The organism is Streptomyces sp. NBC_01320, from assembly GCF_035974375.1.
Classification (GTDB): domain Bacteria; phylum Actinomycetota; class Actinomycetes; order Streptomycetales; family Streptomycetaceae; genus Streptomyces; species Streptomyces yanii.
In genome coordinates this window covers 9,967,221-10,024,701 of the sequence record NZ_CP108390.1, presented here as the reverse complement: position 1 = coordinate 10,024,701, position 57,481 = coordinate 9,967,221, and the positions used below count along the sequence as shown (strand labels likewise).

Here is a 57,481-nt window from a genome sequence, read left to right as displayed (position 1 = left end):
GGAACGGGGATTTCCTGTGCTCGGGGACCATGGCCCGGGAACTGAGGTCACGACAGACGCGGCCGCGCGCGAATCGGCAGCGCGTCTGTACCGTGCGCGCATCCCTGCCCGCGGCGCCGCCCGTGCCGGAGGGCTCTTCGCGGGCCCCTGCTGGACGAGGCCTCCCCCGAGGTCAGTGACTCCGCCGCCCGCCCCGGTAGCGTCTCGGAAGAGCGGCGGGACGGGCACCAGAGCCCGGCCCGCTTTCGAGCGGACGAACAGGTATCAGGAGGCAGGGCACGCACCATCGTTGATGGAGGTGGTGACGAAGTCGTAGCCCATCGCCTGCTTGCGCTTCATGGCGTAGACCTCGAGGCAGAGGGCAGTGTCCGTGCCGTCGGCGGTGACCGTGTAGTCGGCCTGTTCCGCGCCCCCGTTGAGCACGGCGGAATCCGGCGGATCCGAGGCGAGCGTGACAGTCAGCGCGTCCTGGGAACTGTGGCCCTTCTCTGCGATGCGGGCCTGCAGGATGTCCTCGTAGTTGATGGTCCCGGGCCCGAACTGCGCCTCGCTCGACAGCTCGGCGGTCGCCGCTGTCACGGCGGACCGCAGTTCGTCCCCGTCCCAGTTGTTGGAGCCGCTGAGAAGGCCCGGATGATAGAGGAGGTACATCCCGCCGACGGCGAACAGCAGCGAGCCGACGATAAGGGCGCGGCCGACGGGGTTGTGCGGGTTGTAGACGTATCGGTTGGTGCCCCATTTGCTACGGATGAATATGCGGTCGGCGTCATCGCGGCTGTCGGTCATGACGACATTCTCGACGCCGGTCGGCCCTTGTGACCAGCGGTTCGGGGGTCGGCTGAGACCCTCCGTCGGACATGACGGTGCCCCTCCGCGGAACTGCTGGGGCAATGCGTCCACAAGAGAGCGGTTCCGGTCAGTGCTTCGTGAGGCGATTCCGACGGCTGGGTAACCAGACGGCTCAACCGGCATGGCCGGCACCGGAGATGCTCATGGCTATGGTGGTAGGTCGCCGTCGGAGCATCTCGTCTGCTTCCTCCGGAGAAACCTGGCGGAGATCCAGAACCTGCCCAACTCCAGTTGCACGAACCGTGCGACCGTCCCAGCAGCGACGAAGGCTTTGCGATGGACTTGCACTGCGGCGTACTCACCTTGTGTGACGCCCGGAATTGGATCTTCCCTGCCCGTGCGGGGCCGTTTGCGGCTGGTGACGATCCTGCTGGCTTATTCCGTGCCCAGCGGGGCTGACGGCTCGTTGGGCAGAACAGCAGCGGCCGTCTTGGCTTTCCCGGTCGCGGGTGGGGTGTGGAATGTCGATGCAGCCGAGGCCGTGGCCGAAGGTGCCTGAGCTGACCGCGCAGGTGGCGCGGGCGGTGGCGGCACGGGGCCCGTACCCGTTGGCGATGCGGGTCCGTGACGAGCTGGGCGAGTTGTTCGCGGACGCCGAGTTCGCCGAGGCGTTCGAAGCCAGAGGACGGCCAGGCTGGTCACCAGGCCAGCTCGCGCTGGTGACGGTGTTGCAGTTCGCCGAGAACCTCACCGACCGGGCGGCAGTGCATCGGGTGCGGTACGGCATGGACCTGAAATACGCGCTCGGCCTGGAGCTGGATGATCCCGGGTTCGACGCCTCGGTGCTGTCCGAGTTCCGCACGCGGTTGGTCAAGCACGGGATGGAGGAGAAGGTGCTCGACCTGCTGCTGACCGCGCTCAAGGACCGGGGCCTGGTGAAGGCGGGAGGCAGGCAACGCACTGACTCCACCCGCGTGCTGGCGGCAGTACGCGATCTGAACAGGCTGGAGCTGGCCGGGGAGACGCTGCGGGCCGCGCTGGAGGCGCTGGCCTGCGCGGCCCCGGACTGGCTGACCCAGGCGGTGCCCGTTCGGGAATGGGCCGAACGCTACGGCCCGCGGATTCACTCCTGGCATCCGCCGGCTTCCACGAGCAAGCGCGAGGAGATGGCACTGGTCTACGGCCGGGACGGGTTCGCGCTGCTGGAGGCGGTGCACGCCCCTGACGCCCCGGCCTGGCTGCGTGAACTCCCAGCGGTGCAGGTTTTGCGCACGATATGGGTGCAGAACTACCACCGCGCCGTGACCGAGGCCGGGGCGGAGGTGAAGCGGCGCGAGAGCAAAAACCTCCCGCCCGGCAGACTGCGGCTGGCCTCCCCGTACGACACGGACGCACGCTACGGCCTCAAACAGGGCTCCTGGTGGACCGGCTACAAGATCCACATCAGTGAGTCCTGCGACGAAACTGATGACCAGGACGCGCCCACCGGCCAGGCGACGATCCCTGGAGCCGACGGACCGCCGCCACGCTTGATCACCAGCATCGCGACCACCGACGCCACAGTGACCGACGCGGAAATGACTGAACCGGTCCATCACATGCTCGCCGGCCGTGGTCTTCTGCCCGCCGAGCACTTCCTCGATTCCGGTTATGCCTCCGCCGAGTTGATCGTGGGGATGAAGAAGAACTTCGGGGTCACCCTGGTCACCCCGGTCCTGCTGAACAGCTCACCCCAGGCACGTGCCGGCGCCGGGTTCGACCGCACCGCGTTCACTATCGACTGGGAGAAGCGGCAGGCCACCTGCCCACGCGGGGACACCAGCACCTGGTGGAGCCCCGCGACCCAGCGCGGGACCAAGGCCATCGTCATCAAATTCGACAAGGAAACATGTCGCCCCTGCCCGGTGCGAGACCAGTGCACCCGCTCGAAGACCGGCGGCCGGACCCTCTCCCTGCAACCCCGCGAGCTGCAAGAAGTCCTCGACCATGCCCGCCTCCAGCAGTCCGACGAGCAGTGGCGAGCCAAGTACGGAACCCGCGCGGGCGTCGAGGGAACCATCCACCAGGCCGTCGCGGTCACCGGGATGAGACGTGCCCGCTACCTCGGCCTCCAGAAGACCCACCTGGAGCACGTCCTCTCCGCCGTTGCGCTCAACCTCATCCGCCTCGATGCCTGGTGGAACGGCCACCCGCTCGACCGCACCCGCGTCAGCCACCTTGCCCGCCTCGACCTCTCCCTCGCCGCGTGACCGAATAAGCCAGCAGGATCGGTGACACATTTCTGACCGGCGCCCCATCACCTGCCTCCCGGCGGGTGGTCCGTTCTTTGCCCTACCCTTGCACCGGATCAGCGCTTTAGCCCTCCAAGCGGTCGTGTCTCCCCCAGTTGGACAGCCCTCTCCGGCAACCTGTGCGCATGGCCGACACCTTCGAGCACACCCCCCAAATCTGGAACGCCGCACAACTGCGCGACGCCCTCAAAGATCTACCCGACGACGCACCCATCCATATCGGTGTGGCAAGCGACCCCGGCGACTTCGACGGGTACCGCGGCTTCGTCCTCGTGGACGCGCATCAGGTGGAGAACTGGTGGCCGGCCACCGCGACCACTCCAGAACGCACCGAGACGGAGCAGGCGCTGACCCTGTTCGCCGACTGGGAGCCGGACAGGTACGACCTTCTCGACTGAACCGGTCACGCTCAGGTCCACCGGACTGTCAGTTACCGCTGCAGTATTCGCCGGACGCGCCCGCACCGAAGGAGCAGCCCCGTGGACCTGAGCGTGAACCACAGACCATTGCCTACGCGGCCACCGAAGAGATCCGGGCCCTAACGGCCTGATCCACTCTCTATCGTGCACCAGGTCGGGTCGTAAGCGCGCCGCACCCTGGGCGGCGCCGCGTCCCCCACCCCGTCCGACATCTCCGACACCGCGCTCGCGGTGATGGTGTCCCTCGTCACTGCGCTCCCTTATTTCAAAGCCCAACAGGGCATGGCGCCGCCCACGCAGCGATGCGTTGAACAACCGCACGGCCGGGCCGGACAGCTCTACTCCTTCCAGCTTCCTGACCTGCCCGGCAGCCTGCGCCCGGCGCGATCCGGACATCACCGAGTCGGAACGACGCAGAACCGTTCCTGGGCAGTGGGCAGGAGTGAGTCCTGGCTCACTGGCACGCCCCGAACGGTCTTGGGCGCACTGGTCCTCCGCTTTCGCGTCCCGGGCGGCGACGCATATCCCGTATGCGCTCCGTTCCAGGTGGGCGGAATCCCTACGACCTGGCCATATGGGTGTGACCAGAGGCGACGGGGAGGCCCCGAACCATCTCGCTGGTGACACGGGGGCCCCGACTGCTGACACCACACCCGGCGTCCCAGATCGCACCGAGAACGTGACCCACACCCCGCCGGGCATACCCGCAGATCGTCACACTGATCACCCAATCGTGCCCATGTTCGCCAAAACAATGTGTCTGCCCAGCAGTTGTGAACCCCCTCCGGCGCCGCTGCCGCGACGTCGGGCCGGCGATCGCCACCCCGGGCCTGCTGCCCCGCTGGTGGACGCGGGTGGGCGGACCCGCCTCAGTGTGCGAAGAGGGTGCTGGCGAGGACCACGTGGACGGTGGTGCCGCCCAGGATGCTCAGCAGGGCATTGCGTCGCCACAGGTGCAGGCCGATGGTGACGGCCAGGGCCGCTGGCGGGGCGATGGCGCCTACTTCGGTCAGGTGGAGGTCGCGCAGACAGTAGGCGAGCAGGATCACCATGACGCCGGCCGGCATGCGGGTGCTGAGGTACTGGACGGTGCTGCTGGCGCGCAGGGGGGCCAGGACCGCGAAAGGCAGGGCGCGCAAGGCCCACGTGACGGCGGTGGAAATGGCGACCGCGGCGATCAGGTAGGGGGTGTCAGGCATGGCGGGCCCTCGTGCGGACGGTGAGGTGCCGGGTCAGAAGGGCAGCGGTGAACAGGACGAAGGCGGCCAGCATAATTTGGCCAGGGAAGAGAAGGCGGGCGACAAGTGCGCTGAGCAGCGCGAGGACGGGAGTGGGCAGGTCATCGCGCCGGTCCCTGATCGCATCGAGGGCAAGAACGGTGAACAGGGCGGTGAGGGCGAAGTCCAGGCCGGTGACGCTGTCGGGGATGAGCGAGCCGAGCAGTCCGCCGGCGGTGGCGCCGCCGACCCAGTACAGATGCATGTACAGCTGGAGCCACAGGATGCGGCGGCCGGGCCAGGAGCGGGCCTGCTCGCCGGTGGTCAGGGCGTAGGCCTCGTCGGTCAGGGCGAAGGTGCTGTAGGCCTTCGCGAGGCGCCCACTCACGCGGTGCAGGGGGAAGGACAACGTGTAGAAGACGTGCCGGATGTTGACCAGGAAGGCGGTCAGGGCGACCGCCCCCAGCGGCGCGACGGCGGCGACCAGGCCGACGAGCAGGAACTCGAACGATCCGGCGTAGATCAGGGCGGTGAACGCGCTCGCCCACCACCAAGCCAGGCCGGACTGGGTGACGAGTACCCCGAAGGCGAGGCCGAGCGGCACCAGGCCCAGGCCCACAAAGGTGGAGTCCTTGAACGCAGCCACAGCCGCAGGCGTCGGGCGCGGAGCGGGGGCCTGGGACGCGGCGGCGGGCCGAGAGGGATCAACGGCAGCGGACGGAAGTATTCCATGTGGGAACTTTAGGACAAAATCCGCCTTATATGGTTGCTGATAATGGCCCTACGATCCACTTATGAGCAATGAAGTGCATGTTGATCGCATCGACAGTGAAATCTTGTTTCATTTGAGTCAGGACGGGCGGCTGACCAATGTCGAACTGGCCAAACGAGTCGGCCTGACCCCGCCGCCGTGCCTGCGCCGGGTCAAGCGGCTGGAGGAGATCGGTGTCATCACCGGATACCGGGCCGTCATCGACCCCGAAGCCCTCGACCGCGGGCTGGAAGTCCTCATCGACGTCGAGGTCAGTGCCACCGACCGCAAGACCTTTGAGGAGTTCGAGGACACCGTGGCGTCCTACGAGGAGGTCATCGAGTTCCGTCGCATGTTCGGCCGCCCCGACTACTTCATCCGCGTCGCCGTTGCCGACCACGCCGCCTACGAGGCCTTCCTCACCGGCAAGCTCAGCGGCCTGCCCTGCGTCCTCCGCCTCGAATCCCACCTGACCATGAAGAAGATCAAGACCAGCCCCTGACAGCAGCCATCAGCATCAGTCGAGAGGCGCCCCGCTCACCGAGGTGAGCCAGGGCGGAATGGCGGTACCCGTGCAGGTCCCAGCCGGTCCCGGGGCTCTAGTAACGAGGCCGAGCCCAGCACGGTCGGCCCGGCCCGGCCCATGTATGGCAGTTCCTCACACGGCCGGCCACATCCACCACGCCAGAACGCACCAAGACACCCAGGACGGACAAGGCGCTGGCCGTGGGACAGGTAGGCGCAGGTAGCCGCGGGCTCGGAGGACACCAGGCGATCCGCCCGGACGACGGGTCCGACACCAGTGACCAGGTGCCCCCGCCACTGCGTTCCCTTATCTCAACGCCCAACAGGGCATGGCGCCGCCCACCCAGCGATGGGTGGAGCAGGCACACCCCTGCCTGCATGATCAGGTGATCCATGGTCCGGGAAGCGACCGGCTCAGATCTGAGCACACGTACTTCGGGGGCACATAGGCTGTGCCGCTGCTCCTGCCTCGGCGTGACGGGCTGTGGCTACGTGTCCCGGCAGGCCGTGGCTGTGAAGTCCGCTGTGGGGACGGCGGTGGGGGAACCATCGCCGCTGGCCGAGAGATCGTCGTAGTGGACCTCTCCCGGGGTGAGCCGGTCCCGGTCGGTCAGGGTGAAGGAAACGCTTGCCGATGACCAGGAGTTGTCCTTGGTCCAGCCGTAGAGGGCATACGTGGTCCCGGCCGTGAGTGGGGCCAGGGGCTTGGTCACGGTCCAGCCGGCGGCGGGGGTGTCCAGGGGCCAGGTGACGAGCCCGGCTGTGAGCGGACGGTCAGCGGTCCATGAACCCATCGTCGTCTGGCTTTTGACGTCGGTGCTGTCCACGTAGAGCGTCGCACCGTCGATATGGTGCCCGCAGATCATCATGACGCCGACCAGATGGCCGTCGACGGTCACGGAGATCCCGGTGACGGCATCGACGGGAACCGTGCACCCTGAGGTCGCGATCAGGGTCGCACCGACCGCAACAGCGCCGACGAAGCGCTGGGACACCGGCCACGCAAAGGCCCGCCGCATGAGCCCCCTCCCCCTGGGGGTCGCGCCCCCGATGTCCCAGATCGTATGCGGCCCGCTTCGAGAGACAGCGGCGCCGTCGCTCATCCGTTGCTACCTCGTTGCTACCTCGTGGCCGCCTGGTCGTGCCTCCGCCAGCGGTGGTGGAGATGCCAGTGAGCTGCCTGCTCAACTTCCCCGGCGTTGTAGACGGGACGCGGTGAGCCCTTCGTATGGTTGACCCGCCCCGGGGCACCGGGTGTGGCATCAAAATTCTGCCGCTTGTGACTTCGATGGATTGGCCTCTGACGCCCCAGTGACGCTCCGTGGGAGCGGAGCGAAGACGCGGATGGCACTCGAGCACGCCCACGAGCAGCCGAGAACCAGACGGCGTAGCCGTGCCGACCCCAGGTCGATATCCCGCCTCGACCGGTTCCGCAGGAGCCGACAGCAGTAACGGTCGCAGGAATTCCCACTCGGGACCGGGCGACAGGACCCGGGGTCGGTCAGAGCGTACGGGTGAGAAGGTCCAGAAGTGCCGTCCAGTGGCGTTCGGCTGCATCGGGGTTGTAGGCGGCGGTGTCGGCCTGGGTGTAACCGTGGTGCGCGCCTCGGTAGACCTCCCCCTGGTGGCGGACACCAGCTGCCGTGAGTGCCTTCTCGAGACGGTCGATCTGCTCGGGGGGCATTGCGTGGTCCTGATCGGCGTGCCCGAAGTACGCCTCGGCGGTGATGCGGTCGGCGAGTAGGTGCGGGCTGTCGGGGGTGTCGGGGGCCAGTTGCCCGCCGTGGAAGCCGGCGATGGCGGCGACGCGGTCCGGGTAGGTGCCGGCGGTACGCAGGGCCAGGCCTGCACCCATGCAGTAGCCGGTGACGCCGACCGGGCCCTCGGTGGCCTGTGGGCAAGCAGCCAACCAGCGCAGGTAGGCGTCGGCGTCACGCATCGCCAGTTCGGGGGTGAGTGACCGCATGATGGGGACGATGCGCTGGAAGATGTCGGGGCGCTGGACGGGGTCGATGAAGTCGGGAAGCTCCACCACCGGGGCGCGGCCATGACGGTAGAAGACGTTGGGGACCAGCACGGTGTAGCCGGCCCCGGCAAGGCGGTCAGCCATCTTCTTCAGGTGCGGGCGCAGCCCGAAGGCGTCCATGTAGAGCAGGACCGCGGCATGGGGGCTGCCATCGTCGGGATGAGCCAGGTATGCGTCGGCCGAGCCATCCGGGGTGGGAATATTCACCGCTGTTCCGTGCACGGCAGTCATCGGTGCTTCTCTTCTTTCTGTCTTAACCCAGTAGGGGCGCTGCTGCGGTTGACCTGTGCTCATTGTCGGGCATCGCATGAACACGGCAGCCGGTACCCATCAGCCGACGGTCGTCTCCGACGGGGAACTGCGACCGGGTTCTAGGACGGGGCGGAGCCGAGGCCCGGCCTCGCCCGGATCCGGCACGAAGCCGTCGTCGACCCGGGTCTGCAGGGTGAACGACACCGTGCCGTCGTCGCCGGTGAAGTCGGAATACCACCACTCGAAGGCGTTCGGATCGTCGTTGTCGGCGGCGGTGTAGAACCCGTCCTCCCAGACCTCGATCCTGTCGCGCTTCAGGCCGACGCGGGCGTAGTCGGCGTCGGTATGGCCATAGGCTTGGGAGGTGTGGCCTTCGCCCGATGCGGTCGCACTTGGTGTGGCCGGTGCCGCCTGTGTGTTCCGGGGCCCTCCGCAGCCCGACAGCCCCAGGCCAGGCGCGGCGGTGAACATCCCAGCGGCGACTGCTTTGCGCAGAGGTGTGCGGCGGGAGGGTCCGGCACTGTTGTGCGCGATGTCGGAAGGCACACAGCAACGATGAGTCCCGTGATCGAGGGAACCTCCCTGCCGCCCTGTGCAGGGATGACATTCCCTCGGATGGATCAACGCTCCGCCCGTCGGGACGCTCATGATGCCTGTCATGTAGGGGCGATCAGTCGCCGACCGACTGATCGCCCGCGGCACAGAGCGGGAGATCGCCGGGCGTCAGTTCGTCCTGCAGCCGCAACATTCGCACTGCATACCTCCAGTGTCCGGCGTTGTCGGGGCGAACGGGACGCCGAAACTGAAGGCCGGCTCGGCGAAGCATTCGCCGACGCGGTGAGCGAGCCGTGCGGGCTGCCGAGGGGTTCGGCCGAACCTGGACGCGTGGTTCGGACAGGATCGAGACCCGGGGCATCTCTGAGGTGATCGACAGCCACGACCTCCTGGCCGGCATCTTTGACGGAGAGCAGAACCGGCTCGTCGTCCAAGCACTGACCTGACGAACCCTTCGGACGCCTTGCTCAGCGCCGGGTCCAGATGAGGATGGCAGCAAGGTGCAGTGCGGCCTGGTGAACGATGGCGAGCGGGCTCCCGGCATCATGCGACTCCGCCTCCGGCGTTGTCGTCAGTCGACGACGCTCCTTCCCCGAGCTCTCAGCCGCGTTCGAGCAGGGGAGGCCCCATCCGCTTCCTCCTCCGCCTTGGATTCGAAGCCGCATGACGCCGCTCGCTGATCCACTCTCTCCCGTGCACCAGGCCGTTACGGTCGTGAGGGTCCGGCGGCGACCGGCTCCGCTCTTGGTCTGTTCACCCCGGCCCCAGGCCTGATAACGTCCCCATGCACATGACCGACCGAGGAGGTGAGACCCATTAACGCTGTATCAGGCTGGGTGCTCTCCTCCCCCGCGGCTGTGCGGTTCATCTGACATAGGTGGCCCTGGGAGCGCCCGTAGGCATCCCGAAAGGCCACGAACCCATGTACTTCACCTCGGAGACGACCTCGAACGGCGTCTCGGAACGTCCGTTCACCCATGACGGCATCTCAGGTCTGCTCCGGTCACCCATCGGTGCCACCCGCAGGCGCCCCCTGGTGCTGCTGGGCCATGGCGGCGGCCGGCACAAGAGCGCGCAGGGCCTCGTGGCCCGGGCCCGCTGTTACGTGACTCGCTGCAGCTTCGCGGTGGCGGCCATCGACGCGCCCGGACAAGGCGACTGCCAAAGAACCGAGCAGGACGAGCAGTTCGCGGCAGGCATCAAGGAACGAATGTCCGCCGGCGAACTCATCGGCCCGCTCATCGCCCGGCACAACGCCTCGCTGGCGACGTGTGCCGTTTCGGAGTGGCAGTCCACCCTGGACGCCCTTCAAGACCTTGACCACGTCGACGCAAGCGGACCGGTGGGGTTCTGGGGCGTGTCACTGGGCGGCGCGATCGGCGTGCCCTTGGCCGCGGCCGAACCGAGGATCACTGCCGCTGTCTTCGGCTGCGCGGGCCACGAAACCCTGGCCGAGGCGGCGGCACAGGTCACGGTCCCGGTCGCGTTTCTGCTGCAGTGGAACGACGAGTTGGTGCCGCGCGACTCCGGCCTCGCGCTCTTCGACGCCTTTGCTTCCCGTGAGAAGTCGCTGCACGCCAACCCGGGCCGCCACGCGGGCATCCCCGCGTTCGAGCTGGAGAGCTCACAGCGCTTCTTCGCACGTCATCTCGTCCGAGACCTCGACGCCCCGTAGGCACGCCACTGACCTGCGTGGATCAAGCCGACGTACCGCTTCGGCGCTTCTCTCCGAAACACCGCTGAAAGGATCTTTGCCATGCCTGCCTTCTCCGCATATGACGGAACCAAGCTTGCCTACCACGTTTTCGGCGACGGATATCCCGTGGTCTGCCTGCCCGGAGGACCGACGGACTCCGTATACCTGGGAGACCTCGGTGGCCTTTCCACGCACCGGCAACTGATCAGGCTGGATCTCCGGGGAACCGGCCGGTCGGAGATGCCGGAGGATGCCGCCTCCTGCCGCTGCGACCGACTCGTCGACGACCTGGAAGCCCTGCGCGAGCACCTCGGCCTGGACCAGATGGACCTGCTCGCGCATAGCGCCGGCGCGAATCTGGCAGCACTGTACGTGGGCCGCCATCCGGAACGTGTCAGCAAGCTGGCGCTGATCACACCGAGCGTCCGGGCCGTCGACTTCACGATCACAGGCGACCTTCGGCGCGAGACGGCGCAGCTCCGCCGGGACGAGCCGTGGTTCCCGGCGGCGTTCGCGGCCTTGGAGGCGATAGTGGCGGGCAAGGCCACCAGCGACGCCTGGAAGGCCATCGCACCGTTTTCCTATGGCCGTTGGGACGAGGTGGCTCGGGCCCATCAGGCTGCTGGGGATGAGCAGATGAACATGGAGGTCGTGGCTGCCTTCGGTGCCGAGGGCGCTTTCGATCCGGACGCCGCCCGTGCCGCGCTCGCCCGGTTCGCTTCGCCAGTGCTCCTGCTCGCCGGAGAGGTCGATCCGGGTGCCCCTCCTCGCACGATGGCCGAGTTCGCCGGTCTGTTTCCGAACGCCGAGCTCGTCGTTCAGGCCGGAGCCGGGCACTTTCCGTGGCTCGACGACGCCGACCGGTTCGTGGCGACCACCGAGGCGTTCCTGGGATGGGCGACCGCGTCATCGCCATACCTGAGCGGTTCTGGCCGGCTCGGGCGTCGGTGACGGCTCGGCGGATCCTTGGGGAGAGGTACGTCGACTGCTCGGGAGTGAGGCTGCGCCGACCGGCTAGGCACCCCGCCGGAGGCTGGAACCGTCCACGAGGTCGTGCCCACGGTCATCGCCGGCGTCGTGCGAGAGCCGCTGCTGCCAACGGCCCAGCAGCAAGGGGTCGACCACGACGTGGCCGTCATCGCCGATGCCGACGAGGTCCCATAGGTTCAGCCAGGAGGCCGGTCCCACGCGTCCACCCACGTCCGGTGCCCGCGCCTCAGCCTCGGCGTCGGTGTCGGTGTCGGTGTCTGACGGTCCTGCAAGGAGGGCCTCCCGGCCCTGGCATGGCTGGGTCCCCTGTCGAAGCGATGACGATGACGTTGCTCTTGAGACGGAAAGCGGGTTGAGCCGGTGTGCTGATTTCACGCCGCCCGGGGTTGCTGAGGTCCTGCTCACCTGAGCTGGTGGATCGCGTAGCGGGGCGCAGGAAGGAGCGGCGCCGTCTGCCGTCGGTCGGTTCGGAGTGGCGGAATGCTCGACGCACGCCGTGCTGGACGCGGTGCGTTCGGCCGCCGGGCCGGTAATGGGCTGATGCGCAGGGGCAGCCCGCGAGAGGAGGCCGTCACGGGCGAGGGCGAGCCGTCTTTCACCAGTTCGTGAACAGGGCCAAAACCTTGGACCCGTGATCCCCGCCGGCGAAAACGGTCCGCGGGAGCCTCCGCCGGGGCTCCCGCGCGAGTGGAAGCCCGACACGTCCGGCGGAGGGCACTCGACCCGCCGTCCTGCCCGACGCCGCGGAGCGGGCGCGGCACCGCCGCATCGGCTCGCGCGCTGATCAGCGCGATACCGGCAGTCGATCGCCTGTCGGCAACCGCTACGGATGGTCACCGTCGCTGACTCCCTGGATTCCCCGGAGTCCGATTCTCTGCGCCCGGCACGTGCGGCCCTGTTCGACGCGATCTGACGGCAGGACCGAGAGATCCTTGAATCAGCAGTGGACTCGAAGGCGGGATGGACAGCCATGGACACACCGGCGAGCATGCCTCATGACTCCCTCACCTCCGCCTCGGCTCTTGCCATGGCGGCTCCGGATGGGACGCTGACCAGTTGGAGCACCGCTGCGGAACAGTTGCTCGGGTACTCCGCCGGTGAGGCCGTCGGTCGGCAAGCGGCGGCGCTGCTTGCATCGCCCCTCCCCATCGGCGTTCGTGAGCGTTGGGATCGCCAGGAGGGCTGGACCGGGCAGGTGGTACTCCACCACCGGGACGGCAGCGCAGTCGAGTGCCGGTTGCGGGCGCGTCCGCTGCCCACGGGTGATGGGCGAGCCAGTTGGCTGCTGGAGGGCGTCCCGGTGGAGGAGGAGGTGGACCGCGCCACGGACCCTCTGCTCTGCTGGTCGTTCTACCAGTCCCCGTTCGCCCTGGCGATCTACGACACCGAAGGCCGACTCCTGCGGGCCAACAAACCCATGACCAAGCAGCTCGCCGCCTCGGAACAGGATCTTCGCGGGCTCCGGATCACCGAGCACATGCCCGATCCTGGCTTCCGGGCCCCGGAACGGGCCCTTGATCGCGTGTTGCGGACCGGTGAGTCCGAGCACATCGAGAATTACGTCAAGGTGCCGGGAGAGCCCCAAGCTCACCCCTGGATCATCCACTTCACCCCGCTCAAGGACTCACTCGGGCTGGTGCACGGTGTGCAGTTGGCCGCCCTCGACTTCTCCGAGCAGTTCGCGGCCCGCGAACGCCTGGCGCTGCTCGATGACGCCAGCAGGCGTATCGGCAGCAGCCTGGACGTGGCCCGCACCGCCCAGGAACTGGCCGACGTGGCCGTGCCCGCCCTCGCGGACTTCGTCTCGGTCGATCTCCTCGACGCCGTGCTGCACGGCGAGGAGCCTCCGGCGGCCCCCCTCCACGGTCCCTTGCTGCTGCGGCGCGCGGCCGTCCGCCCCGACGTGAAGGCTGTCGTCACGGCCGGCGCGTTGTCCCGCTACCCAGAGTTTTCGCCGGTTGCTCGCTGCCTGACCACCGGTCGCGGCACCGTGCACCAGATCGGCGAGCCCGAGATCACCCGCTGGCTGACCCACGACCCGGACCGAACCGCCTGGGTGAGTCGGCACGGCGCGCACTCGCTGATGGCGGTGCCGCTGCGCGGCCGCGGCACCAACCTCGGCGTTGTGCTCTTCGTCCGTCTGGATCCGTCTGCAGGGCCGTACGGGCAGGACGACCTGCAGATCGCCGAGGAGCTTGTGGCGCGCGCCGCAGTCTGCCTCGACAACGCCCGCCGCTACACGCGCGAACACACCACGACTCTGGCCCTCCAGCACAGCCTCCTGCCACAGGGGATTCCCGAGCAGGCTGCTGTCGACGTGGCCAGCCGCTATTTGCCCGCAGACTCGAAGGTCGGTGTCGGCGGTGACTGGTTCGACGTGATCCCGCTCTCCGGCGCCCGAGTCGCCCTCGTTGTCGGCGATGTGGTCGGTCACGGGATCCACGCCTCCGCCGCCATGGGGCGCCTTCGCACCGCCGTACGCGCCCTCGCCGACGTCGATCTGGCCCCGGACGAGCTGCTTGCGCATCTGGACGACCTCGTCGTCCGGCTCGGATCCGGGCCCGAGTCCGGAGCCGAGGCGCCCTTCGGAGAACTCGGAGCCACCTGCCTGTACGCGGTCTACGACCCCACCTCCCGCAAGTGCTCACTCGCCAGCGCCGGCCACCTCTGGCCCGCTCTCGTGACCCCTGACGGCAAGGTGGAGATCCTCGAACTGCCCACCGGTCCGCCGCTCGGCCTGGGCGGGCTGCCATTCGAATCCGTTGAACGCGAACTGCCCGAAGGCAGCCTCCTGTCCCTCTATACCGACGGCCTTGTCCTGGCGCGCCATCGCGATGTCGACGCCGGCCTGCATGCGCTGCGCACAGCCCTCGCCGACACTGCTCCGTCCTTGGAGGCCACCTGCGACCACGTGCTCGATGCTCTGCTCGCCGAGCGGCCCGCCGATGATGTCGCGCTGCTCATCGCCCGTACCCGTGCCCTGGACAGCGGGCACATCGCCGTCTGGGATCTTCCCGCTGATCCGGCCTTTGTGGCCGAAGCCCGCTCTCGGACGACCGCCCAACTCCATGGCTGGGGGCTGGACGACCTGGCCTACGTCACCGAACTCGTGGTCAGCGAGCTGGTGACCAACGCGATCCGCTACGCTGCCGCGCCCATTCAACTGCGGCTGATCAAGGAAAGGACACTGATCTGCGAGGTCTCCGACGCCAGCAGCACCGCACCGCACCTGCGCCGTGCCCGCATCTTCGACGAGGGCGGACGAGGCCTCATGCTGGTCGCCCAGCTCACCGAGCGCTGGGGAATGCGGCATACCGGCACAGGCAAGACCATCTGGGCCGAGCAACCCCTTCCCGTGTAGGTGCGCGGGATCGATGAGAGGGTGCGCCGTTCGGCCCGGAGACACGGGCCTCGCACAGTGACTGGCCGCTGGGACAACGGTCCGCCCCGCCCGTCGGAGGTCGGTGACAGTTTGCCCGGATATGCTGCGTTTTGTGATCACGTTCCAACGGCTGCGACGCCGGCCTCCTCGCTACCGCGGCCCGTGGGAATCTGCGCTGCTGTCGCCTGTGATCCTGACTGCCTTCATCGCCGGCCTGGCGTTCGCCACACCGAGAGAGGTCGCCTTCAGCCGCCTGCTGCCCGCCGCCCCCGCCCTCGCCGCGTCCATCTGGCCCGTGCTCCCCACTGCCCTGCTGGGAGCGCTCTGCCTAGTGATCATGATCGGTCTCAGCCTCATCTACGCCGACCTGGGGATGGCATACACAGGGGCTGCGATCGTCGCGGTCACCGCGGCGGCCGCATACTCGAGCCACATCAGAATCCAGCGGGAGGAGGCACTCTTCCACATTCGCATCGTCGCCGACACAGCGCAGAAGGTGTTGCTGCGACCCCTGCCACGCAGCATCGGAGGCGTCGACATCGAGTCGCTCTATCTGGCGGCCCAGGCGCAGGCCAGGATCGGCGGCGACTTCTACGAGGCGGCCGACACACGGTACGGGGTCCGGCTGCTCATCGGCGACGTACGCGGCAAGGGCCTGTCCGCGGTAGGGGCAGCCTCAGCGGTGGTCAACAGCTTCAGGGAGGCCGCATACGACGAGCCCGACCTGAGAGGCATCATCCACCGCCTGGAGACCAGCACCGCCCGCCACAGCGCCGCGCATCCCGCCCAGGACCTGCCGGAGCGCTTCGCCACCGCCCTGCTCGCCGAGATCCCGCACGGCGCCGGCCACGTCAGACTCCTCAACTGCGGGCACCCCCCGCCGCTGCTCATGCACCACGGGGAGATCCGCGTCCTGGACCCCTCCGTCCCCTCGCCGCCCCTCAACCTCGCGGCGCTTCTCGGAGACGACTACACCATCGAAACCGTCGCCTTCGCCCCGGGCGACCAACTGCTGCTCTACACCGACGGTGTCACGGAGACCCGGGACCGTACCGGCGAGTTCTTCCCGCTGCCTGACTGGATGCGGCGGCAAAGCCCGGACACGCCCCGCGAGTTGATCGACCGGCTTCACGGGGATCTCCTCCGGTACAGCAACGGAAACCTCAACGACGACATCTCGGCCCTCGCCGTACGCCGCCCGAGAACCCCCGCCACCGAAGACATCGGTCACCCCGCTTAGCGGGCACCTGCCGCAGTGGCGGCCCCTGTGGGCGAGAGCGGCCCCGGGGTCATGGGCGACCTGGGCGCGGGTGGAGCGGACGCGGTGGAGTTCGGCCCACACTCGTGCTGCGGTCCAGTCGGCACACGAAGCCGCCGACAGATATGGGTGATCTTGGTCGAGAACCCGTCCACCAGGAGCTTCGTCATGTTGTGCAGCGATTCCACTCGCCTACGAAAAACCTCGGTCGGAAAAGACTCAGTGATCGAAGTCCGTCCACCCCGGAGATATCTGATCCGGTCGCTGTCTGTCGTCAGGGCGGCGCCTCACGGCCTCGGGCGCGGCCGTCACGTCCAGGCGTTCGATGGCGACCATGGCCGCATCGTCGCTCAGGTGACCGCCTGCATGACGCTGAAGATCGACCTTCAGGTGCGCCAGCAAGGATTCCGGATTCTTGGAGAGGCAGGCGGAGACCGCTTGCGGCAAGGAGTAGAAGACTCCTGAAGGGTCACGGGCTTCGATGACACCATCGGTGTACAGGAGCAGGACGTCACCGACATCGAAGGTGAACGTGTCGGTCGTGGAGGTCCCGGCCAGCAGATTGCCGAGTCCCAGAGGCGGCGAAGGATCTCGTGCCTCCAGCGGATTCACCAGGTCGCCACGCAGCAGAAGAGGCGGCGGATGTCCGCAACTGATCAGGTGGATCTCGCGAGATGCGTCAGGGATTTCGATCACCACTGCGGTGACAAACGTCTCCGACCCGTCAGCAGTCTCTGCTCGCTCCTGGTGTGCGTCAGCCGTATTGGCTGCCACACCCGTGTCCAGAAGAGCCACCAGTTCGGACAACTCGGTGTCCTTGTGGGCCAGTGCACGAAAAGCACCAAGCACATCGGCAGCCTCGCCGATGGCATCGAGGCCCTTGCCTCGCACATCTCCGACGATCATCCGGGTTCCGTCGCCGGCGCGTGCCTGCGCATACAGGTCGCCGCCCAGCTGCGCCTCGTCCTCTGCCGCCAGGTAGACCGTGGCAATGTGCAAGGGACCGCTCCGTACGGGCAGGGGGCGCATCACCACGTGCTGGGTGGCTTCAGCGACCGAGCGCAGCTGATTGAGCCGCTGATCGTTTCGCTCCCTCAGACCGGCGAGGAAGGCGGCGAACGCCGAGATCAGGAAGAGCGCGATGATCTGGTAGGTGTGATTGAGGTCGTTGAAGCTGGTGCGCATGACAGCTACCAGCGCCTGTGCAAGTACGGCAACCGCACCGACGAAAGCAGTCATGCGGAGACCTGCGAACGAGGCCGTCACGGCCGGCGCCGCGACGAGGAACGGACCGAGGTGGACCTCAGGCGGTACCAGGGCGTCGACGACGGTCACCAGGCCAACCAGACCGAACGGCACGGCCAGCAGTGCCTTCGAGTACGGTCCGTGCCGGTGCAGTGCCAAGTGACTGCTCCGGGAATCCACACTTCAGGGATACCGCATCCCTTCGCGGTCCGCCCGTGACAAACGCAGCGCCCACGACGCCCATGTGAAGGACCGCAGATCAGCTTGCCGGACGGAAATGGCTGCGAAGGGTTCGGCCCCACTCCGAAGGCGCGGCACGCTCTTCTGACGCTCTGACTCCCTGCGCCGTCGCGCTCACCCAGGGTGCCACCCAAACTCTGCGCCGCGCGGGAACTCTGCACCGCGCGGGTCGTGCAACCGTCTGCGAAGCGCCACCACGACGGCGGCGCAGGCGGCGCCGATCGCGATACCGCCGCCACAGGCCGGCAGACAGCGCACGGCGGTGCCCGACCAGCTGAAGACCTGGCACCCTCCACGACGACCCCGTCGGTGTTGCCGTATACCCACCCCCGGTGTGCACATGGGGGCGGCTTCCCGTCCCGACCTGCAGTGCCTCCGCCGCTGCGCGGTCGACGTCCGCCGCACCCTCGGCGCAGTCCACCCCGAGAGGAATCCTTGGCCGTTTGCCACTGAAGTTCGGCAACACCCCGGCTACACGTCCGAACTGGCATAGCATCGTCGAGACCTTGATCCCCATGTGCCGGGAGGCACCGTGAGCACGCTCGTCAACCGGCCGAACACCGCCCTGCTCGTCATAGACGTGCAGAACGGCGTCGTGGGCGAGGCGTACGCCCGGGACGGCGTCGTTGCCAACATCGGCACCCTGGTGGACAAAGCGCGCGACGCCGGCATCGACGTTGTCTGGGTGCAGCACAACAGCGACGAGCTGCCCCGGGACAGCGAGAGCTGGCAGTACGTGCCCGAACTCGTGCGGCGCGATTCCGAGCCCCTGGTGCAGAAGGCGTACGCCGACTCCTTCGAAGAGACCGACTTGGAGTCGGTACTCGCCACGCGCGGCATCAGCCGGCTCTTCGTCGCCGGCGCGCAGACCGACGAGTGCATCCGCTCGACGCTCCACGGCGCGATCACCCGCGGCTACGACGCGACACTGGTCGGCGACGCCCACACCACGGAAGACTTGTCGCAGTACGGAGCGCCGACACCCGACAAAGTCATCGCCCACACGAACCTGTACTGGAAATACCACACGGCTCCCGGCCGGACCGCGGGCACGGTCAACACCGCAGACGTCGATTTCGCTGTGAAGTCCAGCGCCTGAGTCGAGGCGTCGGCCTTCACCGTCGCCGGCCTCAAGGCCCGAGTGCCACTGGCGCACGCGGGGCCGAACCCGGCGATCATCGACTTCGTCCGCGGGATCGAACCGCAGCCCCTGGAGCGTCTGGAGAGGTTGTCGGGCCAGGAGCCACAGGGTGGGCGGCGCCGCTGCCGGACCGGCTGAAGATGCCCTGGAAGAAGTGATCGCCGCGCGCACCGCAGCGGCAACCGGCAGGACCGGGTCCCCCGACCGTCGGCCGCGGCCACGTACATGCGTGGCTGCCGGGCCGGTCGCACCGAGTTCGCACGGGAATGGCCAAGACGCCGCCCGACTCGGAATTCCCGTTCCCGCACCGGCGTTCTCGTACGCGTGGGTGATTCACACCTGCCGTGGACGATGGAGGAACCCTGTGCCGCCGATCTCCGAACCGTTGCGGAAGTTGGGGTTCCTGACCATCGGGTTGTTCGACGCCGCTGAGCCCCGTCGCGGCCACGAGTCGACGCTGCAGATCATCGAGCTGGGTGAGCGGCTGGGCTTCGACAGTGCGTGGGTGCGGCACCGGCATCTGCAGTACGGCATCTCCTCCCCCGTCGCCCTGCTGGCAGCGGCCTCCCAGCGCACCAGTCGCATCCAGCTGGGCACCGCGGTCATTCCGCTGGGCTGGGAGAACCCCCTGCGTCTGGCCGAGGATCTGGCGACGGTCGACATCCTGTCCGGGGGCCGCCTCAATCCGGGGGTCAGCGTGGGCCCGCCGATGCACTTCGCCAAGGTGCAGGGGGCGCTCTACCCCGACACCGCCGATGCCGAGGACTTCAGCTACGAGCGGGTCCGGCGGCTGCTGGACTTCGTGCGCGGCGCACCCGCGACCGACTTCAGCGGCGTCGAGGGCTTCGAGGTGTTCTCCGACCGCGTCCAGCCTCAGTCCGCCGGCCTGGGCAGCCGTATGTGGTACGGCGGCGCCAGCCTGCGGTCGGCCGAGTGGGCGGGTGCGCACGGCATGAACTTCCTCACCAGCAGCGTCGTGAAGGCGGAGAAGTCCGAGGACTTCGGCGAGATCCAGCTCTCGCACATCCGGACGTTCCGCGCCCATCACCCCGACGGCGACCGCGCCCGGGTTTCGCAGGGGCTCGTCGTCATTCCGACCGATTCCGCCTCGCCGGAGCAGCGCGCGAAGTACGAGGAGTACGCCCGCACGCGACTGCCGCGTACGGCCCAGCCGCAGGGACCGGCGCGCATGATGTTCGCGCCCGATCTCGTCGGGCCCTCCGCCGAGATCGCCGAAAGGCTCTACGCGGACGCCGCCTTCCGGGAGGTCGACGAGGTCGCGTTCGCTCTGCCGTTCACCTTCGACCACGACGACTACGTCCAGATCCTCACCGACATCTCCACCGTTCTCGGGCCGGCCCTGGGCTGGCGGCCCGGCTCCTGAGGCCCGGTACGCACAGGGCCCTGGCACCGGAGCGAGCGGTGACCGGGCCGGACTCAGGAGGGCGCCGTGGGACCAGTCGGTTTCCTGAAGCTGAGGCCGAGGGGCATCCTCCTCATGGGTCGCCTCGGCGGGTGCCACGGCCAGAGGTCGAAGACCGCCGAATCCCCTGCTGCCCCGGCTCGGCCGTCTGCGGGGGACCTCATCGTGAGGGCGAGACCAGGCCGAACTCGTAGGCGAGAATGACGAGGTGGACGCGGTCGCGTGCATCCAGTTTGGTGAACAGCCGTGCGAGGTGCGACTTGGCGGGCCGTCATCGCCTATGCGCTGATCGCTCCGGTCTGCGCGCTCATCGGGATGACGTTCGGCGCCGTCCTGCGACACGCCACGGCATCGATCGTGGCAGTCGTGGGGCTGCTGTTCATCGTCCCCCTGCTGTTCGGCGGCGACCGCTACAAGCTCCTCAAGGAGATCGGCAACTACCTGCCCCTCCACGCCGCGGGCCGACTGGGTCTCAATCCGAACTCCCACACCGACCTGGGCAAGTATCCAGGAACGATCACCGGCTCGTGGATCGCGCTCGCGGCCTGGGCGCTGGTCTCGGTGATTGTCGCTGTGGTTCTCGTGCGGCGCCGGGACGTGTGAGACCGGCCCTACGCAGGCGGCAGCCGCAACAGGTCGATGGGCGGGCCACCGATGCCGGTGGTCCGTGCGCCGCAGCCCGGGACCGGCGAAGCCCGAGGCGGGCCTCAGCACCCGGCCTACCGGGTGATCGAGCAATTCCGGGCCGACGACCTGCCCGGGAAAGTACCCAGACGCGCCTGGCGGCAACGCTCCGCAGGCGCCGGAGCCAAGGGACTGCGCATGGATGACCGGGCGGTGGCCGACCTCGTCCCCACCGTGCTCGTGCAGCGGCTCGGGGGCATCGTGCAATGGTCCGGCTGGGAGGTCCGGCATTGCCTGGACGCGCCTGCCGCAAACTGGGCTTGTCGGGGCGCGGTCCCGGCGCGGAACGTGTGACCCCGCTGTGCTGAGCAGTGGCGCCACCTCCCTGTAACGGCGCACGCCGCCGTAACGGCGTACGTCCCCGGAGCGAACGCTGCTCCGGGGACGTACGCGCCTGTGGCGTGCCGGCACTCGTCAGTGATCGTGCGGCGCGGGGTAGGCCTTGGGCAGGCGCATGCCGCGCTCGGCCATGATCTCCCGTACGTGGTTGGGGTAGTTGGTGATGATGCCGTCGACGCCCATGTCCATCAGCGCCTCGACCGTGGCCTTGTCGTCACAGGTCCACGGGATGACCTTCAGGCCGCGGGCGTGGGCCTCGGAGATCATCTTCTCGTCGGGGTAGAAGCGGAAGTCCGGGTCCGCGACGGTGCCGTTCTGCGGGAAGCCGTAATTGGGGGAGAGCGCGGTGACACCAGGGACAGCGGAAGCGGCCTTGACGAAGTCGCCGTCGTAGTCGTCGGCGTCGATGCCGCCCAGCCACGGGGAGGCTCCGGGCTTGCCGACCTGAAGGAAGTCGTAGTTGGTCAGCGCCACCAGCGGATAGGACGGCGCGATCTTGTGCATCTCCTTCAGCGCGCCCCAGTCGAAGGACTGGATGGTGACCTGCCGCTCGATCCCCGAGCGGTGGATCTCCTCGTGGACGCGGCGGACGAACAGCTCGCGCGGCGCGGTCTGCTCCGGCGCGCCCGCCTCGACCTTGGTCTCGATGTTGAGCTTGACCTGCTTGGCGTTGTAACTCTTGACGAGGTTGAGGACGTCCTTGAGCTCCACCATCCGGAAGCCCTTGATCTGCTCCTGCTCGGGGAAGCCGGGCAGCTGCTGGTAGCCACAGTCCATGGTCTTGATCTGGGCCAGCGTCAGGTCCTTGATGTACTTCCCGACGTACGGGTACATCGGGTCGCCCGGCGTCACCGGCCCGGTGTCCTTGCACTTCTGGGCGCTGACCTGCCGGTCATGGTTGACGACGACCTTCTGGTCCTTGGTGATCTGGGTGTCCAACTCCAAGGTGGTCACTCCGAGGCGCAGGGCCTTGGCGAAGCCCTCCAGGGACTCCTCGGTGGTCATGCCGATGCCGCCTCGGTGGGCCTGGAGGTCGAAGTGGGTCTGCTGGGGCGGGACGTGGCCGTTGTCAGCCGTGGCCGCGTGGGCCGTCGCGGGTACCACGAGCGCGGGTACGACGGCCAGCGCGGCGACTGCGTGCCGGAGGGACATGTGAACCTCATGTACATCGGACGAACTGGTCCCTGTGACGCTAAGCCGCGGTTCCAGCCCGTACGAAGCCCAGACGTGAGGGCATCGTGAATGCCTGGGAAACTGTTGTTTGTTCACAGGGCGCCGGAGCGAAACGCCCCACGTGATCGTGACTCAGGTGAGGTGGGCCTCGGTGTGCTGGGCCGGCCTCGTCGCGGCGCATTGAGTCAGCGCGGCACCAGGGTGAACAGCGCGACGACGAGCAGGACCAGCAAGGCCCAGCCGAGCACCCCGACTTTCCGGCGCTGCGGGTTGCGCCCCTGGCGCCATGCGTTGACCTCGTGCGGAGCGTCTCCCATGGTCGACCATCCTACGACCTGACGTCCACGGCGGGGTCGGTTCGTGTCCACCGTCCATGGGCGGGGGCCTGTGGACCCTCTGCGGACCAGGAGGTCCTCTCGGCTGTCAAGCCGTGTTCCACTTCTGGGTGGGGTTCCTCATGGGCAGCAACCGGAGCGGCCGAGAGCCGCCGGTGATCTCAGAACCACCACGCCGGTGGCGGGCCGATCCACGAAAGCGGCCCTTCCCGACCAGGGGCGGCAGCGGCTCAACCCGGTGGCAGCCGACGGGGAAGGGGCGCAAAGCACCCCGAGTGCCCCCATACGCGCAGATGGGTGATTTCGACTACCCTCGAAAGGTGTGCAGAAAGCCGCTGAGCACGAAGTCTGGACAGCGAGGTCAGGACATGACCAGGAAGCCGAAGCCATCCCAGCCCTCGGACGACGAGGCGCCGAGCCCGTACAAGGGGGCGGCAGAGCGCGATCTGCACGCCCACGAAGAACGGCACGACGACCTCGATCCGAAGCCGCTGGCCTCGACTGCCCGTCAGCAGTACACGCAGGACCGGAGCAGCGTGCAGGAGCACGCCGTGGACCGTCCGGAAGAGGCGGTCGGTGAGGCGCGCCGGCTGGCGTGTCGACACCTCGATGGTTGAGGAAGCGGCCACCGGCCGCTCGTGAACCACAGGCCCGGCCCGCCCGGGCGCTGCCCGATCCGGCCGTTGGGGACCTGCCCGAAGCCCTGTCCGTCGACTGACCGTCCGGCAGCATCACGGCACACAGAGAAGGTGTTCCACCATGGAGCGAGGAAGCAACCAGGTCAGTCCGCACAAGGACGATGCGAGGAAGCACGAACTGCAGGGCTATCTGAGGTCCGGCCGCTTCACCCATGCCGAGGAGACCTACGATCCCGAGCCGGCGGCCGACGACGACGTGCGCGTGGACGCGGGTGGCCCCGTGCCCCCGCCCGGCGAGGAAAGGGACCGGATACGTGCCGAGAGGGCGGCCGAAGCCCTGAGGTCCGATCTGGCGCGCCACCTGAATCGCACGGCCTTCCCGGGCAATCGTTCGTCACTCGTGCAGACCTTGTCGAAGGAGCATGCTCCGGACACTCTGGTCGATGCGGTGCGTGAACTGCCCGGGGACGAGCGCTACAAAAACGCGGGGCAGATCGTCCGGGCGCTGGGCCATCGGCCCCACGCCTGACTACGCGGAATCATCGCATCGTCGGCCCCGTCCACGCGTGAAGGTGCCTCCGCGGCCGATGCGATCTTCTCGTAGGAGGCGATCCTGCTGGAGCGCCACAGCATGACGCCACACGAAGGGGCGGCGACAGTTCCTGCATCGCGTGCCAGGTCCCGTCACGCAGTGCGTGACCGGCCAGGATCCGCTCCCGGCCCCGGGTGCCCGCGCCTGCAGATCCACCCCGTCGGCCGGGCCACCTCGCGATGGGCCCCAGGCGCAGCCGGCTGCCGTTGTGCACGATGGCCCGCAGCCGGACCACCGGCCGCTGGAGGAGACAACCGCCCGGGGTGCTTCCACGCGCCTTGAGCGGCGCACAACCGGCCTGCCACCCCCGGGCGACGCACACCCGGCGGCCGGGAGCGGCCTCAAGCAGCCAGTCGGGGGGATGCACTGTGGGGGTGCCTGAGGGCAAGAAGATCGCGTGCGGTCATCGTGTCCGCAATCCTCATGTGCGGAGCCGCCTCGGAGCAGCGGTGCCGGCGCTCCAGGACGCGGGCGAGAGCGAGGTGGGCAGAGGCGTGGGCGGGCTCGTCACGCAGGACGTGACGCAGCTCCGCCTCGGCCAGGGAGAGCTGCGCCGTGTAGTAGTACGAACGGGCGAGGAGCATCCGCAGGTCCAGGTCGCGCGGCGCTGCGGCGACCAGGTCCGTGAGAACTCGGGAGGCCGCGCGGTATCGCTGGGATTCGAAGAGGCGGCTCGCATATTGCCGCCGCTCGCCCCAGCTCACTCCCTGTATACCGGCCATCACGTTCTCCGTTCACTGCGCGAGCATTCGTTCAGCGGTTCAGGCAGCTGCCTGAGGTATTCCGAGACGCGGGGAGTCGATGAGCCCGTCGCCCGACCGTTGAAACTTCGTTGAAGCTTGAATCATTCCCGTGCGGGTTCCGCCGTCGAGAAGGAGACGCGGAAGGGGCGTCGTCGAGCGATTCGTCCCTCCGTGGGCCTACGGAGGCTGGTACGGGCGCGGGAACGACGGGCTCGGCGCGGCAAAGGGCTGGATATGCATCCGCTCGCGGGGTGAAACCGTCGGTGCGGCCGCCGCCCTTCGGGACGACCAGGTCCTGCACCCGACGCCCGGCCGTCACGTACCGCCCGGCCCCGCTCCCACCCTCGACGGCCGCTCGGCCGACCGCGTCGAGGCGCCACCCGACGGGGAGCGTCCTTCCATATGGACGCTCTTGCGTCGTCGAGAACCCTGCAGAAAGTCCACGGGCTCTCGTGTTGCTCATCCGGCTTCGGGACGGAGGATGCCGACGTCAGACACGGGTCGTGCGATCTCGGTATCGTCCCCCTGCCGTGGGGCGACCAGCACCGACACCGCTCGACTGCGCGCTCTGCCGTCACCGCCCGGAAAATCTCTCCAGCACGCGGCGCACCTGCTCGTTCATTGCGGCGCTGCCCTGGTGTCCGGCGTCGTCGAAGACCAGCAGTTCCGATCCCGGCCAGGCCCGGGTGAATTCCCAGGCGGTATCAAGCGGACAGCTCAGATCGTGTCGGCCATGCATGATCACGCCGGGGATCCCGGCCAGGCGCCCGGCGCCGCGCAGCAGCGCGCCGTGCTCCAACCAGCCGTCATAGGCGGCGTAATGGGCACATATCCGCGCGAACGCCACCAGCGCGTCCGACGCCCGGTCGCTGTAAGGAGCCGGCTTGCCGTTGGGCTCCAGGGAGAGGACAGCGTCCTCCCAGGCGGCCCAGTCGAGGGCCGCCTGTGCCCGCACACCCGGGTCAGGGTGGTCCAGGAGCTTCCCATAGGCGGAGACCAGGTCATCGCCGCGCTCACCCTCGGGCACGCCGTCCCTGAACCGCTCCCACTGCTCGGGGAAGAGTCGCGCGACCCCGCCGCGGTACAGCCAGTCGACCTCCGACCGGCCCATCGTCCAGAACGCCGGCAGCACCATCTCCGACACTCGTTCCGGATGACGTTCCGCGTAGGCGACCGACAGCGTCGACCCCCACGACCCGCCGAAGACCAACCACCGTTCAACGCCCAGGTACGCGCGCAACTGCTCCATGTCGCGCAGCAGGTGCTCTGTGGTGTTGAGACGCATGTCTGTGGCGGGATCGCTCGCGTGCGGAGTGCTGCGTCCGCAGCCCCGCTGATCGAACAGGATGATCCGGTAGCGCTCCGGATCGAATGCCTTGGGGGTTCCGGACGGACTCCCGCTGCCGGGGCCACCGTGCACGATGAGCGCCGGCTTGCCGTCCGGGTTCCCGCGCTCCTCCCAGTACACAAGGTTGGCGTCGCCCACGTCCAACATTCCGTGGTCACGGGCCGCGGTCGAGGAGAAGGCGGCAGGCATGCAGTGATCTCCTACGACGGCAACATGGTCGGTCTCGACCGTACAGGGTTCCCCGGGGGCTGCCGCGGCAGGTCAGCTGACGGACCGTCGTTCAGCCGGCATTCATATCGTCAGGTCGCGCCCGCCAGGCGGTGACCCTCAAGGAGCGATCCCGTACACGACCTCCGTGTCCGGGCACTGCGCCGCGACGCGGGCGACGGCCGGCGGAAGCTGTCGTCGGAACAGCCGTCGAAGATCTGCTCAGCGGCAGCCCGGAGATCACCGGTGAACCCTCGCTGACGCAACCGTTCGAGGGGCGGACGCGTCCGCCCCTCCTCTTTCGCCGTACCTGACCGAGCGCATCCGGCGCTTCCACGAGCACTCCCCCCTGAACCGACGGGCTACGGCCGGGCTGCCTGACTCCGTCGAGGACGCCGTCGAGCAGGTCGAGTTCGAGCACCGTTGGCTACCCCGGCCGGCGCCGGTCATGCCCGTCGCCGCGCCCGAGACGATCGCCCTGGGACGACCCGTCGAGAGCTGTCCCTGGCCGTGGGCCGTGTGCCGTGGGGCCGACGGCGAACGGCCGGCGGACGGCCGGCGTGGCGTGTCGCTGTTGGGACATGTCGCAGGTGCGACACGTGAGGTCAGTGACACGTCCGGCTTCATCAGCCGATTCTTTCGAACAGGTTGTGACCCCCAGCTGTACGAAAGGTCTTTCGCTGATGAGATGGATCCGCTTGACGGCGGCTGTATCGACAGGATTGATGCTGGTTGCCGGAGGCCTGCCGGCCGCCGCCGCGACGCGGACGGCTGCCACCGGGACCGCCACTCGACCCGCCGCCGTGCCGGGAGCTCGGGCCGCGACCGTACGGCTGGTGACCGGTGACCGGGTGACCGTGACATGGCTGCCCGGCGGACGGCGCACCGCGTCGGTGCAGCCCGGACCCGGGCGCGAGCACATCCCCTTCCGGACGCTGGAGGGGGACGACAAGGCGCTGACCGTGCTGCCGTTCGACGCCGAGGCGTTGGTGTCCGCCGGCACACTGGACCGTCGGCTCTTCAACGTGACGGCCCTGATCGCCGATGGCTACGACGAGGCCCACACCTCCATGCTTCCGGTGATCGTCTCCTCGGAGCCGTCACGGGTCGGGGCCAGGGTCAGCTCGCAGGCGGCGAAGGCCGCCGCGGCCACTGCTGACCGGCTGGTGGCGTTCAAGGCGGCCGCGACGCCCGCCCGTAGGCTGGAGAGCCTCGACGCGCGGTCGCTGCGGGTCGCCGACGACGACCTGGGCCGCTTCTGGAAGACGCTGAACCCCGGCGGAAAGTCGGACGCCGCCCGTGCCGCGGTGGCTCCGCGGGTCTCGCTGGACGGCAAGGTGAAGGCCGTGCTGGACCGCAGTACCGCGCAGATCAACGCGCCCACCGCTTGGAAGGCCGGCTACGAGGGCCAGGGCGTGAAGGTGGCCGTGCTGGACACCGGTGTCGACGCGGGCCACCCCGACCTGGCCGGTCGCATTGCGGAGGCGAAGGACTTCTCCGGCAGCCCGAGCACGGACGATCACTTCGGCCACGGCACGCACGTCGCCTCGATCGTCGGCGGCACGGGCGCCGCGTCGTCGGGCACCCGGCGCGGTGTCGCGCCCCACGCCGACCTGCTGATCGGCAAGGTGCTGGGCGACGACGGCTACGGCTCGGAGTCCTCCGTCATCGATGGCATGGAGTGGGCTGCCGCCGAGCACGCCAAGGTCGTCAACATGAGCCTCGGTTCGGACGCCGATACCGATGGCACCGACCCGATGAGCCAGGCCGTCAACACCTTGACCGCGTCCACCGACACGCTCTTCGTGGTCGCCGCGGGCAACGCGGGCCCGGGCCCCTCCACCGTCGGTTCTCCGGGAGCGGCCGACGCCGCGCTGACCGTCGGGGCCGTCGACCGTGACGACTCCCTCGCCCCCTTCTCCAGCCGCGGCCCGCGGCAGGGGGACAAGGCGGTCAAGCCCGACGTGACCGCACCCGGGGTCGGCATCGTCGCCGCCCGCGCGTCCGGCACCACCATGGGCACCCCGGTCGATGCCAACTACACCTCCGCGTCGGGCACTTCGATGGCGACCCCGCATGTCGCCGGTGCCGCCGCGCTGCTGGCCCAGCAGCACCCCGACTGGGGCGCCCAGCAGCTCAAGGACGCCCTGATCAGCACCTCCCACACGGTGCCCGGCACCAAGGTGACCGAGCAGGGCGGCGGCCGCATAGACCTGGCCACGGCCATGGGCCCTGTCACGGCCACCGGCAGCGTCACCCTCACGCCCCTTGAGGCCGGCGGCGCACGGGGCCAGACGGCCACCGTCCGCTACACCAACATCGGCGACAAGCCGGTGACGCTCTCCCTGGCCGCCACCCTGGCCACCGACACCGGGCGCGCCCTCGCCGACGGCGCGGTCACCCTCGGCTCCCGCACCGTGCAGCTGGCCCCCGGCGCCACGGCCGAAGTACCGCTGCACACCGACGCGGCGAACGCCGTCCGCGGCAACTACTACGGCTACGTCACCGCCGCATCTGCCGACGGCACCGTGCTCGCCCACACCACTGTGGCCCTGAACGTGCACGCCCCGGTGCACAAGCTCACCGTGGTCGCCCGCGACCGCGACGGCAAGGTCATCGCGGGCGCCGCTCCGGTGATCTGGGGCGCCGACGGCTTCGTGAACTACACGAGCATGGAGCCGGCCGTCGCCGAAGTGGAGGAGGGCACCTACCAGCTCAGCTTCGGCACGCTGGACAGGGCGGCCGACGGCCAGGAGCTGCGCGAGGTGGTCAACCCGGAGGTGAAGGTCACCAGGGACATGTCGGTGACGCTCAACGCCGCCGACACCACCCCGGTGCAGATCCGCACGCCCCGTCCTGCCGAGCAGCGCGGTGTGCTCAGCTACCAGACGTACCGGAAGATCGACGGCAACGGCCTGATCCAGGGCGTGATGTTCTTCGACATCGCCAAGCGGATCTACGTCAGCCCCACCGCTGCGGTCACTGACGGCGACTTCGAGTTCTCCTCACGCTGGCAGATGGTGGCCCCGCAGCTGCGGGCAAAAGTCTCCGGTACATCGCTGGGCTTCAGCCCGTATTACGTGAACAACTCCCCGCCCTTCAGCGACAAGGGAGCACGACTGACCGCCGTGGACGCCGGCAAGGGCACGAGCGCCGAGCTTCGCGCCGCACACGTACGCGGCAAGCTGGCCGTCGTCCGCTGGGACTTCTCCGACGACCGGGCGCTCGCGCAGGCCGCGGCGGACGCCGGGGCCAAGGCACTGATGCTGGTCGTGGAGGACGGCTTCTACCCCTGGACGCGATGGAGCCCGACCGGTGACCGGATGGCCCTGCCCACCATGCGTGCCGGCACGGCGGAAGGCACCGCGGTGCTCGAGCGCGCCAAGGAACGGACCACGACGGTGGAGTTCTCCGGCACGGTCCGCAGCCCGTACCTGTACGACGTGATGCAGGTGTCCAAGGGCTCCGTCCCCAAGCGGCTGGTGTACACCGTCTCCGAGCGCGAGAGCGCCGTGGTCCGCAGCACGTACACCCGCACCGGTGCCTCGTCCTGGGCGAGCGAGCAGCGTTTCGGATGGCGGCCGTACCAGGACACCGCGTGGAACCAGTACACGCGCTACGTTCCGGCGGGACAGGAACGCGTCGAGTACGTGACCGGCGGTGACACGCTGTGGAAGCACGTCGTGCACCACAACGTCATCGACGTCCCCGACTTCCCGCTGGCGGCCGGCATGCACGACGACCCGCGCACCTACCGGCCGGGCCAGCGCGCCACGGAGCGGTGGTTCGGAGCGGTGGTCCGCCCGTCGATCCCGCGTGGTGGGCACCTGCCGTCGGTGCGCAACGGCGACACCCTGTCGGTGTACGTGCCGGAGTTCAACGACTCCGGCACCGGCCACTGGTCGTTCGCGGAGGCCGACCCCTTCGGTGGCGGCGTCGGCACCGGCGTCACGGCGGCCGCGATGAGCGACACGGCCACGGCGGCGCTGTACCGGAACGGGAAGCGGATCGCCGAGTCCGACCACGGCGCGTGGGGCAACTTCGAGGTGCCCGCGGGCAACGCCGAATACAGGATGGACCTGACGACCGCCCGTACCTCGGACGACTGGCGCTTCGGCACCGGCACGCGAACGTCGTGGACGTTCCGCTCCGACACCGCAGCCCGCACGGCCCTGCTGCCGATGCTTCAGGTCGACTACACCGTGCCGGTCGACGTCCGGAACGCGGTGGGCCCGCAGCGCAGGCACACTCTCGGCCTGGACGTCCGGATGCAGGACGGCATGGCGGCGCCGCGCGGCGTGACGCTGAAGGTCGAGACGTCCTACGACGACGGGCGCACCTGGGCCACTGCCACCACGGCCCGCAAGGGCAGCGGCTTCACCGCCACCGTGGAGCGGCCGACTCCGGTGCACGGCGACGCGTACGTGACGCTGCGCGTGACCGCGGAGGACGCGGCCGGTAACACCGTCCGGCAGACGGTGGACCGCGCCTACCTGCAGCGCGGCACCGCGTGAGTCGCCGGGAACGCTAGCCCGGATCGATCGGGCTGAACCGCGGCGGTGCCGGGGAGTGTGAACCCTGGCACCCGCCGTGCCCCGTCCCGGCCCACTTACGCCCAACGCCCCGCCCAGGCACCTCACGCCCCGTCGGCCGGCCGTCGGCGCCCGCGCGTCACGCCGACCCCGCGGGCCTCCAGCATCCGATGAACGGACCGACACATCCGATATCTCCGGGCGCGTCCCGCCCCGGGGACACGCGCGGAACCCGCGGGCCGTTAGAGGGAATCCAATCCCCGTTCACCCATGCCGCGTTGAGGCGCTGATGGTACGAGCCAGCATGGGACGGTTCTCCAGACACATTGAGATGTCTCATTCGGGTGAGTCTCCGGAGCCCTCCCGAAGCCGATTTGGAGTGCCCGTTGGGGTGACTGTCGGGCTCTTCCACCTAACTGGAGTACGCATCGGTTCCAGGGCGGCCACTACAAGCGTGACCGGGGCAAGCCAGCAGGTAAGGGCTGTCCCGTGTGCGAGGCGTCCCACGGGAGCGTGAGATTCCCGCAATCACTCGCCAATTCTGCGAGTTCTGCCCGTAATCTGTAGCTTTATGGGGGAACCCGAAACTCGCTCCCGGCCCTCGGGACGTGACGCCGTCGGTCTTGCGGAGGTCTTCCCCCTCCACACCTACCGATCGGGCCGGTCGGCGCAGAGGGATGAGCGGCATGGCTGAGGCAACCGGCAGGGTGGCATTGGTGACAGGGGCCAGCAGTGGAATCGGTGCGGCCACCGCGCGTCTTCTGGCCGCGCGAGGGATGCGCGTGGTGGTCAACTACCTCCGCAGCAGCAAGGCAGCCGAGGCCGTCGTTGCCGACATCGAGGCCGCAGGTGGCCAGGCCATGGCCGTGCAGGCCGACGTGCGCGAGGCAGCGGCGATCGGGAGCATGGTCGAGCAGGTCCAGGCGGCATGGGGCGGCATCGACGTGCTCGTGCACAACGCGCTCATCCCGTATGTGGTCAAGTCGTTTCAGGACATGACGTGGGAGGAACTGGGCGGCAAGCTCGACGCCGAAATGCGCGCGGCGTTCGCGGTCACCAAAGCCGTCCTGCCCGCCATGACCGAACAGGGCTGGGGACGCATCGTCTACCTCGGTACCGGCCTCAGCCGTCGGCCCCGGGAGGGCATGATCGCACTGGGCACGGCCAAGGCCGCACTGGAGCAGTTCGCCCGGTACGTCGCCCAGGAAGTGGGCCCGCGGGGCATCACGGTCAACGTTGTCGCGCCCGGCCCGGTGGAGGACACCCGCATGGCGGATGTGCTCGACGATGCGCACAAGCGGCGGCAGGTGGCCGCTACCCCCCTGGGCCGCCTGGCACACCCTGCCGACGTCGCCCAAGCGGTCGCCTTCTACGCCGGCGAGGACAACGCCTTCATGACAGGCACCACGGCCGCAGTCAACGGCGGGATGTCCATGTACTGACGCCCGCTGTCCTCCGCCCACGGGGCCACACCGTCCCGGTCCAACCGACGGCCGGACCGCATCCGGCACACCGTCACCTCAGCACCACGGGCCGCAGCGCCCGCAGCACGCGCGGGCGCATGGCGGTGACACGATCAGGGAAGAACGTTCATGCACACGATCGATCTCGCCTACGTCGGGCGGGGCCTGCACGAGGAACTGGTCGCCTACATCGCCGACCAGCAGGACTACTACGCCGACGAGGGCGTCCACGTCGCGCTGCGCGACGGCTGCACCTGGGGCGAGGAGCGGCTGCGCCGCGGCGCCACCATCGGGCTCGGCCGGGCACTGCTGTCCCGACTGACCAGTGGCATCCCCTGGGCCGTACTCAATGTCAACACCCACCGCCCGCTGTTCTGGTTCCTCGCCCGCCCCGGCCTGACCTCCCTGGCCGACCTGGCCGGCCGACGGCTGGCGGTGCACGCCCCCCACACCGCGCCCGGGTGCTTTACCCGGATCGTGCTGCGCCAGGCGGGCCTCGACCCGGACCGCGACATCCATACCGTCGTCCGCTCGCCAGGCGACTACGGCATGGACCTGCGCCGGCTGCACGACGGCAGCATCGACGCCGCCCTGGTCGGCAGCACCATGGCACCGGAGGCGATAGCCGCCGAGCACGGCTGGCAGGTGCCGGCCTGGGTCGGCGACCACTTCCAGATCCCCACCGTGGGCGTGGCCGTCGACCCCACCTTCATCCACCCGGACGACCCCGCGGTCCAAGCCGTCGTACGAGCCCACCGGCGCGCCCTGCAGGTGATCCACAACGAACCCGACACCACGGTGCGGCACATCCAGACGTTCCTCGGCCGACACACCGCAGATGAAGCCCGAGCCCACTACGAGACGTTCATCGCCCCGTATTTCACCACCGACGGTCAAGCCGACCTCGCCGTCGGCGCCACCGCAATCATGGCGGTCGCCGCTGAACTCGGCGTCCCCGCCGGCGTCACCGCAGCCGAGTTCTACCGCACCGCAAGCACCACACCCTGAGGGCTGTCCCGTGACCCCTGGCGGAACAGCGCGCGGCGTCAGATGCGGAGCATCGCAAGGCGGAGGAGCGTCCTCATACTGGACGTATTCGGGCGTTCCGAACAACGCAGCGAGGCGCCGTAGCTGTCGTCGTACGCCTGCCAGGGGTTACGGGACAGCTCCGAGAAGCCCGGCGCTACCGAAGCGCACGCAGTACCTCAAGAGGGGGCCGGGGCGGAGGGGTCTCGGTGCGCTGGTGGGCGACGTGTCTTCCTGCGGAGTGAGCGAACCCGACGCCGGGCCCAGGCAAGAATGACGCAGCGGCAGAACTGATACTTCTACTTCGCCTGATGAGTGGTCGAGATCAGTGACCAGTCCGCTTCCGGAACTTGTCGGCTGTCTTGTGGGTGAGCTCCTGTGCCTTCCCGCGCAGCTGCTCGCCCAGACCATGCCTCTGCATGGATTTATCGCCGATTGCCTTGCCAAGGGTCTCCTTCATCTTGCCCTTGACCTGTTTCGCCTTGCCCTTGGTCATCAGAATCCCTGTCCTTCCGGGAGTCGGCAGGGGTGAGGTAAGCGGGGCTGTCCTCCCACCCTGCCTCCGCCACCGAAGTGCTGCAAACCGGCTTGTTCGGGGCGGGCACGCGTCCGGCGCACACGGCCCTCATGAGCCGACCCGATGCTCACCCTGGCCTTTTTCCTGGTCCGTGAAGGCGCCTGCCTCAGCCAGGTCCGTTGAGTGGTTCCCCTCGCTGGGGCGGCTGACGGACCATGTAAGGGGACGGACTCCGATCGGCGGCCGTGCCTCGTGTTTCGTCTGCAGGTGATCGCAATGAAGGGTTCGATCCGGATCGGGAGTGTGCGGGGGCTGGAGCTGCGTGCGCATTGGAGTGTGCCTCTGATCATGCTGCTCTTCGCGTACGGTCTGGGCAGCCGCACGCTGCCTGCGTACGCGCCGGGGCTGGCGCCGGTGGTGTACGCGGTGGCTGGAGTTGTCGGTGCTCTGCTGTTGCTGGTGAGTCTGGTGGCGCATGAGGTGGCGCACGCGCTCACGGCCCGCAGGTCCGCGATCCCCGTGCGGGACATTACGTTGTGGGCGCTGGGCGGAATGACCCGGATGCAGCGGCCTGAGACGCCACGGGCGGCGCTCGCGGTCGCCGTGAGCGGGCCGCTGACCAGCCTGGTGCTCGGTGGGGCCGCGCTGGGGGCCGCGGCCGGGGTGGGGGCAGGGGGCTGGCGGATACCAGCTGTTGTGCTGGCTTGGCTGGGCGGCACGAACCTGCTGCTGGGCGTCTTCAATCTGCTGCCTGCCGCGCCCTTGGACGGGGGCCGAGTCCTGCAGGCCGCGCTGTGGTGGTGTACGGGTGACGAGGACCGGGCCCGCCGGGTGGCCGGGCGCAGCGGACAGGTCATCGGCACGGGCCTCGCCGTGGTCGGATGGCTGGCTTTTGTGCGGGGGGTGCCAGGTGGGTTGTGGCTGATGGTCATCGGCTGGTTCGTGGCGCTCACCGCCGCGGCCGAACGACGGTGGGCCGAGCTCCGCACGGCCCTGCGGGCCATACGCGTGCGGGAGGCGATGACCAGTCCGGCCGCCACCGGTGCGGACTGGCTGACGGTGGACCGCTTCCTGTCCGACGTGGCCCCACAGTCGGGTCATACGGTCCTCCCATTGGTGGACTTCGAAGGCCGTCCCAGCGGCGTCATACGGCTGCGCCGACTCGGTGCTCTGCCCTCCCAGCAGCGGGAGACGCTGCGCATACGGGAAGTGGCGACCCCGCTGTCGCAGTGCACGCTCGCAACACCGGACGAACTCCTCACCGAGGTCCTGGACCGCCTCGGCTCGGGCGGCGGACTGCCCATCCTGGTCACGGACAGCGGCCGACTCGACGGGATCGTCACCGCCCACGACATCCACCGAGTGGCCCAGCGGCACAGAACGGGCCCTGATGGCGCTACTCCGACTCCCGACGACCGACTTCCGGCACGGCCTGCCGTATCCGGACCCGCGAAGAAGCGGGTACGTTCGCGCACTCCATCGGGTTCCAGGGCGACCGGACGGCGCCGACTGCGTCTATGGCGCCGTGCGTTAGACGATCAGGCGCGGCGGGGCGACGGCGGATTCGACAACGGCAACGGTCGAGTCGCGGAGGGCACTCGACGAACACAGCTCGTGACTCCTCCACCCCCCTGAAGGGGGGTGGCTTCTCGCTATGCCGGTTGGGCTTCGCGTCGGACCAGCCCGGCCCGTAGAACGTTGAGTGCTCCGACTGTGTCCGCGTGCGCGGTGTGGCCACAGGCGACGCAGTGGAACTTCTCCTGGGTGGGCCGGTTCTCCTTGGCGGTGTGCCCGCATTCGGGGCATCGCCGGGAGGTGTTGCGGGGGTCCACGGCGATCACTTCCCGCCCGGCGCTCTCAGCCTTTGCGTTCAGGATCGCGAGGAACACCCCCCATCCGGCATCGGCGATCGAGCGGTTCAGTCCGGCCTTGGCCGCGGCCCCGTTGGGCAGGAAGCGGCCCGGCTGGTCGGGGTCGGGCTTGGGGGCGGGGGCCTTGCTCATGTTGCGGATCTTGAGGTCTTCGTGCGCGATGAGGTCGTGTTCGCGTACGAGGCCGAGGGCGGTCTTGTGGGTGTGGTCGAGGCGCTGGCACCGCACCTTGCGGTGCAGACGTGCCACGGCCTCTACCGCCTTGCGGCGGCGCTTGCTTCCGCGCTTGCACCTGCTCAGTGCCTGCTGAGCTGCTTCGAGCTTCGCTGCGGCCTTTCGCCCGTGACGCGGGTTGGGCACGAACTCGCCGTTCGAGTCGGCGAGGAAGTTGGCGATGCCCAGGTCGATGCCGACCACGCTGCCGGTCGCGGGCAGCGGCTCGGGCCGGGGCCGCTCGGCCGTCAGGATCACATACCAGCGCTTGCCCTCACGCTTGACCGAGACCGTCTTGACATGGCCGACCACGGGCCGGTGCCGGTGCACCTTGACGTGCCCGATGCCCTGAAAGCGGACGCGGGTGACCGGGTCATGCGCGGTGGAGTCCCACCGGCAGCCGTCACCGTCCTTGGGGAAGTCCACCGTGTCGAAGCGGCCGATCCCCCTAAAGCGCGGACAGCCCGGCTTGTCCCCGGCCTTGATGCGCCGGAAGAACGCGGCGAACGCCTTGTCCAGCCGGCGCAGGGTGGCCTGCTGCGAGGAGAACGACCAGCGGCCCTGACGCTCCGGGTCGCATGCCCGGATCTCCTTGAGCTGCACGGACTGCTGCCCGTACCGGACCGTCGTCTTCGAGGCGTGCCGGTAGGCGTCGCGGCGTTCCTGCAATGCCCCGTTATAGAGGGAACCGTGATCGCGCAGCATCTCACCGAGCGCTTGTTCCTGCCGGGCGGTGGGCCGCAGGAGGAACTTGTATGCACGGATCATCCAGCCCGCCTCCTCCGCGTCGATTCCATCGACCGCACTAGACTTGGTGCATGTCACCACGCTGGGAACCCAACCCCGATGTGCGGCGCGGCCGTCACGTAGTCTACAACCTTCACGCACACTTGGTGTTCGTCACCAAATATCGGTGCAACGTCTTCAATGACGAGATGCTGACGCGCTGCGAGGAGATCATGCGGAACGTCTGTACCGACTTCGGGACCGACCTGATCGAGTTCAACGGCGAAGAAGGCCACGTGCACCTGCTCGTGCACTACCCCCCGAAAGTCGCCCTCTCCAGCCTGGTCAACAGCCTCAAGGGCGTCAGCTCACGGTACCTGCGCGCCGAGTTCCCCGACCGCGTCAACCGCGCAACCATGCACGGCCGCTTCTGGTCCGGCTCCTACTTCGCCGGATCATGCGGCGGCGCACCACTCCAGGTGGTGAAGGACTACATCGAGAACCAGAAGCGGCCCACCTGACCGTCACAACGGAGATGTAGAGAACTCCGGCGCTCCGCACCTCCGGGCCCAGGATCGGATTCCCTCCCCGACTGAAGTCGGGGATTCCCTCCGAAGAAGAGGGATGGACCCGGTGTTCACGGTGGGAGCGCACGGATTGCTCGTGCCGGCGTTCAACACGTTCGACGCGCGGCCGCATCCGGGGCTGCAGGACGGGGGGGTCGACGCCGCGCCCTGAACGATGGTGGGAACGCGTCCGCTCCGGGGCACCGACGTCCCGGAGCAGACAACAACGCTGATGCGCCTGCGTCAGGCCTTGGCAGCGGGCTCGGCGGTAACGGCGTTCTCCGCCTCACCGTCCTGTGCACCGGCGGAGCGGGCAACGCCCGGGATGGTCGCGGCCACCGCGGCTGCCAGGAGCGCGACGCCGCCGCCGATCAGCAGGCCGGCGCGGAAGCCGTCCTCGGAGGCGAAGGTGAAGCCGCCCATGGTGACCGTCATCTGCGAGAGGACGACACCGATCACCGCGGCGCCGATCGAGGTGCCGAGCGAGCGCATCAGTGTGTTGAAGCCGTTTGCGGCGGCCGTCTCGGACACCGGGACCGCACTCATGATCAGGGCGGGCATCGCGCCGTAGGCGAGACCGACGCCACCGCTGATCACGACGGTGACGATCAGCAGGCCCGAGGTCGAGCCCATCAGCGCCATCGACAGGGCATAGCCGGCCGCGATGACGAGGGAACCCGAGACGAGGGTGAACTTCGGGCCGCGCGCGTTGGTCAGCTTCCCGCCGAACGGCGAGACGACCATCATGACGAGGCCGGCGGGTGCCATCCACAGGCCCATCGCCAGCATCGACTGGCCGAGGCCGTAGCCGGTCGCCTTGGGGAACTGCAGCAGCTGCGGCACGATCAGTATCTGCGCGTACATGCCGACGCCGATCAGGACCGAGGCGGCGTTGGTGAGCAGCACCCGGGGGCGGGCGGTCGTGCGCAGGTCGATCAGCGGGTCACGGGTGCGCAGCTCCCAGAAGCCCCAGACCAGCAGGACCACGACCGCGGCGGCGAAAAGGCCGAGCGTGCTGACCGAACCCCAGCCCCAGTCCGCACCCTTGGAGATCGCGAGCAGCAGACAGACCAGGCCCACGCCGAGGCCGAGCGCGCCGGCCAGGTCGAAGCGCTGCCCCTTCGCCGCGGCCGGTACGTCGGGAATGAAGGACCAGATCATCGCGCCGATCAGCGCGGCGAGGACGGCCGAACCCCAGAACAGTGCCCGCCAGCTCGCGTACTCGGCGACCGCGGCGGCGATCGGAAGGCCGAGGCCGCCGCCGATGCCCATGGAGGCGCTGACCAGAGCGATGGAGGAGCTGAGCTTCTCGGGCGGCAGCAGGTCACGCAGCAGGCTGATGCCGAGCGGCACCACACTCATGCCCATGCCCTGCAGCCCACGCCCGACGATCATCATGCCGACGGACGAGGTCAGGGCGCACACCACCGAGCCCGCGAGCAGCGGCACACAGGAGGCGAGCAGCATCTTGCGCTTACCCAACAGGTCGCCGAGGCGGCCGGCGACCGGGACGCAGACCGCGGCCGACAGCAGCGTGACGGTGATCACCCATGTGGCATTGGAAGACGTGGTGTGCAGGATCTGCGGCAGGTCCGCGATCAGCGGTGTCACCAGGGTCTGCATGACCGCGGCGACGGTACCGGCCAGCGCGAGCGTGGCGACGACGCCGCCCGATCGGGAGGTGGGCTGGGGGCCGTCCATGAAGGACTCCTCTACTTCGACATTCGAGGCCGGGATGGAATATGCGTCATACACATCCAATGTATCGACCACGTTGCATGCATCATGCATGGGGCAGGATCATTGCGATATCGCATGCACCGTCCGGCATGCGCAGGACCGTCGAGGAGATCCGATGAGCAGGGCCACGCGCCAGGTGGAGTACGAGCAGATGCTGCAGAGCCGCTACCTTCACCTGCACAAGTCGAAGGGGCGGCGCCAGGGCAGCACCCTGGAGCGCAGCGCGTACATCCTGCTCAGCCGCATCCGGGTGCAGGGCCCGATGTCCATCGGCCAGCTCGGTGACGCCTTCGGCCTCGACGCGTCCACCCTGAACCGGCAGACCGCGGCCGCCGTGCGCGCCGGGCTCGTCGAGCGCATCCCGGACCCGGACGGCGGCATGGCACGCAAATTCCGTATCACCGCGGAGGGCGAGCGGCGTCTCGACGAGGAGCGCGAGGGCACCATCCACACCCTGGACCAGATCATGGCCGACTGGTCCGACGAGGACATCGCCGCCTTCGCCGGCTACCTCAAGCGCTTCAACACCGACATCGAGCGCTTGGACGGTAGGCCCTGGCCGCGGCCGTGAGACGGCAGCCCAAGTGCCTTCTGGGCGGGCCCGGCGCCGCACTCAGTGCCGCTTGAGCCGTTCCGCCGGCCATTCGCTCCTCCAAGGGCTGTCCCGTGATCCCAGGCGGAACAGCGCGCGGCGTCGGATGCGGTGCATCGCAAGGCGGAGGAGGGTCCTCATACTGCGCGTATTCGGGCTCCGACAACGCAGCGAGGTGCCGTACCTGTCGTCGCGCGCCCGCCGGGGATCACGGGACAGCCCTCAGGCCTGACTCGTCCAGCGCTGCGAAGCCTCCCCGGCGCACGTCTGCGTCACCAGGCCGCTGCTCGTCCCGAGGTCGAGGCCGCCGCCGTAGTCGCTCCGGAGGCTGCCACCTGAACCCGTACGCCACAGTCGGGCGGTGTTCTGGGCACAGTCGCCCACGAAGACAGCCTGGCCGAGCCCGTTGGAGTACAGACACTGGCCGGTCTGCTGGTTGACGAGCTTGAAGCTGCCGTCCGACCTGCTCTGCACGGTCCACCAGACGGTCGAATCCGAGCAGTCCCGGTAGTCCGCGGCGTCGTAGACCTGAGTGATGCACTTGCCGTTGTCGCCGTTGCGGAGTGTGTTCGCGGCCCGATCGGTGGGGATGCTGTCCCGATCCAAAGAGACAACAAGATCCGCAGGGCCAAGGCGCTCGCCGGACAAGCTGCTGACTCCCGGCGCCGGGCTCATGGACCGCTCCCGTGATTTCGGCACCGGCCGCGGCCTACGCAGCCGTGGGCGAGGACGGGCGCCCCGGCTGTGACGTACGTCCTGTCGCCACTCAGGCGGCCGCCCTACGCTTACCTGCCACGCGCGCCCCGGGCGCGCGAGCGCTCGCGACCTGATCACGCACAGGCAACACAACCATGGCGGGCACGTGTGAAGGACGGTTCACCATGCCCAGTGATCTCTCGCCGGTCATAGCTGCCGCCGCTCGCTGGCTGCTGTCGGCATTCCCACCGGCACCTGGCCCGCTGAACGATGCCCTGGCCGAAGCCCAGGCATGGCAGGCGGCCACGATCGCCGCCGCCCTCCGTTACCCCACCGAGCTGGACGCCGAACTGCTGAACTTGCTCGGCCCGGGTGGCTCCGACCGGCTGGACGCTGCCACCGGCACCGATACCCACCCGCTGGATGGCGCCGAATACGCCTGGCGCACCTGGGTGGACGAAACCGTTGTCAGCTGGGCGGCCTGCCTGCTGGCCGACGCCGATCTCGCGACCGTGGCAGCGGCCTGCCTGGCCGCAACCCACCACGGCGCGGGCAGCGTGGGCGATGCGCGTCGGCTGACAATTCCCAGCGCTCGCGATCACCGCGCGGCGCCGCTGTTGCGCCACCCGGACCTTGTCAGCCCGATCGCAGACCTCCACCGCGACACACTGCTTGGCCTCCTCGAGATCGCCCCGGCCAGAAACTCACCCGAGCCAAGGTAACCTCGAAGCCCGCATACCGGTCGTCCACCCCGTGCGCGGCCGCGCGCCCTCCGGCTTCCGCGACGCCGACCCGATGAGCACCGCGAATCGAATGCCGGAAACCCTGGCCCGATTCCGGCGGGCCAGGGTTTCCATTCTGTGCGGGCGTTGCTGTTACCACTTGTCGTTGCGGAAGTCCCTGATCACTCGGAAACTGCCCACGACACCGTTCTTGACCCACACGCCGCCGTGGACGAAGCGCGGCGTGACACCGTTGCTGGTGCTCCAGGGGCCGACCGTGGCAACAGGGGAGCCGTTGTCACAGGTTGCGCCGCGGAAGACCTCAACGGTCCGGCGGCTGTCGTTGCGGACGTTGAGAGTCCTGGAGCCCAGACCGCTCACCACGGTGATGCAGCCGTCGGAGTGGGCGGAGTAGGACCGCTCGTTGAAGAAAATCCTTCCCTTGTCGAAGTCGTTGTCGCGACCGCCGTTACCCTTCTCCCCGCCGCCGTAGCCGCCGCCACCGCCGTAGCCGCCACCACCACCGCCGCCGCCACCGTAGCCGCCACCACCGCCGCCGCCACCGTTGCCGCCGTAGCCGCCACCGTTGCCGTTGCCGCCGTAGCCGCCACCGTTGCCGTTGCCGCCGTAGCCGCCACCACCGCCGCCGCCACCGTTGCCGCCGTAGCCGCCACCGTTGCCGTTGCCGCCGTAGCCGCCACCGTTGCCGTTGCCGTTGCCGCCGAAGCCGCCACCTCCGTTGCTCTTACCCTTCTCCCCGGCGCCGCCGCCGTCCTGCGAAGTCGCGCCGGGAGCGGCGGCCTGTTGCTGGACAACGGGCGCGGCTGCGGGGGTATCCGCGGCCGTGGCGTAGTTGATACCGGTTGCCGCCAGGGCCGCGGCGCCTACAGCGGCAGCGGTCACGACGACAGTACGCGTGGTCATATCACTTCTCCTGTCTCAGAGACATCGGCTGTAGCCGATGCGTGACAAACGTACTTAATGGTGCTTTTATCTGTCATATCGGGCGCATCTAAAGTGTGATACCGACGGCCGATAGGGTGAATTTGCGCCATTTACGCATAGAGCCGCGTCTATTTGAAAAATAGTCACGTCGATCTCTATCTGAATGGCTGTCACTTGCCTTGTGGCTCAGCGCTCTGAGTGCCAGTCAGTGTCCGATCTGCTGCGGCAGAGGGCGAAGGAAGAGGCCAGGGCCGGACCTGCTCAAAGCACGGATCGGGCCTTGTTCCGACGGACAGCCTGCTGGTGGGGCTCGCACTGGTTCCACTCACGGTGGCGCCACGGGCCGTACGCCGCAGATGGTCAGCACCACCGCCCAAGGGCTGTCCCGGCTCCAGGTCAGGAGCATCCGAAATTGGCGCTTCGTTGGTAAGTCCCGCCAACCGCGACGTGGTGTTTGCCCTCCCGGCGTTTTTTGTCGTAGTAGGCCGTGAGGCGAAGGCGGCAAGGCAGAAGGCTCCTTAGAGTTGCTTGCTCCCGCGTCGGGAGGGGTACTCGCCGCGGATGCACGAGCCGGATCTGCGCGTGGCAGGCGCAGGGGCGGCGTAGGCCGCCGGACGTCAGACGGTTGCGAAGGCGGTGCCGTCGCCGACGTCAATGAGGATCCGGGCTGCGGTCCTGACCCCGATGCCGGGTCAGCGCGGCAGCGTCGGCGCCAGGGACGACGACCCTCTGTTCGCCGAGGGCGGCGAGTGTGTCTTCGACGGCACGTCCAGCCATGCGCGGGGCCTCGGGCCACAGCAGGGTGACCAGTCCTCGCCGTCCTGCCTTCCTCACAGGGCCAACCGGGGAGCCGCAGCCTTCGAACAGGGCCGGAACGGCCGGATGGTCAAGACGAGGACCCGGGACCCGGTCCATGGAGGGGTGGATCCGGGTGCGGGGAGCCCGCGCATCCGGTTCTTGATGCGTGTCACCTACCTGACACGTCGTCGCAGCAAGCCTTGCCCTGCCACGCGTCGCGGCCCAACAGGCAGTGGCACCGACAGGTCAGAGGCTCCACCGCGAAGGCTCCCTCGGAAGCCGCTCGAGGAGTGACTCGAGTCCGTCCAGCATCCGCGCGAGCCCGAATTCGAAGAGGGTGCCGAGGTCGAGTTCGAACCCGTCCTGGTCGAAGAGCGTGGACAGGACCGGATACGACTGGGTCGTCTGGATTGCTTCCATCCGTGGCTCATTGGATGTCATCCACTCCTCGGCTGTCATTCCGGTGTCCTGCCGCGCCTGGGATTCCAGCTCAACGGCCATCGCGACGCCTTGGGCGTATCCGAGAAGCGTGAGGTGGACATGGATCATTTGATCCGGGGTAAGGCCGAGCCCGCTCAAGGCGCTCAGGGCCCGCTCGGTGTACTGCATCGCATGGGGCGAAGCCATCGGCCGAGTGAGGGCGGCCATGGCTCTCGCCAGCCAGGGATGTTGCTCGTACTGACCCCACAACCACCGTGCCTCCCGCTCCAGCCGCGGGCGCCAATCCGCCGGTGGTGGGCCGGACGGCCCCCCGCTGAACACCGCTTCCGACATCAGCCGTATGAGCTCTCCCTTGTTCGGGACATGGCGGTAGAGCGCCATGGTGGAGGTACCGAACTCGGTTGCGACTCGCCTCATGGAGAGCGCGGCCAGACCCTCCGCGTCGACGAGCGCGATCGCGGCACGGATGATGCGCTCGCGGGTGAGACGGTGACCGGGGGCCGTGTTGCGCTCTCGCCCTGTCTCCGCAACTACCGTGCCGACACCAGGCACAGGCCGCACCAGTCCCTCCTGGTTCAGCGTGGTGAGCGCCTTGGTCGCGGTCGCCATCGCGACGCCCCATTCCTGCGTGATACGCCGGGTGGAGGGAACTCGGTCGCCAGGGGCCAGCTCGCCCGAGGCGATGCGGCGGCGGAGATCCCCGGCGATGCGGAGGTAGGGCGGTTCGGTGGCCATGCCCTCACCGTACTAGTGCACTGGTTGCCCTCCCTCCCCCTTTTGACAGGGGGTACAGCAGAGTGCACTAGGCATCTGTTTGCGGCGTACGTGATGACCCGATTCCGTACCGCCATGGAGAACACACCCGGCCCCCGCGCGGGCCGCAAGGAATGGGTCGCCCTCGGTGTCCTGACGCTGCCACTGCTCCTCGTCTCGATGGACGTCTCGATCCTGTACTTCGCGATCCCTTACATCAGCCACGACCTGGAGCCCAGCGCCACACAGCAGTTGTGGATTCTCGACATGTACGGCTTCGTACTCGCCGGGCTGCTCATCACGATGGGCGCGCTCGGCGACCGGATCGGGCGGCGCACGCTGGTCCTCACAGGAGCCGCAGTCTTCGGCGCCGCCTCGGTGGCCGCGGCGTACGCGCACTCCGCCGATCTGCTCATCGCCGTGCGCGCGCTGCTCGGACTCGGCGGCGCCGCCCTGATGCCCTCGACCCTTGCCCTGATCCGCAACCTCTTCCGTGACGAGAAGCAGCGCGGGAAGGCGGTGACCATCTGGACGGCCGTCATGACCACCGGCATCTCACTGGGGCCGGTGGTCAGTGGTCTGCTGCTGGAACACTACTGGTGGGGCTCGGTGTTCCTGATCAACCTGCCTGCCATGGTGCTGCTGCTCGCGCTGGTGCCCTTCCTGGTGCCAGAGTCCACACCAGCCGTCCGAGGCCGCCTCGACCCGCTGAGTGCGGCGCTCTCACTCGGCGCTTTGCTCCCGGTCATCTACGGGATCAAGGAGTGGGCCCGGCACGGCTACGAACCGCTGCCCGCTCTCGGCATCACCGTGGGACTCGTGCTCGGCTTCGGATTCGTACGCCGCCAGAGGCACCTCGCTCACCCCATGATCGACCTCGGCCTCCTGGGCCGGCGCGCCTTCGGCGGCCCGGTGCTCGCCAATCTGCTCGCTATGTTCGCCACGGTGGGCATGGCCGTCTTCCTCACTCAGTATCTGCAGTCCGTGCTCGGCCTGAGCCCGTTCACAGCCGCGCTGTGGAGCCTGGTGCCGGCCGCGGGCGTGGCCGTCATGGCCCCGATCGGGGCGGCGCTCGCACAGCGGATCGACCGTGCGTACGTCATGGGCGGCGGCTTCCTCGTCTCCGCCTGCGGTTTCCTCTGGCTGACCCAGGTACGTACTGACTCGGCCCTTTGGTTCACCCTCGTCGGCGCCTCCGTCTACGCCGGCGGGCTGGTCGCCGCCATGACCCTCGCCAACGAACTCGCCCTGGGCGCGGCCCCACCGCAGCGCGCGGGCTCAGCCGCGGCCGTACTCGAGTCGGGTCAGGAACTGGGTGGAGCCTTGGGCATGGCCGTCCTCGGCTCCATCGGAGCCGCGGTCTACAGCCGGGACATGTCGGACGCGCTGCCATCCGACATGCCGCACGCCGAAGCAGTACGCGAAACCCTGGGCGGCGCGACAGCAGCCAATCTCCCGGCCGCCATGGCAGACGCCGTATCGGCGGCTGCACGTGACGCCTTCACCCACGGAATGGGCGTCGCGTCAGTCGGCGCGGCCGTCGTCATGGCCGGAGCGGGTCTCTTCTCGCTCGGCCTCCTGCGAGGCGTAGGCAAGACGAAAGGCTCAACGCAATCGTCCACCGAACCGGGACTCACCACGCTCCTGTAGTGCGGTGACCGGAAGCGATCACCGGGTTGGTGCTGGGGATTCCTGCTTCGGTCGGATGTGACGACACGTTCGGCGGGCGTGGGGAGCCGTGATGGCACATCCTCGAGGCGCCGACCGGCGGGACGGCCTCCCCCACTCCGACGTTGTTCACCAGAGGGTCGATGCCGCCCGGCTCGGTGAGGGGGCTCGCCGAGCCCGGGGAGCATGGCATCCCGCCGCGCAAGTTGGGCAGCCTCGGCAGGCCGACCTGAGAAGTACGCCCTGGTCCGCTTCGCAGCGGCGGATGCAGCCGGCGCTCCGGCCTACGGGCCGCGGTCTGGCGACGAGGCCGTGACCGCGCGAGGCTGGCCCACGGTGGAGTGGCAGAAGAGGGGGACCTTCGAGTGACCAACGATCGTTACCGTTTGATGGCAGATGCTGTCCGGTTACAGTTCCGCTCGCACGGACGTGTCCTGTCCGTCCGCAGAGCCGGCGGTTCCGACCCTGCGCCGGGACAACCCGCAGGGGCGGGCGACCACCTGGAAGAGGGTGAGTCGCTCGATCAGGCAGCACACGTGGAGTCCGGCATCGATGTCGACCCGCATCGTCAGGAATTCTGCGGCCTGGTGCATGACGACCCCCTCCGCGAGGACCGGATCACCCCGGCGTTCGTGGCGCAATCCTGGAGCGGCGAGCCTCACCATGCTGAGCCCGACAGTCACGATGGGCTGTTCCGGGCCGCCGTGGGCAAGCCGTCGCGGGCCTGCCGGCCCTACACCGTGGCGATCTGGCGCTTGCTCGCCGAGGGGCGCACGTACCTGGCCCTGCACCGGCCTGTTCCCACCCGGGGAGGCGCATCGTGAAGCGGTATCTGCGCCGGGTGCGGATGGTTGAGCCGACAGTCTCCGCAGCCGAGCACGAACTGTTCGGCGGGCCCCTGCGCTACGACATGGGCTGGGCCGAACATGAACGTGCGCGGCTCGACTTGAACATGCTCTCGGCCATTCGTGCCATGCCCCGGCTGGTCGGCGGAACCCTGCGCAGGGCCTGGTCCGCCGACCGGCCCGCACTGCTGGCGGTCGGGGTCAGTGAGATCGGCCAGGGCATCGCGGCAGCCGTCAGCCTGCTCGCGGTCAACGCCGTGATGCATGCCCTGCTCGGCAGCGGCACGCCTGTCGACCGCCTGTACGGCGCCCTTCCCGCGTTGATCTCCGCCGCGGTCGTCGCGGTGGTGAACGCCGGCCTCGCCGGCTGGTCCACTTCACGGGCCGGGCGCCTGGAGCCCCTGGTGGAACGGATCGCGACCACCGAGTACCTGGCCGCAGCCACCGCGGTCGAGCTGGAGGCCATCGAGGACCCGGAGTTCCGGCGCCTGATCGATGTCGCGCAATACGGTGCCGCCTCGGCCCGACGCATGATCAGCGCCTGCGTCGCCGCACTGAACGGAACGATCTCTCTGATCGCCACAGCAAGCGTCCTGACCATCCTGCACCCCGCGCTGCTGCCCATGCTGCTGCTGATCGCGGCACCGCGCGGCTGGGGAGCCATGCGGGTGGCGCAGGAGCGCTATGTGTCGGTGATGACCTGGGTCGAGCATGTGCGCGCCAGCCGCCTCATCGGCAACCTCCTCACCGAGCGCAGCGCGGCCCAGGAAGTGCGGATCCACTCGGTCGGCCCGTTCCTGTTGGACAAGTACAAGGGGATGGCCGAGAGCGCCGAGGCCGAGCAGAAGCGGCTCGCCAACGGCAAGGCCCTGACCGAGCTGGTGGCCGCTGCCCTGTCCGGTCTGGCCGTGGCCGGCACGTACGGGGTGATGTTCTGGCTGATCACGGCCGGGCACATGAGCCTTGCCGTGGCCGGCACCGCCGTGATCGCCGTCCGCTCCGGCTCAGCGAGCCTGGGCGCGCTGGTCATGAACGTCAACCAGCTGCACGAGGAGAGTCTTTACGTCCAGGACCACGACAGGTTCCTGGCCGAGGCCGCAGGACGAGCCATCCCCTCGGGCGGGGAACCCGTGCCGCACCAGGTCGAACAGGTCGTCCTCGACAAGGTCACCTACCGCTACCCGGACCGCGACGCTCCGGCACTGGACGGGGTCTCGATCACTCTCCCCATGGGGTCGGTGACCGCAGTGGTGGGCGAAAACGGATCGGGCAAGAGCACCCTGATGAAGGTCCTGGCGGGCCTGCTGCTGCCGCAGAGCGGCACGGTGCGCTGGGGCGAATCCGAACTGACCGGCCTGGACCGCTCCCAGGTGTTCGACCGCGTCGCACTGCTGACGCAGGATTTCCAGCGCTGGCCGGTGACAGCCGCCCTGAACATCCGCATCGGCCGCCCCGACCAGGATGCCGAGCACGAGGAACTGGAGCCCTCTGTCGACTACGCCGGCGCCTCCCCGGTCATCGCGAAACTTCCCCATGGTCTGCGGAGCCTGCTGGCCCGGATGTTCCGCGGCGCCTCGGAGCTCTCCGGAGGCGAGTGGCAGAAAATCGGACTGGCCCGTACACACTGGCGCAGCTCCACGTGCCCCGCGGACAGCGTCCTGATCGTCGACGAACCCACTTCCGCGCTCGACCCCGAAGCAGAGATCGCCGCCTTCAACCGCATCCGCCAACTCGCCGGGCCACACCGGGCCGTGGTCCTGGTCACCCACCGCATGTCCGGTGTCCGCCACGCCGACACCATCTACGTCCTCACCCAGGGACGCCTGAGCGAACACGGCACCCACGATGAACTCATCGCCGCAGACGGACGGTACGCAGCCATGTTCCACACCCAGGCCGCCCAGTACGCACCGGATTCCCGCGCCCAGGTACCGAACCCCAGCACTCCGCCCGTCCCGGACCACTCCTGACCCCGCAGACCGAAAGGACGGTCGTGCCCCGAGCTCCCCCACCCCCGCCACATCCACTCGGGCCGGGGCTCCCGACCTGGTACGGAACCGGCTGACCGACCAGCTCGTCGCCGCCGACCGGATCCGCACCCCGCTGTCGAGACCGCCTTCCGCAGGGTGCCCCGGAGCGCCTTCACCCCCCGAGGCGGCCTCGACGCGCGGGGTACGCCGACTACATCGTCGCCACCCGCCGCAATGGGCGACGGACGGGTGACCAGCTCAGTCTCCGCTCCCTGGCTGCGGGCCGGGATACCGGAAGCCGCGTGTCTCCAGCCCGGCCGGCACGTCCCGCGTTCCCGGGACGCGGGCGATCGCGCCCTCGTTGGTGGCGTCCGGACCCGCTTCGGTGGCCAGTCGGCGGACGTGTTGAGGGGGCCCTCAACCAGAGGCGAGGACCGGGCCGGGCCAGGTCAGGCCAGGAACAGGGGCTCATCGCATGGACGCGGTGGGTGGACGCTCGCGTACCGCGCCGTAGGCGATGAAGTACGCCGGCACTCGCTTGAGCCACCGCGAGGTGGTCAACAGTTCGGCCATCCGCTGTGACCGCTTGGCGTTACCGAAGGGCGGGCGTCCCTCCAGTACGGGTGCGATGACCCGCGCGTGGGCGAATCGCTGCAGCGCCTGCGTCGCGGCTGTGGTCGGCCACCGTCGGCGCTGTACGGCGCGTACGTCCCCCAGGCCGACCGTACCCCTGCGCAGCGGCTCGACGAGATACCGGGCGGTGGCGACGGCGTCTTCGACAGCAAGGTTGATGCCGATACCGAAGACCGGCGACATCGCGTGCGCCGCATCACCGATGCACAGCAGTCCCGGGCGGTGCCAGCGCCGGAGGCGGTCGAGCCGTACATCGAGCATCTTCACCTCGTCCCACGACCGCAGCGCGTGCACCCGGTCCCCGAGCCAGGGGACGGCGGCCGAGAAGTCGGCCATGAACCGCTCAAGACCGGCGGCACGGCGTTCGGCATCGGTCCCCTTGGGGATCAGCGCCGCGCACTGCCAGTAGTCCCCGCGGTCGATCATGGCGGTGAGGAACCGGTCGCCGACGCCTCCCACGAGCCCGTGCGGATCGCCCTCGCGCCGTGGCAGTCGGAACCACCAGGCGTCCATCGGGCAGGTGAATCTCCGCAGCCCCAGTTCGGGCCGAGACCGGGCCAGCGAGCCCCGGCCGTCGCAGGCCACCGTGAGGGTGGCCCGCAGTTCGCCGGTACGGCCGTCGGGTGTGCGGTACCGCACCCCCGTGACCCGTCCGCGCTCCACCAGGAAGGAAGTCGCCTCGGTGCTCATCCGCACGGAGAACGACGGCTCCCCAGCGGCCTCGTCCGCGAGGAGGTCGAGCAGGTCCCACTGCGGCACCATCGCCACGTAGTTGTAGGGGCCCCGCAGCGCGCCGATGTCTCCGACGGTCACCAGCGAACGGTCAGGGCCGAGCGGCAACTGGACCGTCGTCACCCGCCGCTGCGGCAGACGGGCAAACCGCTCCGCCAGGCCGAGGTCGTCCAGCAGCGCCAGGGTGGACGGATGCACCGTGTCGCCGCGGAAGTCGCGCAGGAAGTCACCGTGCTTCTCCAGGACCGTGACCGCCACTCCGGCCCGGGCCAGCAACAGGCCGAGGACCATTCCGGCGGGGCCGCCGCCCACAACACAGCACGTGGTCCGTTCCATCGCAGCCCCTGCCCTCGGTGAAATCCCGGTATCCATCACGCTGGGACATATACCATCAAAACCTGCAAATCTGTCGTGAAGATTCGCGGATCCTTCTGGGAGGCATGATGAGCCAGCAGCCGGTCCTTCTGCCCTACGCCGACCCGGCCTTCGTGGCAGACCCCTACCCGCTCTACCGACAACTGCGCGAGGACGGCCCGGTACGGCGCGCCGTCATCGCCGGCGGCCTGGAAGCCTGGCTGGTCACGCGCTACGAGGACGGCATCGTGGCACTGTCCGACCCCCGGTTGAGCAGCGACGTCCGTGACGCGTCGGACCCACGCCTCCTGCAGCGGCTGCCCGCGACCGAACGCGAGTCCGTACTGCGCAACATGCTTCGCTCCGACCCGCCCGACCACACCCGCCTGCGCCGCCTGGTCTCCAATGCGTTCACAGCGCGCAGGGTGGCCGAGCTGCGGCCTCGTGTCCAGGCCATCACCGACCGACTGCTCGACGCGATCGTGCCGGTCGGCAGCGCCGACCTCGTCGAGGACTTCGCGCTGCCGCTTCCGGTCACGGTGATCAGCGAATTGCTCGGGGTGCCCGTGGCCGACCGGCACGACTTCCAGCGGTGGACCGACGACATGATCCTGCAAGGGGCGGAGCCGCCGGACCCGGCCCGGATGAACGCGGCGTGGCAGCAGATGCACTCGTACCTGACCAGGCTCCTGGAGGCCAAACGAGCCCGGCCCGGGGACGACCTGCTCAGTGCGCTGATCGCCACCCTGGACGAGGAAAACCGGCTGGACGAGGACGAGCTGATCGCCATGGCCTTCCTGCTGCTGGTGGCCGGATACATCACCACGGTCAACCTGATCGGCAGCGGCATCGCCGCGCTGCTCGCCCACCCCGACCAGCTTCAGATGCTGCGGAAAGATCCGGCGCTTCTGCCGGGCGCGATCGAGGAGTTCCTCCGCTACGACGGACCGGTCAGCCCCGGGATCGCCCGGTTCGCGCGCGAGGACGTCTCCATCGCGGGCGTGGCCGTCCCGCGCGGCGCGACCGTGCTGATCGCCTCCGCCATCGCCAACCGCGACCCGGCACGGTTCTCCGAACCCGATCGCCTGGACATCACCCGACAGGACAATGCTCACCTCGCGTTCGGGCACGGCATCCACTACTGCCTGGGGGCGCCGCTGGCCCGGCTCGAGGGCCAGATCGCCATCGGAACCGCCCTGCGCCGCCTTCCCCACCTCACCCTGGCCGTGCCGCCCGGCGAGCTGCGGTGGCGGCCGGGCGGGCTGCGCGGCCCCGAGCGGCTGCCCGTCACCTTCACATCGGGCAACCCGAACTGAGCAAGCGAACGCCGGTCTGGCGCGAGTAACGGGTGGAACGCCGCCGTGCGGCCCCGTCCGGTGGATACTCCGTCGACAATGTCAGCGCAGCCCGACGGCCCGGGGGATTGTCTGGGAGACGCTGTTCTCGGCGCTGCCCGGGCGGTGACCCGGAGCGTGACGAAGTCCGCGGACTTCGGATCGTCTCCGCCGCGGCCGGACTCGGAGCCCTGGCCATGCTCAGAGGCCCGTCTCCCTGCTTCCTGGGCACCCACGTGTCCCTGACGCGGGTCGCGGGTCGCGGCTCCCGAGTCGACCTTGTGAACTCCGGCGCTTCGCGCCCCCGGGGCGGGCGCGCGCCATCAGCGTGTCCGACTTCCAGCCCGCTCACCCGTAACGCAGGCTGGAGCACAGCGACAGCGTCCCCGACAACCTCAACGACCAGATGCGCGAAAGCCGCTCGACGGTGCCCCGCCACCGCCCCAGGCAGATGTGTTCGCCCGTCGCGCGCTCGCCGGCCCCTGCCATCGAGCACCTCGCACCGGCCAACGACGACGGGCTGTGTTCGCACCGACCACGTGTACAGGAGAAACCGTGCTCATCGACCTCACCGGCAAGACCGCACTCGTCACCGGATCCACGCAAGGAATCGGTTTTGCCGTTGCCGCAGGACTGGCCCGTGCCGGCGCCCGCGTAGCGGTCAACGGACGCCGCCGACAATCCGTGGAGGAAGCCATGGAGAAACTGCGGCAGGAGACGGACCGTGACTCCTTCATCGCCGCGCCCGGCGACATCACCACCGACGACGGCGCCCGGCATGTCACCGAGGCAGCCCCGGACGTCGACGTCCTTGTGAACAATCTGGGCATCTTCGGAGCGACCCCTGCCCTGGAGATCAGCGACGAGGCATGGCGCCGGTACTTCGACGTGAATGTCCTGTCCGCCGTCAGGATGATCCGCGCCTACCTCCCCGCCATGAAGGACCGCTCCTGGGGACGGGTCCTGAACATCGCGAGCGACTCGGCCGTGGTCATCCCGGTGGAGATGATCCACTACGGCGTGTCGAAGACTGCTCTGCTCGCTGTCACGCGTGGCTTCGCCAAGGATGCCGCCGGCACCGGGGTCACCGTCAACTCGATCATCGCAGGGCCGACTCACACCGGCGGCATCGAGGATTTCGTGTACGAACTCGTCGACCGCAGCCTTCCCTGGGACGAAGCGCAGCGGGAGTTCATGGTCAAGCACCGGCCGCAGTCACTGCTGCAGAGGCTGATCGAGCCGGAAGAGATTGCAAACATGGCTGCGTATCTCAGCTCGCACCTCGCCTCCGCCACGACCGGCGGGGCCGTGCGCGCGGACGGTGGATACGTCGACTCAATCCTCCCCTGACAGGTCACGGACGCGAGGGGACCCACAGCTGTACAACTCCCTCGGCGTGGTGGTGTGCGTCAACTTGGCCGAGGCGTCGCTGTGCGGGCCGCGGGGAAGAGAGCTGCCCCGCGGCCGAAGGCGTGAGCAATCACTTCTGGCCAAGCGTGATGCGTTCGGTCAGGTCACCGACCTCGCTGCCGAGTTTCTGCACAGGGGCGGCGAGGGAGGCCAGTGCGGACTCGACATCGACTGCTGCGGCCGTGTACTTGTCCATGCTGGCTGCGTGCTCCAGCCGTGCCCACACGGCGGCTTCGGCCACCAGGGCGTCGCGCTGGGGGCTGGCGATCGGGTGCTGGGATGCCTTGGTGAGCAATTCGCGGGCCTGCTGGCCCGGGGCGCTGTCCGTCATGGCCGGAATCCTTCCAGCGGGCGTGCGGCGGAGGGTGGATTTCAGACGGTGGAATGCAGCGAAGAAATACGACCTGCCCGCCTATCTGCTCGCAGAGCTGGTGTACAACGAGGTCGGAGGCGATCCGTCGAGCACGGACGACACCCAAGACCATCCTCACCAACGACCCCAACACCTCGTCGCAGTCCTCCGCATCGACGCTGCAGGCGGCTGACTCGGGGTCCGGTCCGGTCATGGGCCGGGCCGTCCGCGCTGCCGGGGCATGGCCTCGGCCGGCTGCGGTGCGTGCACGTACTCCTGCGTGTGCACCAACTCGGCTGCGGTGACCCGGAAGTGCCAGTTGTCCGTTCCGCGCCGGACGACGGTCAGCCACGATCCTTCGGCGGCACGGTAAACCGCCCGCGCGGGAGTACCCGGTCGGCCCGCGGCCCCGCGCGGGACATGGCTGCGGCCAGCTCCTCGGCCTCGGCCACGGCGTGCTCCCTGCCGCCGTCGACCGGCCGGCCGCTGGTCACCTGCCAACGGGGATGGCGGCGCAGCCGTCGCCCGCCGGCTCGCGCGACTCGACGTTCTCCTCGACCAGGACGTACCAGGAACCTTCGGTTGTCATGGTCTGAACCTATCGCCCCACGATGTCGACACTGCCGCGCCTCTCGAGATCCTCAGCGGCATCTTCCAGGGCCGGGCCGGTACCGCGAACGGCCTGCTTTGCCCCCGATAGTTGACGTCGCGTCGGTGGCAGTTGCGGAGGATCGAGGCGTCCTGTGATGAGACAGGAGGAAGGCGAGGAAAGTTGGGCGCAGTGTTCGAATCGCTCTCCCCCATCTAGCACATCAGCCCCGGCAGGCCACTTCTCTGCGGCCGCCATCCGCCTCGAGAACCATTGCATTCAAGGGCGATCAAGGATCAAGCACCCTCCCAAGTCAACCGAACGATGGACACGACCTCGAACCGGTGCACGGCTTAGTCTCAGCGCTGACCGCCTGAAGTGAACCAGGAGTGAGGCGCGGATGAGGATTGGGCAGCCCAGAGGGGCGGCGTGCGCCATGCCGCCGACGCTGCGGCATGCACTGAACGGCTTGTTCGTTTCCTCGCTCGTCGCTGCCCTCCTGATCGTGATCGGTCCGGGCACGGTTGTGTCGAGCCAGGACACGTCCATCGTGGCCGCCCTGTCCGTGCTCCTCGCCGCCACGTACGCGGTGGGATTCGCCGGCCCTGCCAGGCCTGCCGACTCTCGACGTCGCGAGGAACCCACCGAGTCCGTCGACATAACCGGAGGGAACCCGGGCCGTGTGCTGCGCTGGCTTGGCGCGCTGACCGCGGTATGGACCTGCCTCATGGCGTTCAGTTCGGGGTTCGGCTGGCTGGGGTTCCCGCTGTTCGCACTGTATGTCCTGCACCTGCCGCTGCGGCTGGCGGTCGTGGCCGTCGCTCTGGGGACCGCCATCGTGGTCGCCGCCAAGGGAGCGGAGGCCGGCGCGCTGGGGATCCCCCAGGTGGCCGGACCGCTGCTGGGCGCGCTGGTCTCCACGCTGACGCTGCTCGGGTACCAGTCGCTGTACCGGGAGAGCCAGGCCCGCAAGGCGCTCATCGCTGAGCTGGTCGTCACCCGGGACGCGCTGGCGGAGTCGCAGCGGGAGGCCGGCCGGCTCGCCGAACGCCAGCGGCTGGCACGGGAGATACACGACACGGTCGCGCAGGGCCTCTCGAGCGTGATCATGCTGTTGCGCGCCACCGACGCCGCGCTGCCGCCGGACGCATCCCTGGCGCAGGAGCGGACCGCCGCGGCCACCGAGGTCGCGACGGCGAACCTCGCCGAGTGCCGGCGCTTCCTGTACGAACTGAGCCCGCCGCCCCTGGTCGAGACGCCCCTGCCCGAGGCGTTGCGCCGACTGGTCGACCGGACTGCCGAGGACGGTCTCAGCACCGCTTTCCATCTGCACGGGGAGCCGTACCCGCTGGGAGCCGAGTGCGATGTGGCGCTACTGCGGCTGACCCAGGAGGCGCTGGCCAATGTGCGCGGGCACGCGCACGCCGAGAGGTGCGTGGTGAGCCTGTGCTACCTGGACGACCGGGTGACGCTCGATGTCTTCGACGACGGCAAGGGCTTCGATCCGGAGCTGCCCCCACAGAACTCCCGTGGCGGCTTCGGGCTCTTCGGGATGCGCCAGCGGATAGAGGAGCTGGGCGGCGCGCTCACCGTCGAGTCCGCGATCGGCGAGGGAACGGCGGTCGCCGCCAGTCTGCCAATTCCGAATGGGGTGACATCATGACCGCGCCGCAGACCGCCTCCGTCGCGCAGGTACGCGTGCTGATCGTCGACGACCACCCGGTCGTGCGCCGTGGCCTGCGTGCGCTGCTCGATGACGTGCCCGAGGTCGTGGTGGCCGGTGAGGCGGGGGACGGCGCCGAGGCGCTGCGAATGGTCGCCGGGTCGACGGAGGTCGACGTGGTCCTCATGGACCTGCGTATGGGCGGCGGTGCCGACGAGATGTCAGGCGTCGCCACCGATGCGACCGGCAGCGGGCGAGGCGGCGGCGAGCGCATGGACGGTGTCGAGGCCACCCGCCGGATCAGGGCCCTGCCGGCCCCGCCCCGGGTGCTGGTCCTCACCACCTACAGAACCGACGCCGAGATCCTTGCCGCCGTCGAGGCGGGTGCGACCGGTTACCTACTCAAGGACGCGCCGGTCGAGGAGCTGATCTCCGCAGTGCACGCAGTCGCGGCCGGCGAGACCGTGCTGGCTCCGCCCGTCGCCACTCGGCTGCTCGGCCGCATGCGGGCACCGCAGTCCACACTGACCCCACGCGAGACAGAGATTCTCGTCCTGCTCGCGAAGGGACTGTCGAACCGGCAGGTGTCACGCGCGCTGTTCATCAGCGAGGCAACAGTGAAGACCCATCTGGTCCGTGTCTTCGCCAAGCTCGGGGTGGACAGCCGCACCGGCGCCGTGACGGCGGCACTGGCCCACGGCCTGATCCCCGAACCCCTGCCCGGCCCCACCTAGCCGACCGCACGACCGAATCCTGCAGACCCGCCCACCCCCTCCGGCCGGCCCGAGTTTCCGGACCCCACAGCGCAGCGAGGTTCCCCTGCCACACCACCGAGCTGACACAGCGGCGGCCCATGGCCGACGCCGCAACACGGCACGCGGTCCGCCGTCCTGGTACTGCTGCACTGCTCTCACCTGAAAGTGCAGCACAACCACACACCGCATCCACATGCAGTGATCCGACGCGGCGCCGAAATTCCCGCGACCGCGTGGCTTTCGCGCGCCTTCATTCCCTCTCAGAGAAGGTCATCGCCTCAATGAGACAGTCACGACGGACTGAGTCGACCAGATCCTCAGCCCGCTCAACCACCTCCATAGCCTACCGGCTGACACGCCGTCCAGTGCGTACGGCCCTGGGGGTGCTCACCGCGGCCTGTGTGGCCGGAACGCTTTGCACCCTGCCCGTCGCCGCAGCGACACCGGTCGCGTCGGCCGCTCAGGCTGCCCGGCCGCAGCAGGACGGCCCGGTTGTCGCCACGCACAAGCTCACCCTCGTTACGGGAGAGGTGGTGACGCTGGAGCGTCACGCCAGCGGCTTCCAGGCGGCGACGGTCGCGCCCACACCTGACGGCACCCCAGCGGGCTTCTCCAGCATGAGGGTGGGCGAGGAGGTCTATGTCATCCCGGACAAGGCACAGCCGTACCTTGCCGCGAACGAGCTCGACCGCGAGCTGTTCAACGTCACCAAGCTGGTCGAGTACGGCTACGACGACGCGCACCGCCCCGCCGTGCCGCTGATGGCGACCTTCGCGGGCGCGCCGGGCAAGGCGGGCAAGGCGCTCAAGCAGGCCGCGCCGGCCGGTTCGGTGAAGGCCGACGAGCTGCCCAGCGCCAACGCGGTGGCGCTGCGCGCGAGCAAGAAGAAGGCGGCGACGTTCTGGGAGGCGGTCGACGACGACAGCGCCGCCGCGACGACCGCACCGAAGCTTGCCGGCGGCATCAAGAAGCTCTGGCTCGACAAGCCGGTCAAGGTGACGCTGGACCAGAGTGTGCCGCAGATCGGCGCCCCGGAAGCATGGGCGGCCGGGTACGACGGCACCGGCACCAAGGTGGCCATTCTCGACACCGGTATCGACCCCAATCACCCCGATGTGGCGGGGCAGGTGAAGAAGACGCAGAACTTCACCGACGACCCCGACGCGGTCGACCACCACGGTCACGGCACGCATGTCGCCTCGACCATCGCCGGCTCGGGTGCCGCATCGGGCGGCAAGTACAAGGGTGTGGCGCCGGGCGCCGACCTGTACGTCGGCAAGGTCCTCAACAATGCCGGTGAAGGCCCCCAGTCGGGG

At 68.9% G+C, this 57,481-nt stretch carries 48 protein-coding genes and 3 pseudogenes (1 of these 51 running past the window's edge); 29 read left to right on the top strand and 22 right to left on the bottom strand.

Features of this window, described 5'->3' with window-relative positions; genetic code table 11:
* Nucleotides 1-264: 264 nt before the first annotated feature.
* Nucleotides 265-786 carry a hypothetical protein gene (locus OG395_RS45510; protein ID WP_327248156.1) on the bottom strand — a complete coding sequence of 174 codons (522 nt, stop codon included), beginning with the start codon at nt 784-786 and terminating at the stop codon, nt 265-267.
* Nucleotides 787-1,316: 530 nt separating this feature from the next.
* On the opposite strand from OG395_RS45510, the gene OG395_RS45505 reads away from it, so the two are divergent.
* Together OG395_RS45505 and OG395_RS45500 are read left to right on the top strand one after the other, a co-directional pair.
* Entirely contained in the window at nt 1,317-3,038 is a 1,722-nt protein-coding gene (locus OG395_RS45505; protein WP_327248155.1) for an IS1182 family transposase, read from the top strand.
* Nucleotides 3,039-3,205: 167 nt separating this feature from the next.
* Nucleotides 3,206-3,478, top strand: coding sequence for a DUF6225 family protein (locus OG395_RS45500; protein ID WP_327248154.1), 273 nt, complete (start codon nt 3,206-3,208; stop codon nt 3,476-3,478).
* Nucleotides 3,479-4,368: 890 nt separating this feature from the next.
* Here the strand turns inward: OG395_RS45500 and OG395_RS45495 are convergent.
* Together OG395_RS45495 and OG395_RS45490 are read right to left on the bottom strand one after the other, a co-directional pair.
* A complete protein-coding gene (locus OG395_RS45495) occupies nt 4,369-4,698 on the bottom strand; it encodes a branched-chain amino acid transporter permease (RefSeq protein ID WP_327248153.1) in 330 nt (109 codons plus the stop codon).
* Nucleotides 4,691-5,362, bottom strand: a complete 672-nt coding sequence (locus OG395_RS45490) for an AzlC family ABC transporter permease (protein WP_442818675.1) — start codon at nt 5,360-5,362, stop codon at nt 4,691-4,693. The genes OG395_RS45495 and OG395_RS45490 overlap by 8 nt, the downstream gene beginning before the upstream one ends.
* Before the next feature lie 148 nt (nt 5,363-5,510).
* Between OG395_RS45490 and OG395_RS45485 the strand changes: the two genes are divergently transcribed.
* Nucleotides 5,511-5,969 carry an Lrp/AsnC family transcriptional regulator gene (locus OG395_RS45485; RefSeq protein ID WP_327248152.1) on the top strand — a complete coding sequence of 153 codons (459 nt, stop codon included), beginning with the start codon at nt 5,511-5,513 and terminating at the stop codon, nt 5,967-5,969.
* 511 nt (nt 5,970-6,480) lie between these two features.
* Here OG395_RS45485 and OG395_RS45475 read toward each other — a convergent pair.
* From OG395_RS45475 to OG395_RS45465, 3 genes are all read right to left on the bottom strand, one after another.
* Entirely contained in the window at nt 6,481-7,011 is a 531-nt protein-coding gene (locus OG395_RS45475) for a hypothetical protein (RefSeq protein WP_327248151.1), read from the bottom strand.
* A gap of 482 nt (nt 7,012-7,493) precedes the next feature.
* Nucleotides 7,494-8,249: a dienelactone hydrolase family protein gene (locus OG395_RS45470; protein WP_327248150.1), complete on the bottom strand. Its 756-nt coding sequence runs from the start codon at nt 8,247-8,249 to the stop codon at nt 7,494-7,496.
* Between the two features lie 99 nt (nt 8,250-8,348).
* Nucleotides 8,349-8,816 carry a hypothetical protein gene (locus tag OG395_RS45465; protein ID WP_327248149.1) on the bottom strand — a complete coding sequence of 156 codons (468 nt, stop codon included), beginning with the start codon at nt 8,814-8,816 and terminating at the stop codon, nt 8,349-8,351.
* 302 nt (nt 8,817-9,118) lie between these two features.
* On the opposite strand from OG395_RS45465, the gene OG395_RS45460 reads away from it, so the two are divergent.
* From OG395_RS45460 to OG395_RS45440, 5 genes are all read left to right on the top strand, one after another.
* Nucleotides 9,119-9,271, top strand: a complete 153-nt coding sequence (locus OG395_RS45460) for a hypothetical protein (RefSeq protein ID WP_327248148.1) — start codon at nt 9,119-9,121, stop codon at nt 9,269-9,271.
* A 476-nt stretch (nt 9,272-9,747) separates the two neighbouring features.
* Nucleotides 9,748-10,500 (top strand): alpha/beta hydrolase, encoded by a 753-nt coding sequence (locus OG395_RS45455; RefSeq protein ID WP_327248147.1) that lies wholly within the window; start codon nt 9,748-9,750, stop codon nt 10,498-10,500.
* A gap of 81 nt (nt 10,501-10,581) precedes the next feature.
* A complete protein-coding gene (locus OG395_RS45450; protein ID WP_327248146.1) occupies nt 10,582-11,472 on the top strand; it encodes an alpha/beta fold hydrolase in 891 nt (296 codons plus the stop codon).
* 1,027 nt (nt 11,473-12,499) lie between these two features.
* Complete coding sequence (locus OG395_RS45445) at nt 12,500-14,872, top strand: SpoIIE family protein phosphatase (RefSeq protein WP_327248145.1); 2,373 nt, start codon at nt 12,500-12,502, stop codon at nt 14,870-14,872.
* A gap of 208 nt (nt 14,873-15,080) precedes the next feature.
* Nucleotides 15,081-16,133, top strand: a complete 1,053-nt coding sequence (locus OG395_RS45440; protein WP_327248144.1) for a PP2C family protein-serine/threonine phosphatase — start codon at nt 15,081-15,083, stop codon at nt 16,131-16,133.
* A 237-nt stretch (nt 16,134-16,370) separates the two neighbouring features.
* Here OG395_RS45440 and OG395_RS45435 read toward each other — a convergent pair whose 3' ends face one another.
* Nucleotides 16,371-17,486, bottom strand: coding sequence for a PP2C family protein-serine/threonine phosphatase (locus tag OG395_RS45435; protein WP_327248143.1), 1,116 nt, complete (start codon nt 17,484-17,486; stop codon nt 16,371-16,373).
* 682 nt (nt 17,487-18,168) lie between these two features.
* Between OG395_RS45435 and OG395_RS45430 the strand changes: the two genes are divergently transcribed.
* The 3 genes and pseudogenes from OG395_RS45430 (at nt 18,169) to OG395_RS45420 (ending at nt 20,161) form a co-directional block, all read left to right on the top strand.
* A complete protein-coding gene (locus tag OG395_RS45430; protein WP_327248142.1) occupies nt 18,169-18,735 on the top strand; it encodes an isochorismatase family protein in 567 nt (188 codons plus the stop codon).
* 15 nt (nt 18,736-18,750) lie between these two features.
* Nucleotides 18,751-18,888: pseudogene (locus OG395_RS45425) on the top strand (AraC family transcriptional regulator); the annotation flags it as partial.
* Nucleotides 18,889-19,141: 253 nt separating this feature from the next.
* The gene (locus tag OG395_RS45420; RefSeq protein ID WP_327248141.1) at nt 19,142-20,161 is read left to right on the top strand and encodes an LLM class flavin-dependent oxidoreductase; all 1,020 of its coding nucleotides are present in this window, start codon (nt 19,142-19,144) and stop codon (nt 20,159-20,161) included.
* 199 nt (nt 20,162-20,360) lie between these two features.
* On the opposite strand, the pseudogene OG395_RS45415 reads toward OG395_RS45420, so the two are convergent.
* Nucleotides 20,361-20,465: pseudogene (locus OG395_RS45415) on the bottom strand (DNA-binding response regulator); the annotation flags it as partial.
* Here OG395_RS45415 and OG395_RS45410 point away from each other — a divergent pair.
* Entirely contained in the window at nt 20,447-20,803 is a 357-nt protein-coding gene (locus tag OG395_RS45410; RefSeq protein WP_327248140.1) for a hypothetical protein, read from the top strand. The pseudogene OG395_RS45415 and the gene OG395_RS45410 sit on opposite strands and share 19 nt — an antisense overlap.
* Before the next feature lie 495 nt (nt 20,804-21,298).
* On the opposite strand, the gene OG395_RS45405 is transcribed toward OG395_RS45410, so the two are convergent.
* On the bottom strand, nt 21,299-22,375 hold the full coding sequence (locus OG395_RS45405; RefSeq protein WP_327248139.1) for a glycerophosphodiester phosphodiesterase family protein: 1,077 nt from the start codon (nt 22,373-22,375) through the stop codon (nt 21,299-21,301).
* A gap of 206 nt (nt 22,376-22,581) precedes the next feature.
* Nucleotides 22,582-22,713 carry a hypothetical protein gene (locus OG395_RS45400; RefSeq protein WP_266989336.1) on the bottom strand — a complete coding sequence of 44 codons (132 nt, stop codon included), beginning with the start codon at nt 22,711-22,713 and terminating at the stop codon, nt 22,582-22,584.
* A gap of 386 nt (nt 22,714-23,099) precedes the next feature.
* Here OG395_RS45400 and OG395_RS45395 point away from each other — a divergent pair, with 386 nt between their 5' ends.
* Both OG395_RS45395 and OG395_RS45390 read left to right on the top strand, forming a co-directional pair.
* Entirely contained in the window at nt 23,100-23,348 is a 249-nt protein-coding gene (locus tag OG395_RS45395; RefSeq protein WP_327248138.1) for a hypothetical protein, read from the top strand.
* A gap of 142 nt (nt 23,349-23,490) precedes the next feature.
* Nucleotides 23,491-23,898, top strand: coding sequence for a DUF2795 domain-containing protein (locus OG395_RS45390; protein WP_327248137.1), 408 nt, complete (start codon nt 23,491-23,493; stop codon nt 23,896-23,898).
* 404 nt (nt 23,899-24,302) lie between these two features.
* On the opposite strand, the gene OG395_RS45385 is transcribed toward OG395_RS45390, so the two are convergent.
* Nucleotides 24,303-24,683: a tetratricopeptide repeat protein gene (locus OG395_RS45385; protein WP_327248136.1), complete on the bottom strand. Its 381-nt coding sequence runs from the start codon at nt 24,681-24,683 to the stop codon at nt 24,303-24,305.
* Nucleotides 24,684-25,278: 595 nt separating this feature from the next.
* A complete protein-coding gene (gene pip, locus OG395_RS45380; RefSeq protein WP_327248135.1) occupies nt 25,279-26,241 on the bottom strand; it encodes a prolyl aminopeptidase in 963 nt (320 codons plus the stop codon).
* A 743-nt stretch (nt 26,242-26,984) separates the two neighbouring features.
* Between pip and OG395_RS45375 the strand changes: the two genes are divergently transcribed.
* From OG395_RS45375 to OG395_RS45365, 3 genes are all read left to right on the top strand, one after another.
* A complete protein-coding gene (locus OG395_RS45375; RefSeq protein ID WP_327248134.1) occupies nt 26,985-30,773 on the top strand; it encodes a S8 family peptidase in 3,789 nt (1,262 codons plus the stop codon).
* Nucleotides 30,774-31,477: 704 nt separating this feature from the next.
* Nucleotides 31,478-32,233 carry an SDR family NAD(P)-dependent oxidoreductase gene (locus OG395_RS45370; RefSeq protein ID WP_327248133.1) on the top strand — a complete coding sequence of 252 codons (756 nt, stop codon included), beginning with the start codon at nt 31,478-31,480 and terminating at the stop codon, nt 32,231-32,233.
* A gap of 150 nt (nt 32,234-32,383) precedes the next feature.
* A complete protein-coding gene (locus tag OG395_RS45365) occupies nt 32,384-33,262 on the top strand; it encodes an ABC transporter substrate-binding protein (protein WP_327248132.1) in 879 nt (292 codons plus the stop codon).
* A gap of 343 nt (nt 33,263-33,605) precedes the next feature.
* On the opposite strand, the gene OG395_RS45360 is transcribed toward OG395_RS45365, so the two are convergent.
* Nucleotides 33,606-33,776: a CsbD family protein gene (locus OG395_RS45360; RefSeq protein WP_327248131.1), complete on the bottom strand. Its 171-nt coding sequence runs from the start codon at nt 33,774-33,776 to the stop codon at nt 33,606-33,608.
* 297 nt (nt 33,777-34,073) lie between these two features.
* Here OG395_RS45360 and OG395_RS45355 point away from each other — a divergent pair, with 297 nt between their 5' ends.
* Nucleotides 34,074-35,432 (top strand): site-2 protease family protein, encoded by a 1,359-nt coding sequence (locus OG395_RS45355; protein ID WP_327248130.1) that lies wholly within the window; start codon nt 34,074-34,076, stop codon nt 35,430-35,432.
* A gap of 17 nt (nt 35,433-35,449) precedes the next feature.
* Here the strand turns inward: OG395_RS45355 and OG395_RS45350 are convergent, their stop codons facing one another.
* On the bottom strand, nt 35,450-36,649 hold the full coding sequence (locus tag OG395_RS45350) for an RNA-guided endonuclease InsQ/TnpB family protein (RefSeq protein WP_327248129.1): 1,200 nt from the start codon (nt 36,647-36,649) through the stop codon (nt 35,450-35,452).
* 50 nt (nt 36,650-36,699) lie between these two features.
* Between OG395_RS45350 and tnpA the strand changes: the two genes are divergently transcribed.
* Nucleotides 36,700-37,128 carry an IS200/IS605 family transposase gene (gene tnpA / locus OG395_RS45345; protein WP_327248128.1) on the top strand — a complete coding sequence of 143 codons (429 nt, stop codon included), beginning with the start codon at nt 36,700-36,702 and terminating at the stop codon, nt 37,126-37,128.
* Nucleotides 37,129-37,416: 288 nt separating this feature from the next.
* Here the strand turns inward: tnpA and OG395_RS45340 are convergent, their stop codons facing one another.
* On the bottom strand, nt 37,417-38,874 hold the full coding sequence (locus OG395_RS45340; protein ID WP_327248127.1) for an MFS transporter: 1,458 nt from the start codon (nt 38,872-38,874) through the stop codon (nt 37,417-37,419).
* 154 nt (nt 38,875-39,028) lie between these two features.
* On the opposite strand from OG395_RS45340, the gene OG395_RS45335 reads away from it, so the two are divergent.
* Nucleotides 39,029-39,484 carry a MarR family winged helix-turn-helix transcriptional regulator gene (locus OG395_RS45335; RefSeq protein ID WP_327248126.1) on the top strand — a complete coding sequence of 152 codons (456 nt, stop codon included), beginning with the start codon at nt 39,029-39,031 and terminating at the stop codon, nt 39,482-39,484.
* A gap of 243 nt (nt 39,485-39,727) precedes the next feature.
* Here the strand turns inward: OG395_RS45335 and OG395_RS45330 are convergent, their stop codons facing one another.
* Nucleotides 39,728-40,111, bottom strand: a complete 384-nt coding sequence (locus OG395_RS45330; RefSeq protein ID WP_327248125.1) for a hypothetical protein — start codon at nt 40,109-40,111, stop codon at nt 39,728-39,730.
* A gap of 275 nt (nt 40,112-40,386) precedes the next feature.
* On the opposite strand from OG395_RS45330, the gene OG395_RS45325 reads away from it, so the two are divergent.
* A complete protein-coding gene (locus tag OG395_RS45325; RefSeq protein ID WP_327248124.1) occupies nt 40,387-40,923 on the top strand; it encodes a hypothetical protein in 537 nt (178 codons plus the stop codon).
* 153 nt (nt 40,924-41,076) lie between these two features.
* Here OG395_RS45325 and OG395_RS45320 read toward each other — a convergent pair whose 3' ends face one another.
* The 3 genes and pseudogenes from OG395_RS45320 to OG395_RS45315 all read right to left on the bottom strand — a co-directional run bounded on the left by OG395_RS45320 (nt 41,077) and on the right by OG395_RS45315 (nt 43,842).
* Nucleotides 41,077-41,847 (bottom strand): hypothetical protein, encoded by a 771-nt coding sequence (locus OG395_RS45320; protein WP_327248123.1) that lies wholly within the window; start codon nt 41,845-41,847, stop codon nt 41,077-41,079.
* A 468-nt stretch (nt 41,848-42,315) separates the two neighbouring features.
* Nucleotides 42,316-42,836: pseudogene (locus tag OG395_RS58615) on the bottom strand (transposase); the annotation flags it as partial.
* A 76-nt stretch (nt 42,837-42,912) separates the two neighbouring features.
* A complete protein-coding gene (locus OG395_RS45315) occupies nt 42,913-43,842 on the bottom strand; it encodes a TetR/AcrR family transcriptional regulator C-terminal domain-containing protein (protein ID WP_327248122.1) in 930 nt (309 codons plus the stop codon).
* Nucleotides 43,843-43,956: 114 nt separating this feature from the next.
* Here OG395_RS45315 and OG395_RS45310 point away from each other — a divergent pair, with 114 nt between their 5' ends.
* The 3 genes from OG395_RS45310 (at nt 43,957) to OG395_RS45300 (ending at nt 48,343) form a co-directional block, all read left to right on the top strand.
* A complete protein-coding gene (locus OG395_RS45310) occupies nt 43,957-45,510 on the top strand; it encodes an MFS transporter (RefSeq protein WP_327248121.1) in 1,554 nt (517 codons plus the stop codon).
* Nucleotides 45,511-45,893: 383 nt separating this feature from the next.
* Nucleotides 45,894-46,352, top strand: a complete 459-nt coding sequence (locus tag OG395_RS45305; RefSeq protein ID WP_327248120.1) for an NUDIX domain-containing protein — start codon at nt 45,894-45,896, stop codon at nt 46,350-46,352.
* A gap of 23 nt (nt 46,353-46,375) precedes the next feature.
* On the top strand, nt 46,376-48,343 hold the full coding sequence (locus OG395_RS45300; RefSeq protein WP_327249667.1) for an ABC transporter ATP-binding protein: 1,968 nt from the start codon (nt 46,376-46,378) through the stop codon (nt 48,341-48,343).
* A gap of 468 nt (nt 48,344-48,811) precedes the next feature.
* Here the strand turns inward: OG395_RS45300 and OG395_RS45295 are convergent, their stop codons facing one another.
* A complete protein-coding gene (locus OG395_RS45295) occupies nt 48,812-50,044 on the bottom strand; it encodes an FAD-dependent oxidoreductase (RefSeq protein WP_327248119.1) in 1,233 nt (410 codons plus the stop codon).
* Between the two features lie 107 nt (nt 50,045-50,151).
* Here OG395_RS45295 and OG395_RS45290 point away from each other — a divergent pair, with 107 nt between their 5' ends.
* Entirely contained in the window at nt 50,152-51,378 is a 1,227-nt protein-coding gene (locus OG395_RS45290) for a cytochrome P450 family protein (RefSeq protein WP_327249666.1), read from the top strand.
* Nucleotides 51,379-51,951: 573 nt separating this feature from the next.
* Nucleotides 51,952-52,746 carry an SDR family NAD(P)-dependent oxidoreductase gene (locus OG395_RS45285; protein ID WP_327248118.1) on the top strand — a complete coding sequence of 265 codons (795 nt, stop codon included), beginning with the start codon at nt 51,952-51,954 and terminating at the stop codon, nt 52,744-52,746.
* Between the two features lie 130 nt (nt 52,747-52,876).
* On the opposite strand, the gene OG395_RS45280 is transcribed toward OG395_RS45285, so the two are convergent.
* A complete protein-coding gene (locus OG395_RS45280) occupies nt 52,877-53,137 on the bottom strand; it encodes a hypothetical protein (RefSeq protein WP_327248117.1) in 261 nt (86 codons plus the stop codon).
* 365 nt (nt 53,138-53,502) lie between these two features.
* The gene (locus OG395_RS45275) at nt 53,503-53,652 is read right to left on the bottom strand and encodes a hypothetical protein (RefSeq protein WP_327248116.1); all 150 of its coding nucleotides are present in this window, start codon (nt 53,650-53,652) and stop codon (nt 53,503-53,505) included.
* A 531-nt stretch (nt 53,653-54,183) separates the two neighbouring features.
* Between OG395_RS45275 and OG395_RS45270 the strand changes: the two genes are divergently transcribed.
* From OG395_RS45270 to OG395_RS45260, 3 genes are all read left to right on the top strand, one after another.
* Nucleotides 54,184-55,410 (top strand): sensor histidine kinase, encoded by a 1,227-nt coding sequence (locus OG395_RS45270; RefSeq protein ID WP_327248115.1) that lies wholly within the window; start codon nt 54,184-54,186, stop codon nt 55,408-55,410.
* Nucleotides 55,407-56,144, top strand: a complete 738-nt coding sequence (locus OG395_RS45265; protein WP_327248114.1) for a response regulator transcription factor — start codon at nt 55,407-55,409, stop codon at nt 56,142-56,144. Before OG395_RS45270 ends, OG395_RS45265 begins: the two co-directional genes overlap by 4 nt.
* Before the next feature lie 422 nt (nt 56,145-56,566).
* On the top strand, nt 56,567-57,481 hold the 5' end (the start) of the coding sequence (locus OG395_RS45260; RefSeq protein ID WP_327248113.1) for a S8 family serine peptidase. The gene runs 2,787 nt beyond the window's last position; only the first 915 of its 3,702 coding nucleotides appear in the window; its start codon is at nt 56,567-56,569; its stop codon lies off the right edge, out of view.

Excerpts from the sequence above, each read along its gene's own strand:
- tnpA (WP_327248128.1), top strand. The coding sequence starts at position 36,700 with ATGTCACCACGCTGGGAACCCAACCCCGATGTGCGGCGCGGCCGTCAC.
- OG395_RS45335 (WP_327248126.1), top strand. The coding sequence starts at position 39,029 with ATGAGCAGGGCCACGCGCCAGGTGGAGTACGAGCAGATGCTGCAGAGC.
- OG395_RS45325 (WP_327248124.1), top strand. The coding sequence starts at position 40,387 with ATGCCCAGTGATCTCTCGCCGGTCATAGCTGCCGCCGCTCGCTGGCTG.
- OG395_RS45280 (WP_327248117.1), bottom strand. The coding sequence starts at position 53,137 with ATGACGGACAGCGCCCCGGGCCAGCAGGCCCGCGAATTGCTCACCAAG.
- OG395_RS45370 (WP_327248133.1), top strand. The coding sequence starts at position 31,478 with ATGGCTGAGGCAACCGGCAGGGTGGCATTGGTGACAGGGGCCAGCAGT.
- OG395_RS45265 (WP_327248114.1), top strand. The coding sequence starts at position 55,407 with ATGACCGCGCCGCAGACCGCCTCCGTCGCGCAGGTACGCGTGCTGATC.
- OG395_RS45355 (WP_327248130.1), top strand. The coding sequence starts at position 34,074 with ATGAAGGGTTCGATCCGGATCGGGAGTGTGCGGGGGCTGGAGCTGCGT.
- OG395_RS45360 (WP_327248131.1), bottom strand. The coding sequence starts at position 33,776 with ATGACCAAGGGCAAGGCGAAACAGGTCAAGGGCAAGATGAAGGAGACC.
- OG395_RS45320 (WP_327248123.1), bottom strand. The coding sequence starts at position 41,847 with ATGACCACGCGTACTGTCGTCGTGACCGCTGCCGCTGTAGGCGCCGCG.
- OG395_RS45500 (WP_327248154.1), top strand. The coding sequence starts at position 3,206 with ATGGCCGACACCTTCGAGCACACCCCCCAAATCTGGAACGCCGCACAA.
- OG395_RS45510 (WP_327248156.1), bottom strand. The coding sequence starts at position 786 with ATGACCGACAGCCGCGATGACGCCGACCGCATATTCATCCGTAGCAAA.
- OG395_RS45290 (WP_327249666.1), top strand. The coding sequence starts at position 50,152 with ATGAGCCAGCAGCCGGTCCTTCTGCCCTACGCCGACCCGGCCTTCGTG.
- OG395_RS45295 (WP_327248119.1), bottom strand. The coding sequence starts at position 50,044 with ATGGAACGGACCACGTGCTGTGTTGTGGGCGGCGGCCCCGCCGGAATG.
- OG395_RS45385 (WP_327248136.1), bottom strand. The coding sequence starts at position 24,683 with ATGGCCGGTATACAGGGAGTGAGCTGGGGCGAGCGGCGGCAATATGCG.
- OG395_RS45405 (WP_327248139.1), bottom strand. The coding sequence starts at position 22,375 with ATGTCCCTCCGGCACGCAGTCGCCGCGCTGGCCGTCGTACCCGCGCTC.
- OG395_RS45485 (WP_327248152.1), top strand. The coding sequence starts at position 5,511 with ATGAGCAATGAAGTGCATGTTGATCGCATCGACAGTGAAATCTTGTTT.
- OG395_RS45495 (WP_327248153.1), bottom strand. The coding sequence starts at position 4,698 with ATGCCTGACACCCCCTACCTGATCGCCGCGGTCGCCATTTCCACCGCC.
- OG395_RS45445 (WP_327248145.1), top strand. The coding sequence starts at position 12,500 with ATGCCTCATGACTCCCTCACCTCCGCCTCGGCTCTTGCCATGGCGGCT.
- OG395_RS45395 (WP_327248138.1), top strand. The coding sequence starts at position 23,100 with ATGACCAGGAAGCCGAAGCCATCCCAGCCCTCGGACGACGAGGCGCCG.
- OG395_RS45270 (WP_327248115.1), top strand. The coding sequence starts at position 54,184 with ATGCCGCCGACGCTGCGGCATGCACTGAACGGCTTGTTCGTTTCCTCG.
- OG395_RS45450 (WP_327248146.1), top strand. The coding sequence starts at position 10,582 with ATGCCTGCCTTCTCCGCATATGACGGAACCAAGCTTGCCTACCACGTT.
- OG395_RS45300 (WP_327249667.1), top strand. The coding sequence starts at position 46,376 with ATGGTTGAGCCGACAGTCTCCGCAGCCGAGCACGAACTGTTCGGCGGG.
- OG395_RS45475 (WP_327248151.1), bottom strand. The coding sequence starts at position 7,011 with ATGCGGCGGGCCTTTGCGTGGCCGGTGTCCCAGCGCTTCGTCGGCGCT.
- pip (WP_327248135.1), bottom strand. The coding sequence starts at position 26,241 with ATGCCTGCCGCCTTCTCCTCGACCGCGGCCCGTGACCACGGAATGTTG.
- OG395_RS45455 (WP_327248147.1), top strand. The coding sequence starts at position 9,748 with ATGTACTTCACCTCGGAGACGACCTCGAACGGCGTCTCGGAACGTCCG.
- OG395_RS45310 (WP_327248121.1), top strand. The coding sequence starts at position 43,957 with ATGGAGAACACACCCGGCCCCCGCGCGGGCCGCAAGGAATGGGTCGCC.
- OG395_RS45470 (WP_327248150.1), bottom strand. The coding sequence starts at position 8,249 with ATGACTGCCGTGCACGGAACAGCGGTGAATATTCCCACCCCGGATGGC.
- OG395_RS45400 (WP_266989336.1), bottom strand. The coding sequence starts at position 22,713 with ATGGGAGACGCTCCGCACGAGGTCAACGCATGGCGCCAGGGGCGCAAC.
- OG395_RS45375 (WP_327248134.1), top strand. The coding sequence starts at position 26,985 with ATGCTGGTTGCCGGAGGCCTGCCGGCCGCCGCCGCGACGCGGACGGCT.
- OG395_RS45390 (WP_327248137.1), top strand. The coding sequence starts at position 23,491 with ATGGAGCGAGGAAGCAACCAGGTCAGTCCGCACAAGGACGATGCGAGG.
- OG395_RS45505 (WP_327248155.1), top strand. The coding sequence starts at position 1,317 with ATGCAGCCGAGGCCGTGGCCGAAGGTGCCTGAGCTGACCGCGCAGGTG.
- OG395_RS45340 (WP_327248127.1), bottom strand. The coding sequence starts at position 38,874 with ATGGACGGCCCCCAGCCCACCTCCCGATCGGGCGGCGTCGTCGCCACG.
- OG395_RS45315 (WP_327248122.1), bottom strand. The coding sequence starts at position 43,842 with ATGGCCACCGAACCGCCCTACCTCCGCATCGCCGGGGATCTCCGCCGC.
- OG395_RS45365 (WP_327248132.1), top strand. The coding sequence starts at position 32,384 with ATGCACACGATCGATCTCGCCTACGTCGGGCGGGGCCTGCACGAGGAA.
- OG395_RS45350 (WP_327248129.1), bottom strand. The coding sequence starts at position 36,649 with ATGATCCGTGCATACAAGTTCCTCCTGCGGCCCACCGCCCGGCAGGAA.